This is a genomic window from Nocardia takedensis NBRC 100417 (genome assembly GCF_000308695.1).
GTDB classification, from domain to species: Bacteria; Actinomycetota; Actinomycetes; order Mycobacteriales; family Mycobacteriaceae; genus Nocardia; species Nocardia takedensis.
Map to the genome: position 1 here is coordinate 1 of NZ_BAGG01000019.1, position 57,671 is coordinate 57,671.

General features: G+C 71.2%; 16 protein-coding genes, 1 tRNA gene and 2 pseudogenes (1 of these 19 running past the window's edge). 11 read left to right on the forward strand and 8 right to left on the reverse strand.

Annotation, left to right across the window (positions count from 1 at the left end; translation table 11 throughout):
• Positions 1-105 precede the first annotated feature (105 nt).
• Positions 106-393: a hypothetical protein gene (locus ON30_RS38780; RefSeq protein WP_157183600.1), complete on the reverse strand. Its 288-nt coding sequence runs from the start codon at positions 391-393 to the stop codon at positions 106-108.
• A 10-nt stretch (positions 394-403) separates the two neighbouring features.
• Between ON30_RS38780 and ON30_RS35870 the strand changes: the two genes are divergently transcribed.
• From ON30_RS35870 to ON30_RS42180, 4 genes and pseudogenes are all read left to right on the forward strand, one after another.
• Positions 404-1,912: a TrbL/VirB6 family protein gene (locus ON30_RS35870; protein ID WP_157183601.1), complete on the forward strand. Its 1,509-nt coding sequence runs from the start codon at positions 404-406 to the stop codon at positions 1,910-1,912.
• Positions 1,909-4,794, forward strand: coding sequence for a PrgI family protein (locus tag ON30_RS37120; protein WP_083911128.1), 2,886 nt, complete (start codon positions 1,909-1,911; stop codon positions 4,792-4,794). The genes ON30_RS35870 and ON30_RS37120 overlap by 4 nt, the downstream gene beginning before the upstream one ends.
• 340 nt (positions 4,795-5,134) lie before the next feature.
• Complete coding sequence (locus ON30_RS04085; protein WP_157183602.1) at positions 5,135-5,446, forward strand: hypothetical protein; 312 nt, start codon at positions 5,135-5,137, stop codon at positions 5,444-5,446.
• A gap of 49 nt (positions 5,447-5,495) precedes the next feature.
• A pseudogene (locus tag ON30_RS42180) lies at positions 5,496-6,497 on the forward strand (recombinase family protein); the annotation flags it as partial.
• A gap of 860 nt (positions 6,498-7,357) precedes the next feature.
• On the opposite strand, the gene ON30_RS04100 reads toward ON30_RS42180, so the two are convergent.
• From ON30_RS04100 to ON30_RS04120, 5 genes are all read right to left on the reverse strand, one after another.
• Positions 7,358-7,433 (reverse strand) — tRNA-Arg (locus ON30_RS04100).
• Between the two features lie 74 nt (positions 7,434-7,507).
• Positions 7,508-7,861, reverse strand: a complete 354-nt coding sequence (locus tag ON30_RS04105; protein ID WP_040704508.1) for a hypothetical protein — start codon at positions 7,859-7,861, stop codon at positions 7,508-7,510.
• A gap of 233 nt (positions 7,862-8,094) precedes the next feature.
• Positions 8,095-9,567 (reverse strand): flavin-containing monooxygenase, encoded by a 1,473-nt coding sequence (locus tag ON30_RS04110; protein WP_040704328.1) that lies wholly within the window; start codon positions 9,565-9,567, stop codon positions 8,095-8,097.
• 73 nt (positions 9,568-9,640) lie between these two features.
• Positions 9,641-10,600: an alpha/beta hydrolase gene (locus ON30_RS04115; protein ID WP_040704330.1), complete on the reverse strand. Its 960-nt coding sequence runs from the start codon at positions 10,598-10,600 to the stop codon at positions 9,641-9,643.
• Between the two features lie 116 nt (positions 10,601-10,716).
• Complete coding sequence (locus tag ON30_RS04120) at positions 10,717-11,859, reverse strand: acyl-CoA dehydrogenase family protein (protein WP_040704331.1); 1,143 nt, start codon at positions 11,857-11,859, stop codon at positions 10,717-10,719.
• A gap of 206 nt (positions 11,860-12,065) precedes the next feature.
• Between ON30_RS04120 and ON30_RS04125 the strand changes: the two genes are divergently transcribed.
• Positions 12,066-13,712 (forward strand): long-chain fatty acid--CoA ligase, encoded by a 1,647-nt coding sequence (locus ON30_RS04125; protein WP_040704509.1) that lies wholly within the window; start codon positions 12,066-12,068, stop codon positions 13,710-13,712.
• Positions 13,713-13,754: 42 nt separating this feature from the next.
• Here the strand turns inward: ON30_RS04125 and ON30_RS04130 are convergent, their stop codons facing one another.
• Both ON30_RS04130 and ON30_RS04135 read right to left on the reverse strand, forming a co-directional pair.
• Positions 13,755-14,147: an SCO5389 family protein gene (locus tag ON30_RS04130; protein WP_040704332.1), complete on the reverse strand. Its 393-nt coding sequence runs from the start codon at positions 14,145-14,147 to the stop codon at positions 13,755-13,757.
• Positions 14,148-14,210: 63 nt separating this feature from the next.
• A complete protein-coding gene (locus ON30_RS04135; RefSeq protein WP_174387375.1) occupies positions 14,211-15,257 on the reverse strand; it encodes an NAD(P)H-dependent flavin oxidoreductase in 1,047 nt (348 codons plus the stop codon).
• 319 nt (positions 15,258-15,576) lie between these two features.
• On the opposite strand from ON30_RS04135, the gene ON30_RS04140 reads away from it, so the two are divergent.
• The 6 genes and pseudogenes from ON30_RS04140 to ON30_RS04165 all read left to right on the forward strand — a co-directional run.
• Positions 15,577-16,428: a M23 family metallopeptidase gene (locus tag ON30_RS04140; RefSeq protein ID WP_051028914.1), complete on the forward strand. Its 852-nt coding sequence runs from the start codon at positions 15,577-15,579 to the stop codon at positions 16,426-16,428.
• Between the two features lie 144 nt (positions 16,429-16,572).
• On the forward strand, positions 16,573-17,556 hold the full coding sequence (locus ON30_RS04145) for a helix-turn-helix domain-containing protein (RefSeq protein ID WP_040704333.1): 984 nt from the start codon (positions 16,573-16,575) through the stop codon (positions 17,554-17,556).
• A 207-nt stretch (positions 17,557-17,763) separates the two neighbouring features.
• Positions 17,764-30,897, forward strand: coding sequence for a non-ribosomal peptide synthetase (locus ON30_RS04150; RefSeq protein WP_083911129.1), 13,134 nt, complete (start codon positions 17,764-17,766; stop codon positions 30,895-30,897).
• A gap of 270 nt (positions 30,898-31,167) precedes the next feature.
• Complete coding sequence (locus ON30_RS04155; protein ID WP_040704335.1) at positions 31,168-38,457, forward strand: non-ribosomal peptide synthetase; 7,290 nt, start codon at positions 31,168-31,170, stop codon at positions 38,455-38,457.
• Positions 38,458-38,736: 279 nt separating this feature from the next.
• Positions 38,737-47,742: pseudogene (locus ON30_RS04160) on the forward strand (non-ribosomal peptide synthetase); the annotation flags it as partial.
• A gap of 160 nt (positions 47,743-47,902) precedes the next feature.
• Positions 47,903-57,671: the 5' portion of a non-ribosomal peptide synthase/polyketide synthase gene (locus tag ON30_RS04165; RefSeq protein ID WP_444543688.1), read on the forward strand. 7,052 nt of this gene lie beyond the right edge of the window; only the first 9,769 of its 16,821 coding nucleotides appear in the window; its start codon is at positions 47,903-47,905; its stop codon lies off the right edge, out of view.

Genomic DNA, 57,671 nt, shown 5'->3' on the forward strand with positions numbered 1-57,671 from the left:
AAACAGATCGTCGGGGCATGACCGTGAGCCCACGCAACGGTTTCCGTCCCACAGCCGCCTCGCGGCGGTGGGCACCGCCCCCGAACAGGCTCACCGCGGTCGCGATCACAGCTGTTCTCGCGGCCCTGCTGGTACTCTCGGGATGGTCAGCGCCGCCGCCCAACCCGCCCCGCCGACCACCCCGACACCGGCCCCGCCGACCACGACAGCACCGCCGATACCCGGCGCAACCGTCGCGCCCGCCCCCACGACGACCCCGTCCCCGTCGCGATGGGTGCAGCCACCGACCCCGAGCCGCCCCATCTCGCCACCCTCGACCACGTCCCCGACTCCGATTCCCGCCCCGTCGGATTCGACCGGGGGCGGGTCGGGTGAGTGTGGGGTGAACAACATCTCGGGGTGTGTGGCGAAGGCGATCGACGGGTTCTTCGCACGCGTGGTCGAGACCTCGCTGAACCCGCTGCTCGATCTGGTCGGGCACACCCTGCTAACCACCCCTGAACCCGGCGAGCTGCCCCATGTCGGGGGGATGTGGGATCGGTCCTGGCAGTTGGTCCTCGCCGTGTACGGGTTGGTGGTGATGGCGGCCGGGGTGCTGCTCATGGTCCGTGAGACGTTGCAGACCCGGTACTCGATCCGTGAACTCGCTCCGCGTCTGGTGGTGGGGTTCGTGGCCGGGGCGATGAGCATGGTCATCGCCACCGCCGCGATCGGTTTCGCCAACGCCTTGGCCCAGACGATCGCCGGGGACGGGGTCGAACCCGACTCGGCCGGCGCGGCATTGACCCGCCTCGCCCCGACCGGCGGCAACAGTCAGATCTTCTCGCTGCTGTTGATGCTCGCGTTGGCGGTGATGCTGCTCGTGCTGCTCATCGCCTACGTGGTGCGGGTCGCGGTCACGATCGTCCTCGTCGTCGCCGCTCCGCTGGCGTTGATGTGTCACGCCCTGCCGGGTTTGGACGGGGTCGCGCGGTGGTGGTGGCGTTCGTTCGCGGCGTGCCTGTCGATCCAGGTGGTGCAATCGCTGATCCTCGTGACGGTCCTGCGCGTGTTCCTGACCCCCGGCGGGTGGGGATTCTTCGGCCCGAACGCCGACGGGATCGCGGACCTGATCGTGGCCCTCGCCCTGATGGGCGTACTCATCAAGACCCCGTTCTGGCTGCTGTCGGTCCTGCGGATCGGCCAAGGCCGCACCTTCGTCGGCTCGATCGCCCGCAGCTACTTCACCTACAAGACCCTCGGCCTACTCAAAGGAGCCGGCGGCGGTGGCGCAGGCTCGCCCGTCAAGCCACCACGCCGACGGACCCCGCGCCCACCGGCCGGCCCGAAAGACCCCTACGCCCGCACCCGCGCGACCCGCGACGGACAGCTCATGTTGCCCCTCGAGGGTGTGCGTCGGGTACCGCGACGACGGGCTCCCGAACCCGCCGGATCGTCCGCGTCCGCGGCGAGGCCGACACCGCCTCGCACGCAGCGCGGGAGGCAACTGGCCTTCGACTTCACCCCACCCGCCCCGCCCGACCCCTACAAGGGTGTCCGGCCGGGACGAGACGGCCAGTACCCGTTGCCGATCCGCGCCACCCGCGTCAAACCCACACCACCACAGGAACCGCCCCGCCCACCGAGCACCCCGACACCGCGCAAGCGTCGACCCGAACAACTCGCGTTCGACTTCGACGCCGCCCCGCCCACACCGGCCGACCCCTACGCCCGGGTGCGCCCGTCGCGGTCGGGTCAGTACCCGTTGCCGTTCCCGGTGGCCCGGGTCAAACCCACACCACCACCGCCTAATCCGCCCCAACCCTCGCCGCCGCCGAGGCGGTCGGTGGGACGGCAGCTACATCTTCCGTTGCCCGATCTACCCGTGCGCCGCCGCGCGCCGCGTTCCCCGCGAGGAGGGAAACTTCGATGACCACACCTGTACGCATCCCCGCCGATGTCGATCGCGGCGACCGTCTACTCGGCCCGTTCACGGCCCGCCAACTCGCCGTGCTGGCACCGACCGCGCTGGGGCTGTATGTCGGGTGGCTCGCTACGAGATCGGTGGTGCCGTCGCTGGTGTATCTGGTGGCCGCCGCCCCGATCGCCGCCCTGGTGACCGTCGCGGTCCTGACCCGCCGCGACGGGCTCCCGGCCGACCTGCTCCTGATGGCCGCGATCCGACACCGATTCCGGGCACGCCACCTCATCGCCCAACCCGAGCACGCGGCACCAGCGCCGGGCTGGATCACCGCCCGCGCCGGCCGGACCCGTTCCCGGGCACCGGTTCCGGCGGCGCTGTCGGCGCGGGAACTCCGGTTGCCGGACTCGGTCACCGACAGCGGCGGCGGGGTGGGGGTGATCGACCTCGGCGCCGAGGGACTCGCCGTGGTCGCGGTCGCGTCCACCCTGAACCTGGCGTTGCGGACCCCGGTCGAGCAGGATGGCCTCGTCGGGCAGCTCGCGGGTTGGCTGCATTCCCTGCGCCAACCCGTCCAGATCCTCATCCGCTCCGCACGATTGGACCTGACGACCCACCTGACCGGCCTGCACGAGGCCGCCGCCGACATGTCCCCGGACCTGGCCGCCGCCGCCCACGACCACGCCGAGCACCTCGCCGAACTCGCATCGCGCGAGCACCTCACCCGACGTCAGGTGCTGCTGATCTGGCGAGAACCCCTGCCCGCCACGAACTCGACACGGCGCAGGAGGGTGGGCAGTGCTCGGGCTCGGCGGGGCTTTCCCCAGGGCGCGCGACGCGGGGCCGAGGCCCGGTTGCTGCGCCGGATGAGCGAGGCCGCCGACCTGCTCGCCCCACTCGGGATCACGGTCACCGCCCTCGAAGACACCCAGGCCACCGCCGTGCTGAGCACCTGCTGCAACCCCGATCGACTCGTCTCGCCGGCGGGCGAGATCACCGGCCGCGACGCCGTCGTCACCACCGGCCCCGCCGTCACGGCGGACCCGTTCGCGCCGGATGGGGTGGGGTTCGGGCCGGAGTCGTTGACGATCGGTACCCGACACCTCGAGATCGGCAGCGACTGGGCCACCACCCTCGCGGTCACCGGCTACCCGCGCGAGGTTACGGCGGGCTGGCTCGGCCCGTTGCTGACCCATCCGGGGCGGGTCGAGGTGGCGGTGCACATCGACCCGGTCGACCCGGTCACCGCCGCCACCCGCCTACGCCGCCAACTCACCCGCCTGGAGTCCTCGCGGATGCACGACGCGCACCGGGGCCGCCTGTCCGACCCGCTGGTCGACGTCGCGGTCGAGGACGCCGCCGACCTGTCCGCGCGGGTCGCGCGCGCCGAAGCCCGCCTGTTCCGGGTCGGGGTCTATCTCACCGTGCACGGCGAGACGGAATCCGAGTTGGCCGAGGAGGTTGCTGCCGTGCGGGCGCTGGCCGCGAGCCTGCTCGTGGACACCGCGACACTGTCTTACCGTGCCGCGCAAGCATGGGCCACGACCCTGCCCCTCGGGCTCGATCTGATTCGGGTGTGCCGCACGTTCGACACCGCCGCCCTCGCCGCGGCTTTCCCCTTCGATTCCCCGCAATTGCCGGTGCCCGATCCGGTCGAGGCCGCTCGCCCGTCCGGGGTGCTCTACGGCCGCGACGCCGCATCCGGTCTGTTGTTCGTGGACAGGTTCGGGGTCGAGGCGCACAACCACAACGCGGTCGTGCTCGGGCGCAGCGGGGCGGGGAAGTCGTATCTGGTCAAGACCGAGATCCTGCGTTCGCTGTATCGGGGGATCGAGCAGGTCGTCATCGACCCCGAGGACGAATACCGGCGGTTGGCCGAAGCGGTCGAGGGAACCTACATCCGCCTCGGTGCACCCGGGGTTCGGCTCAATCCGTTCGACCTGGAAATCCACCTCCACCCCGACGGACGGCGCACCGCCCCGGCGGATGCTCTGAACAGACGGAAGTTGTTCCTGCACACCCTCGTCATCGTGCTGCTCGGTGAGCAGACACCCGCCCACCGGGCGGCCCTGGACACCGCGTTGACCGGCACCTACGCCGCCGTCGGGATCACCGAGGACCCCGCGACCTGGACTCGACCCGCACCGATCCTGGGCCAACTGCGAGACCAACTCGAGGCCCTGGGCACGCCCGCCGGCGGCGAGGTGGCCGCGGGCTTGGCCCCGTTCGTCGGCGGTGGTGCCTTCGCCGAACTGCTGGACGGGGACACGACGATCGCCCCCGAGGGCGCGTTGATCGTGTTCTCACTGCGTGACCTACCCGAAGAACTCAAGGCGATCGGCACGCTGCTCGTGCTGGACGCGACCTGGCGGCGGGTAGCGAATCCGACCGATCGACGGCCCCGAATGGTGACCGTGGACGAGGCGTGGCTGCTCATGCGCCAGCCCGCCGGCGCGCAGTTCCTGTTCCGGGCCGCCAAGAGTTTCCGCAAGCACTGGGCCGGACTCACCGTCGCGACCCAGGACAGCGCTGATGTTCTGTCGACCGAGCTGGGGCGGGCGATCGTCTCCAATGCCGCGACCCAGATCCTGTTGCGGCAGGCACCTCAGGCCATCGACGAGGTCGCGAGCGCGTTCGGGCTCTCCGACGGTGAACGCCAATTCCTGCTCACCGCCGCACGCGGCAGCGGACTGCTCGCGGTCGGCGGCACCGACCGCGCGGTGTTCGGGTCACTGGCCTCACCCACCGAACACGACCTCATCACCACCGACCCCGCCGAACTCATCGACACCGACACCGGTCACGCCGACATCGACCTCGACCAGCCGCCGGCACCGGTCACCGGACCGGACAGCGGCAGGCGCGAGGCGTTTCCCGACGGACGGGCGGCATGACCCCGGATTCCGACATCCGCCCGGGGTGTGTAGCCGGGGTGGTGCTGTCCGGCCCGGCCGTCGCGCGCCCGGGGTCGGCGGGCCGGTGCGGGCGATTGCGGCCCCCGGATCGGGCGCTGCGCGCGATGGCAGGCGCGGTCGGGGTTTCCGGTCGGTGGCCGCCGGGGCGGCGGCAGAAAGCAAGCGCGAGAAGGCAGTTGACGATCCGGGCTGGTCGGAGCGTTCATAGACCCCCGGTGGCCCCGACACGGGCCACCCGAACACAACCGGCCACACCCCGGCGACCCGCCGACCCCGCCCCGGGGCGGTGCCACCGGGACACGACACGAGAGAGGTGTTCATGAACGAGAAATCACCGGCGCGGAAGGTGGTCACACCACTACATCGACGCGGCGAACCCCGCACCCGACGAACGCCGGACACGCCGGCACCGGAGATGGTCGACCTGCGCGCGGGCGGGCTGACCGCCTCGTACCGCATCCGCTACATCGACGGCCCCGAAGCCGTGCGAGTAGCCGATCAGCAGGCGCGCGCCATCGCGGCCCTGCTGCGCTGGCTCGCCACCCAGGACCACACGACCACAACCGCGCTGTCGGGCGTGGTCGATCTCGATGCCCCCGACCGCGACACCGACGACCGGAAGGCGGCCTGAGATGCCCGAATACATCGGCCCCGGCGAGTCGGAGGTGATGGCCGCGCCCATGCCGGCCTTCCTCGGCGCGACCGGCCCCGACCTGTTGGGCATCAGCGGGGGCTCGCAGGTGCCCGTGGCGGTGTTCCTGCGGACATCGACTCGGGACTTGCAGGACCCGACCCTGTCGCTGCCGCGCCAACTCCAGAACTGCCGCAACGTCCTACCGGCGGGGTTCGTCATCGTGGCGTTCTTCTACGACATCGAATCCAGCCGCACGGACCTCGATCTGCGCGGGTTCGGCAACGCGCACGAGGCGTTCGACATCCCCATACCGCGCGACGGGGGACTGGCCGATCTGCTGGCCGAAGCCCGCCACCCGAACCGTCGATTCGAGGCGGTCGTGGTCGAGGAGATCGAACGCGCCGCCCGCTGGACACGCCAGTCCACCCAGCTCGAACACGAGTTGGAACAGGTGGGTATCCCGCTGTTCGCCGCCGACGAGGGACCGATCTCGCTGTCGGAGAAACGCGCCACCCAGGTACTCGTCCGACGGGTGAAACAGGGTGTGGCGGAATGGTTCCTGCGCCACACCCTTGAACAGTCCTGGGAAGGCTACGAACAGCACGCCAAACAGGGATGGAACATCGGCAAGTCCTGCCACGGCTACCTCAACGAGAAGGTGCCGCACCCGGTCGCGGCCAAACGCGAGGAAGGCCGCACCAAGTCCCGACTCGTCGTGGACCCCGAACGCGCCCCCGCCGTGGTGCGGATCTTCCAGTGGCGCTACGACGAACGAATCGCTTACAAGGTGATCGCGGACCGGCTCAACACTGATCTCGACCGGTACCCGCCGCCGGTCCCCAACGGGGTCGGGCGGGCGCGGGGATGCTGGACCACCTCGTCGGTGCGCGAGATCCTGATCAACCCCAAATACACCGGCCACATGGTGTGGAACCGGCGATCGACCAAGAAGGGCGGCAAGCTCATCCCGCCCGAGAAGTGGGTGTGGTCACCCGAACCCACCCACGAGGCGTTGGTCAGCCGCGAGATGTGGGAAGCGGTGCAGCAACGCCGCACCGCCCGACAGGGATCACGCATGGGCGGCAAGAACTCTCACCCCGACACCATCCGAACCTACGTGCTGCGCTCCCACGTCCACCACGCCCAATGCCACCGCCGGATGTCGGGCAAGACACGCGGGAACTACGGCTACTACTCCTGCCAACCCAAACTCGATCGCGTCGCCAAACCCGAGTCCTACGCCGACCACCCCCGCGCGGTCTACGTCCGCGCGGACTCCCTACTCGACTGCGTCGAATCGTTCTTCAACGACCACGTGCTCGGGCGCGACCGGGCCGTGCTGCTACGCCACCAACTACGCGGCCAACAGACCGGCGACCACCACGACACCCAGGCCCGGATCGCCGCGATCGAGAAGACACTCAACGACATCGCCCGCCGACAGGACAACCTTCTCGAGGACCGCGAATCCCGCAGCGCCACCACCGGCGACGAGATGGCCGACGCATGGGCCGAACGGCTACGCCGTCGCTTCGCCGAACTCGAGCAGGAACGCCGAACCAAGACCGGCCAACTGGAAAAGCTGCGCGAGCAAGCCGCCCGACAACAACCCGACGACCCCGACCTGATCGAGCAACTACCCCTTCTCGCGCTGAAACTGACCACCGCCCCCGATGCCCTGCAACGCGACCTGTACGCGGCGTTCGGGATCAAGATCACATACGACCACAACACCAAACACGCGATCATCGCCGTCACGCTGACAACGGACACGGTCAACGCCGCCGCGCAAGCCGCTACCGCACTGGCAGCGCCACCGGAACCAGCAGCGGAACCCCCGCCCACAACAGGGCGAAACAATGTCCAATACAAAACCGTCGACACGGCAACATCAGTTGCCCATGTTTTTGGTGCCCTCGGCAGGATTCGAACCTGCGACACCCGCTTTAGGAGAGCGGTGCTCTATCCCCTGAGCTACGAAGGCTGGTCTCGGTGGACGTTCGGGAGTCTACCGGGTGAGGGGTGGGGGAGAGGAATCGTGGGTGGGGGTGGGTGGGGTCAGAGGGGTGGGAGGTCGGTGCCGGGGTCCATGTGCATGGACAGGCGGGCGGTGCGGATGTGGTGGAGGCCCTCGAGGGCGGTGCGGCGGGCGAGGTGGGCTTGGGTGGGGGTGCGGGCTCGGTCGAGTTGGGCCGCGGCGGCGTAGTGGCGTTCGGCGGCGTCGGCGAGGGCTTGTTTGGCGGTGTCGTTGGTGCCGGTGAGGTTGAGGATCTGGCCGCCGAGGCGTTCGTTGACCTGGTGGGCTTCGGCCACCGCGTCGTCAAGGGCGATGATGGCGTGCTCGCGGGTCTGGCGCAGGGTCAGGGCGAGGATCGCGATGACGATGATCGCGAGTAGGAGTAGCCACGCCATCCTCGGTCGCCTTCCCTCGGAGGTGCTGGATGAATTCGAGCCTACCGGCGGATTGCGGCCTTGGCCGGGGTGAATGAGGGGGAATAGCGGTCGCCCCGTGGGAGGGACTGTCGGTTGTGGTCTCGCAGACTGCGGCGGAGTGCGATCCCTCCCTCGTCCGGCGCGAGGTTTCTTCCGATGGAAGAGAATCGGTCGGCCGAGGAGACCCCGGCCGACCGAAAAGAAACGCGAATTCAGCGGGACGCGAGGACCGCGTCGGCCACCTCGAACTCCGCAGGCTGGAACGACCGGGTCTTCCAGCGGTACAGAACGGTCGCCCCCGGCCAGTTGTTGGTGATCCGCCCGGACGCGTTCCGGTACCAACTGGAGCAGAAGTTCCAGGGGGTGTCCTTGAGTCGGTTCTGCAACCAGTCGTCCCACCGCTGTTCGGCGTCTACGCGAGCGGCGACGAACCGCCCCGGGTGCGCGCCGAGGTATTGGACGGCTTGGCGGATGTAGCGGGCTTGGGCTTCGAGCATGTAGATGATGGAGCCCGCGCCGACGTTGGTGTTGGGGCCGTACATCATGAACAGGTTGGGGAAGTGGGGGACGGAGATGCCGAGGTAGGCGCGGGCGCCTTCGTCGCCCCAGACGTCGGCGAGTTTGCGGCCGCCGGTGCCGTAGATGTTCATGGGGGCGAGAAATTCGGTGCCTTTGAAGCCGGTGCCGTAGATGATGACGTCGACTTCGTGTTCCACGCCGTCGGTGGTGCGGATGCCGGTGGGGGTGACGGCTTCGATGGCGGTGGTTTCGACGGTGACGTTGGGTTGGGCGAGGGCGGGGAAGTATTCGTTGGAGAAGAGTCCGCGTTTGCAGCCGGCGGCGTAGTCGGGGGTGAGTTTGGCGCGCAGGACGGGGTCGGGGACTTGTTTCTCGCGGTGGCGGTCGGCGATCGCGATGACGGGGTGTTTGATCGCGGGGATGTCGGTCAGGCCGAGGGCGAGGGCTTCGAAGAGGCCCCAGATCGCGAAGCGTTCGGCGAGCCGGGTGGGGGGCAGGTATTTGAAGACCGCTTTGTGGGTGGTGCTGTATTCGGTGTCGAATTTGGGCAGCACCCAGGCGGCGGAGCGCTGGAACAGGGTGAGGTGTTCGACTTTCGGCTGGATGCGCGGAATGTATTGGACGGCGCTGGCTCCGGTGCCGATGCAGGCGACGCGTTTCCCGGTGAGGTCGACGTCGTGGTTCCATTCCGCGGAGTGGAACGCGATGCCCTCGAAGGTGTCGATGCCGGGCAGGTTCGGCATCGCGGGGCGCGAGAGTTGGCCGACGGCGGGGATGAAGATGTCGGCGGTGATGGTCTCGCCCGCGGCGGTGGTGATCTTCCACTTGCCGTCGGTTTCGTCGAATTCGGCGTCGGTGACTTCGACGCCGAAGCGGATGAAGCGGGCGAGGTCGTGTTTGCGGGCGACGCCGCGCATGTAGGCGTGGATGTCGGCCTGTTCCGAGAAGCGCCGTGGCCAATCGGATTTGGGCTCGTAGGACCACGAGTAGAGCGGTGACGGCACGTCGCAGGCGGCCCCGGGGTAGGTGTTCTCCCGCCAGACTCCGCCGAGGTCGGCGGCCTTCTCAAGGATGGTGAAGTTGTTCAGCCCGGCCCGCCGGAGCTCGAGTGCCATTCCGAGTCCGGCGAAACCCGCCCCGAGGATGATGATGGACGGCTCTGTCATGATTCGAATGTAGGCCGCACGACCTGCGAATCCCGAGAGAACGCCGGACATCTAATCCATATTTTCGGCCATTTCAGCGCAGGGCCTCTTTCAGCACCGCGACGGCTTGGGCGACGGCGGCGACGGCCGCGTGGGTGTCGTGCAGGGCGTTGAGCATGACGAAATCGTGGATCATCGCGGCGTAGCGGACCTGGGTGACGGGCACGCCCGCGGCCCGCAGTTTGGCGGCGTAGGCCTCGCCTTCGTCGCGCAGTACGTCGACCTCGGCGTTGATGACCAGCGCGGGCGGCAGGCCGGTCAACTGCTCGGTGGTGGCGCGCAGCGGTGAGGCGGTGATCTGGGCGCGGTCGTTCTCGTCGGTGGTGTATTGGTCCCAGAACCAGCGCATGCCCTCGCGGGTCAGGAAGTAGCCCTCGGCGAACCGCTGGTAGGACGGGGTGTCGAAGGCGGCGTCGGTGACGGGATAGAACAGCACTTGGTGGCGGAAGGCGACGTCGCCGCGCTCCTTGGCCATCAGGGTCAGCGCGATCGCCATGTTGCCGCCCACCGAATCGCCCGCCACGGCCAGGCGCGCGGCGTCCAACCCCTTCGAAGCGCCGTCGGTGGTGACCCACTGGGCGACGCGGTAGGACTGCTCGTTGGCGACGGGGTAGCGGGCCTCGGGGGAGCGGTCGTATTCGGGGAAGACGACGGCGGCGTGCGCGCCGACGGCGAGGTCGCGGACCAGGCGGTCGTGGGTGTGGGCGTCGCCGAAGACCCAGCCCGCGCCGTGGGTGTAGAGGATGACGGGCAGCGGACCCTCGGCGCCCAGGGGTTTGACGATGCGGACCGGCACCGACCCGGTGGGCCCGCCCTCGACGGTGATCCACTCCTCGTCGATCTCGGGTTTGAAGATCGGGCTGTCCTGCACGCCGTCGACGGTCTTGCGGCCCTCCTCGGGCGCGAGCTGGAACAGGAACGGGGGTTCGGAGGTCGCGTCGACGAACTCCTGCGCCGCCTGTTCGAGGGAGATGCCCAACGGGTTGCCTGCCATGGTCCGAACCTCTCGTCGCGGGGGCGGACGTCCTGCCCGACCTGCGACAAGTCTCGCGAGCGGACACGGTTGCCGCCCCGCGCGACAGGCCGGGAATGCCGTGGATCAGGACACGATCAGCTCGCGGCCAGACCGCGGGCGATGACCAGACGCTGGATCTGGTTGGTGCCCTCGAAGATCTGCATCACCTTCGCCTCGCGCATGTAGCGCTCGACGGGGAAGTCCTGGGTGTAGCCGTAGCCGCCGAAGACCTGCACCGCGTCGGTGGTGACCTTCATCGCGGCGTCGGTGGCGACGAGTTTCGCGACACTGGCCTGACGCGAATAGGGCAGGCCGGCGTCGCGGCGGCGGGCGGCGTCGAGGTAGGTGGCGCGGGCGGAGTCGACAGCGGCGGCCATGTCGGCGAGCAGGAAGCCCAGACCCTGGTGGTCGATGATGTGGCGGCCGAACGCCTCGCGTTCCTTGGCGTAGGCGACGGCGTCGTCCAGGGCGCGCTGGGCCAGGCCGACGGCGATCGCGGAGATGCCGAGGCGGCCGGAGTCCAAGGCGCTGAACGCGATCGACAGTCCTTGGCCCTCCGCGCCGATCAGCCGTTCGGCGGGCAGCACGGCCCCGTCGTAGGCGGCGGTGGTGGTGGGGATGGCGCGCAGGCCCATCTTCTGTTCGGGCTTGCCGAAACTCAGCCCTTCGGTGTCGGCGGGGACCAGGAAACAGGAGACGCCGCGCGACCCCTCGCCGGTGCGGGCGAACAGGGTGTAGAAGTCGGCGCGGCCGCCGTTGGTGATCCACGCTTTGGCGCCGGTGATCCGGTAACCGTCGTCGGTCTTCTCGGCGCGGCAGCGCAGCGCGGCGGCGTCGGAGCCCGCGTGCGCCTCGGACAGGCTGTAGGCGCCGACGGTGTCGCCCGAGAGCATCTCGCCCAGCCAGCGGTCCTTCTGCTCGTCGGCGCCGTAGGCGAACAGGGGGTGACAGGACAGGCTGTGCACGCTGACGGCGATGGCGACCGCGGCCCACCGGCTCGCGAGTTCCTCGAGCACCTGGAGGTAGACCTCGTAGGGCTGACCGCCGCCGCCGAACTCCTCCGGATACGGCAGGCTCAGCAGGCCCGCGGCGCCGAGGGCGGGCAGCGCGCCGTCGGGGTAGGTCCCGGACTTCTCGCACTCCACGACCCGCGGTTCGAGGACTTTGTCGGCGATGTCGCGGGTCAACTCGATCAGGTCGCGCGCTTCCGGCGTCGGCAGCATCCGATCAACAGGCATGGTCCTGTTCTACCGCGCGATCCCCTCCGGCGACAGAGCGGCGTCGAGGCTCGTGACAACGACCGACCCGCGCGGGCGGACCGCGGGCAGAGCGCACAAATGTCCGGTACTGGCCCGTACGGACCCCTCCCACCGGATGTCTACCGTTGGGTAGCATCCCGGACTGTGACGTGGCTCATGTGGCCGCGGTGGATGAAGGAGTTCCGATGTTGAGCACCATGCAGGACGAGCCGCTGTCGCTGGCGACACTGTTGAACTACGCCGCGACCTTCCGCGGTGACAGCACGGTCTCCACCTGGACCGGCGACGGCGTGCGCACGATGACCTTCCGCGAACTGGGCCGCGACTCGGCCCGCCTGGCGAACGCCTTGCGCGGACTCGGCATCGACGTGGGCGACCGGGTCGCCACCTTCATGTGGAACAACAACGAGCACATGGTGGCCTACGCGGCGGTGCCCGCGATGGGCGCGGTGCTGCACGCGCTCAACATCCGGCTCTTCCCGGATCAGTTGGTCTTCGTGGCCAACCACGCCGAGGACCAGGTGGTCATCGTGGACGGGACGCTGCTGCCGATGTTCGCCCAGTACCTGCCGAAGCTGAAGACCGTGCGGCACGTGATCGTCGCCAACGGCGACGCCGCGGCGCTCGAGGCCCCCGAGGGCGTGCGGGTGCACTCCTACATCGACCTGCTCGCCGCCCAGCCCGACACCTACGACTTCCCGGTCATCGACGAACGCGCCGCCGCCGCCATGTGTTACACCTCCGGCACCACCGGCGACCCGAAGGGCGTGGTGTATTCGCACCGCTCCAACTGGCTGCACGCCATGCAGGTCATCTCGCCCAACAGCATGGGCTTCACCGACGCCGACACCGTGCTGGCGATCGTGCCGTTGTTCCACGCCAACGCCTGGGGCCTGCCGTACGCGGCGCTGATGTCGGGCGCGAACCTGATCATGCCCGACCGATTCCTCCAGCCGGGACCGCTGCTGGAACTGATGGAACATCAGCGGCCGACCTTCGCGGCGGCGGTGCCGACCATCTGGGGCGGCGTGCTGGCGGGGCTGGAGGCCAAACCGCAGGACATCTCGCACATGCGGACCGTGGTGGTCGGCGGGTCGGCGGTGCCGCCGTCGATGATGCACGCCTTCCAGGACAAGCACGGCGTGCGCATCCTGCACGCGTGGGGCATGACCGAGACCTCGCCGCTGGGCAGCGTCTCGCACCCGCCGACCGGGGTCACCGGGGCCGAGGAATGGGCGTACCGCTACAGCCAGGGCCGTTTCCCGGCCGGCGTGCGGGCGCGGCTGGTGGGCGACGACGGTTCGGTGGTGCCCAACGACGGACAGTCGCTGGGGGAGTTGGAGGTCCGCGGTCCGTGGATCACCGGCTCCTACTACTCGCCCGACGGCACGCAGGTCGACCCGGACAAGTTCGACGACGGCTGGCTGCGCACGGGTGACGTCGGCAAGATCACCCCGGACGGCTATCTGACGCTGGTCGACCGCTCCAAGGACGTCATCAAGTCCGGCGGCGAGTGGATCTCCTCGGTCGACCTGGAGAACGCGGTGATGGGGCATCCGGCGGTGGCCGAGGCCGCGGTGATCGGCGTGCCCGACGAGAAGTGGGACGAGCGGCCGCTGGTGGCGATCGTGCTGAAGGAGGGCTCGGAGCCGACCGAGGCCCAAGCCGACGAACTGCGCGGGTTCCTGGCCGACAAGTTCGCGAAATGGCAGTTGCCGGAACGTTGGACGTTCATCGCGGAGGTGCCCAAGACCAGCGTCGGCAAATTCGACAAGAAGCGGTTGCGCGGACAGTACGCCGAGGGCGAGCTCACCGTTCTGACGCTGGCGTGAGCGGTGCGGGCGGGGGATGCGCGCATCCCCCGCCCGGCCGGGTCAGCAGTTGCGCAGTTCCGGGCTCTGGTTGAGCAGTTGGGCCCTGGCCCCGGTGAAGCGGGTGTAGGTGTCGCCGCCGACGGCCGAGAGCGGGAACGCCGCCACCCGGTGACAGTTCTGGAAGGCCAGCTTGACGCCGAAGTGGCGTTCCAGGCCCGCGCGGATGGCGTCGGAGGCCATGGCGCGCAGCAGTTGTCCGCGCGCGACCTCGTCGGGCGGGGCGATCAGGTTGTCGGCGTACTCGTCGGCGCCGTCGGCCAGCTCACCGGCGACCCGACTGACCACCTCCCACGCGTAGGGCAGGGAGATACGGACGCATTCGACGAAGTCCGCGTCGTCGATCTCGCCTGCTTCGGCGCGTTCGAGCAGTGCGGTGGGGACATCGAGGGACATGGCGCTCTCCTCCTGGGACGGGGTGGACGGGGACGCCCCGACGATTCTAATCGACAGTCGTTGTCAACAAGACTGGATTCGCCGTGAAAGTGCCGTCTCCAGTGCGGTTTTCGCGTCGCGCGCCAGCGAGGCGACCAATTCGCCCGCCGGTAGCTCCGGACTCAGCGACTGGGTCTGACCCGCCCAGAGATTCACCTCCTCGCGGTTGCCCGCCGCCCGTGCCGCCGCCCGCAGCGGTGCGGTGGCGTAGTGGATCTCGGGATAGGCGACCGGCGCGCTGGCCGAATGCTCGGCCATGAAGCGGTTGCGGATGCCGCGGGCCCGGCGACCGGTGAAGGCGCGGGTCAGCGCGGTCGGTTCGGCGGAACCCACCGCGGCGCGGTGCACCGGGTTGGTGCCCGCCTCCGGGCAGCGCAGGAAGATCGTCCCGAGTTGGGCGGCCGCCGCGCCCGCCGCCATCGCCGCCGCGATCCCCGCGCCCGTGCTCAAGCCGCCGGTCGCCACGATCGGCAGGTCGACGTGGGCGCGCAGCAGTTGCAGCAGTGCCAGCAGGCCCAGGGGGTCGACCGGGTCGTCCGCGACGCGGTCGATGAAATTCGCGCGGTGACCGCCCGCTTCGGCGCCCTGGGCGATCAGCGCGTCCGCGCCCGCGTCGCGGGCGATCCGGGCCTCGCCGACCGAGGTCACCGTCACCCACACCTCCGTGCCGACGGCGCGCAGTCGCGCGATCTCCGCGGCGTCGGGGCAGCCGAAGGTGCAGGTGACCACCGCGACCGGGTCCGCCACGAGCAGGTCGAGTTTGGCGGCCCAGTCGTCGGTGTCGTGCGCGGGCGCGCCGAGTTCGTGGTCGCGTCCGAGTTCGGCCAGGTAGTCGGCGAACTCCGCGGGCGGCGTCGCCGGGCCGGGGACGAACAGGTTGACGCCGAACGGGAGGGGGGCGCCCGCGCGGGTGGCCGCGATCCGGCGGGCGAGTTCGTCGGCGGGCAGGTATCCGGCGGCCAGCAGGCCGAGGCCGCCCGCTTCGCCGACCGCGACGGTGAGTTCCGGGGTGGAGGGTCCGCCCGCCATCGGGGCCAGGACGATCGGGACGCGCAGTTCGTCGATGATCACGTGTCGAGTCTGGCCGACCGTGCTGGTCGTGGGCTTTCCGGCGGCCTCCGATAACGATGTTCGCGGCGTTTCGTTACCTCCCTACGGCCCTATCTACCTGGGGAAATGAAAAAAGATGGGGCCAGAAGGTTGCGAAATGGTCACGGCGGGGTAGAGTTCGCGTCACAACGGATGCCGAAACGTTACGAAGTTTCGGGAGCCCCGATCGGGGTAACGCTTGAAGGCTTCGTTGTCCAGAGTAGGTCGGAGACCAACGCAGGTCGGACGCTAGGACGAAGCTTTGTCGCAGCACCGGGTAGGCCCCAGTTCCATCACCGTCATGAGCCTCATCGGCGAATGCGGCATCGACGGCACCGTCGGCACCAAGAGCCGGCCCACCCGTCACCGCGCCGAATCCTCCTCGGCCGAGCGCATCCGGATGGCGGCGGGCGCCGCCGTCGCCGCGGGCGCGCTGGTCGGCACCGTCTCCCAGGTCGCCCCGGCGCTCGCCGCCCCGCTGACCGGACACGATGTCGAGGACGCGGCCAAGGCCACCGAGCCGATCACCTTCCAGGCCACCGCCGAGGTCCCGGTCACCCAGGCCAAGTTCGACGCGGCCGTCGAGGAACAGACGCCCGTCGCCGAACCGGTGGCCCAGGCCGCGCCGGTCGCCGCGCCGGTCGCCGCCCCCTTCGGTCTCCAGAACCTGCCCCCGGAGATCGCCAACCCGCTCTCCCAGGTCGAGGACATCCTCAAGGGCGTGCAGCAGCACGTCGCCCCCGCGCCCGCCGCGGTCCGTCCGGTCGCCGGCGCCATCAGCTCCGGATTCGGTAGCCGCTGGGGTGAATTCCACTACGGTCTGGACTTCGCCGATCGCCTCGGCGCCCCGATCCACTCGGTCAGCAACGGAACGGTTATCGAAGCCGGTCCCGCCTCCGGGTTCGGCCTGTGGGTGCGCGTGCTCCAGGACGACGGCACCACCGCCGTCTACGGGCACGTCAACGACATGCTGGTCAGCGCGGGCCAGAAGGTGCGCGCGGGCGATGTCATCGCGACGGTCGGCAACCGCGGCCAGTCCACCGGCCCGCACCTGCACCTGGAGATCTGGGATCAGGGCGGCAGCAAGATCGACCCGATGCCCTACCTGGCAGCGCGTGGCGTGCCCATGCACTGGGGCCCGTCGGAGCACTGAGACACGCTGCCCGGCTCGAACTCCGACTTCGCGCACCCGGTCACTCACATGGGGGATCCGGCACATCGGCGGTCGTACGAGGACCGCGCGGCGAGTTTCGCCGATATCCCTCCGACAGGACCGGCCGACCCCCGAGGTGGGCTCTTGACCGAACTCGGCGACATCTTCGAGCCGGGATCACCGCACGGCCGGACCTATGCCGCGCTGGTGCACCATCCGCGATCCGGCCTCGCCGAGATCGCCCGACTGCTGAGCGTCAGCCCCGAGGACGCCGCCGAATCGTTGGCGGTGCTCTGCGAACTACAGGCCGTGGTGAAAATCGAAGGCGCGGCGGGCGAACCGATCTGGGACGCGCACGCGCCGGAATCGCTGTCGGAGTTCGAGGCCCGACGCCGCCAGCACGCCATCAACCAGATGCACGCCTCCGCGGCCCGGTTGAGCGAGACCTTCCGGTCGGTGCGGCGCTCGCCCCGCGCGCAGGGCGCGATCGTGCCCGTCTACGAACGACTGGAGATGCTGGCCGATTTCGAGGAGATGCAGACCGGGGCGCGCACCTGCGTCAAACTCATCGAACGCGGACCGTATCTGAGCGACGCCGAACGCGAACAGCGGTTGTTCCTGCTCAAACGCGCCCGACTGGGCGAGGGGATCCGCTACCAGACGCTCTACCAGGACACCATCTACCAGGACGCCGACCGTCTGCGGCACGCGCTGGCCACCAACGCCAGTGGCGCGCAGGCCAGGACGCTGCCGGAACCGCCGTTCAAGCTGATCATCAGCGACGACGACCGGGCCAGTCTGGTGCTGCACGCCGACGAGCGTCGACCCGATCCGATGGGGTTGCGGATCACCGGGTCGCCCGCGCTGCGACTGCTGGTGCGCACCTTCGACGTGCTGTGGGGGCTGGCCGCGCCGATCTCGGTCAATCCGGCGGCCGAGGAACTCGACGAACGCGACAAGGCGATCCTGACCCTGATGGGGTTGGGAGCCACCGACGACACCATCGCCCGCAGGCTGGGCATGTCCCGGCGGACGGTGGTGCGGCGCACCGCGCGACTGCTGGAACGGCTGGGTGCGAGCACCCGATTCCAGGCCGGTGTGCAGGCCACGCGACGGGGCTGGCTATGATCTGGCAACTGGCGGTGTGCTGCTCTAGCACGAACATCGGAGTTCCGTCACGACGCCACTTTCTGTGGTCTCATTAGGGCGCAACGCCCCGAATACGAATACCTCTTGCTTGTTCGACACCGATGCGCCGAGGCGGATCGGGTTCCGGCCTGGTCGGTGGGTTTTCGGCGCTGGAACGGCTAGACGCGAGAGGAATGCTGTACTCGGATGGATGGGGTGCGTCGGACTGCTCGCGGTAGGAGCAGGCGCAGGGCCGGCGGGCCGCTGTTCGTGGGCCTGCTCACAGCGGCCGTCGAATCGGCGGCCGATTCGCTCGCCGTCGTCGCGCCGGCCACCGACGGGCACCCGCGCCGCGAACTCACCTACACCGACCTCGACGCCCGGTCCTCGCGCCTGGCGCGGGAACTCATCGCGCGCGGCATCGGCCCCGGCGACGTGGTCGCCCTCGGTCTGACCCGCTCGCTGGAATCCGTCCTCGCCGTGTGGGCGGTCGCCAAGACCGGCGCGGCCTACGTCCCCGTCGACCCGACGCTGCCGACCGAACGCCGCGCCTACCTGATCGCCGATTCCGGGGCCGTGCTCGGCCTCACCGTGACCGCGCGCCGGGATCGCTTCGACACCGCGATCGACTGGCTGGAACTCGACGACCCGGCCCAGCGGGCGCGGATCGAGGCGCGGCCCGCCCACCCCGTCTCCTATCTGGACCGGGTGCGCGCGCTGACCGAACACCACGCCGCCTACGTCCTCTACACCTCGGGGTCCACGGGACGCCCCAAGGGCGTGGTGGTCACCCACACCGGTCTGGCCGCCCTGATCGCCGCGACCCGCGAGCGCTACGGGGTGGACGCGGGCGCGCGGGTGCTGCACGTCTGTTCGCCGAGTTTCGACGTGTCGGTGCTGGAACTGCTGCTCGCCTTCGGCGCGGGCGCGACCCTGGTCATCGCGCCGCCGAGCGCCTTCGGCGGACCGGAACTGGCGGCGCTGCTGCGCCACGAGTCGGTCAGCCACCTGGTGATCACGCCGGCGGCGCTGGAATCGGTGGAGCCCGGGGACTTCCCCGCGCTGCGCGGGGTGGTCGTCGCGGGCGACGCGTTCGGCCCGGGTCTGGTGCGGCGCTGGGCGACCGGCGGGCGCGCCTTCCACAACGGCTACGGCCCCACCGAGGCCACCATCCTGGCCACCACCGGCGACCCGTTGCTTCCAGGGGAGCCGATCACCATCGGGTCCGCGCTGCCCGGGGTGGGCGCGGTGGTGCTGGACGCGCGACTGCGCCCGGTGCCCGCCGGGGTGAGCGGCGAACTGTATCTGTCCGGTCCCGCGCTGGCCCGCGGCTATCTCGGCCGCCCCGCCCTCACCGCCGATCGCTTCGTGGCCAACCCGTTCGGCACCGACGCGGGCGCGCGGATGTATCGGACCGGCGATCTGGTGCGCAGGCGCGCGGACGGCGCGCTGGACTATCTGGGCCGCACCGATTTCCAGGTCAAGATCCGCGGTTTCCGCGTCGAGTTGGGCGAGATCGACGCCGCGCTGGGCGCGCACCCCGCGGTCGACTACGCGGTGACGCTCGGTGCGACCGCCCCGTCCGGCGCGACCGTTCTCGTGTCCTATGTGTTGCCGCACAAGGGAATCGCACTCGACACCGCCGAGCTGTCGAGTTCTCTCGCCGACACCCTGCCGGCGCACGCGGTGCCGACCGCGATCCTGGTCCTCGACGCGATCCCGTTGACGCCCAACGGGAAACTGGACCGGCAGAAACTGCCCGCGCCCGTCTTCGAGTCGGCGTCCGCGCACGCGCCGGCCACGGCGGTCGAAACGCAACTGGTCGAACTGTTCGCGCAGGTCCTGGGCGTGCGAGTGGGAACGCGGGATTCGTTCTTCGCCTCGGGCGGCGACAGCATCCTGTCGATCCAACTGGTCTCGCGGGCCCGCGCCGCCGGGCTGAACTTCACCCCGCAGGACGTGTTCGAACAGCGCACGGTCGCCGGACTGGCCCTGGTCGCGACATCCGGCGGCGACGGCGGGCCGACACTGACCGAACTGCCCGGCGGCGGCGTCGGGACGCTGCCCGCGACCCCGGTACTGGCCGCCCACCTGGCCGACGGACGGGTGTTCGGCCGGTTCACCCAGCAGATGGTGCTCGCGCTGCCCGCCGACGCCGAACCCGAGAAGGTGCTGTCCACTCTCGCCGCGGTGCTCGACCATCACGACATGCTGCGCGCGCGGGTGCGTGTCGAGGACGGACGCCACGCGCTCGAGGTGCTGCCCGCGGGCGCGATCGACGTGCGCGACCTGCTGACCCGCGTGGAAATCCCGGCCGGCCTCGACGCCGCCCAACGCGCCGTCTTCGCCGACACCGCGGCCGAATTCGCGATGAACCGCCTCGATCCCACCGTCGCCCGGGTGATCGCCTTCACCTGGCTGGCGCGGCCCGACGGGCCCGACGCGCTGATCGTCGCGGCCAGTCACTACGTCATCGACGGGGTGTCGTGGCGCATCCTGATCGGCGATCTCGTCGCCGCCTGGACGGGACGGGGCACGCTGCCCGCGGTGGGCACCTCGTTCCGGCGATGGGCGCACGGACTTGTCGACGACGCGAGCGCGCGCGTCGCGGAACTGCCCTACTGGCAGGCGATCTCGGCGACACCTGATCCGCTGCTCGGCACGCGCGGCCTCGACCGCGAGGTCGACACCGCCGCCACCGTGCGACGGGTGGCGGTGGGAGTGCCGCCGGAGATCACCTCGGCGGTGCTGACCCGATTGCCCGCCGTCTACCGGGGCGGGGTCAACGACGGACTGCTGGCCGCGCTGGCCATGGCGGTACGCGCGTGGCGGGCCGCGCGCGGCGTCGACGCGCCCGCGACCCTGATCCGCCTGGAAGGTCACGGGCGGGAGGAATCCGCCGTCCCCGGCGCCGACCTGACCCGTACGGTCGGCTGGTTCACCAGCATGTACCCGGTGGCGCTCGACCTGTCCGGCCTCGACGCGCGAGCGGTGTGGCGCGGCGGCGACCCCACCGGCGCACTGCTCAAATCGGTCAAGGAACAGTTGCTCGCGGTGCCGGACCGGGGGATCGGCTACGGCATTCTGCGTCACCTCGGCGCGGACGACGCGCCGGCCGCCCCGCCCCCGCAGATCGGCTTCAACTACCTGGGCCGGGTCTCCGCCGACCTCCCCGACGGGGCGGGCGACCTCGGTTGGCTGCCCACCGACGACTGGGGCGAACCCACCGCCGACCAGGACCGCCTGCTGCCCGCCGCCGCGGTCATCGACATCAACACGATCGTCACCGACAGCGCGACCGGCCCCCGCCTCAGCGCCTCGTTCGCCTACGCGAGCGAGATCCTCGACGCCGCCGCGGTCCGCGAACTGGCCCGGCACTGGGTGGAAGCGCTCGGCGTGCTCGCCGGCCACGCCGACGACCCCCGCGCGGGCGGACTCACCCCCTCGGACGTGCCGCTGGTCGAGGTCGGCCAAACCGAACTGGACGCGTGGTCGCGGACCCACCCGAACGCCTCAGACGTGCTGCCGCTCTCACCGTTGCAGAGCGGCCTGCTGTACCTGACCCAGGTCGCCGCCGACGAACCGGACCCCTACCTGCTCCAACTGGACGTCGAACTGGGCGGAACGGTCGTCGCCGACCGGTTGCGCCGCGCCGCACAGCGCGTCCTCGACCGGCACCCGACGCTGCGGGTCGCCTTCGCCGCCACCGCCGACGGCGATCCGGTGCAAATCGTGACCGAAGGCGCGCGGGTGCCCTGGCGGGTGATCGACCTCCCCGGCGACGCCGCTCCCGCCGACCTGCTCGCCGACGAACAGCGCGACCGCTTCGACCCCGCGCGGGCTCCGCTGCTGCGATTCACCCTGTACCGCACCGCATCCGGGTCCGCCCACCTGATCCTGACCGCCCACCATCTGCTGCTGGACGGCTGGTCCATGCCGCTGCTGATGAAAGACCTGCTCGTCGCCTACGCGGCCGACGACGCGCTCCCGCCCGCGCGGCCGTATCGCGACTACCTGCGCTGGCTCGCGGACTACGACCGCGACGCCGCCCGGACCGCCTGGCGTGCCGCGCTGGCCGGCCTCGCGCCGACCCGACTGGCCGAATTCCACTCCGCGCCAGACTTTCCCGATGCGGGCCACCAGACCTACGCCGCCGACCTGACCGTCGAGCAGACCGGCAGGCTCGTCGAATTCGCCGCCGCGCACGAGATCACGGTCAACACCGCCGTCCAAGCCGCCTGGGGACTCGTGCTCGCCTCCTGCGCGGGCCGCACCGACGTCGCCTTCGGCGCGGTCGTCTCCGGCCGCCCACCGCAACTCGACGGCGTGGACGAGATCGTCGGACTGTTCGCCAACACCGTCGCGGTGCGCGTCGCCGGGACGGCCGAGGACACGGTGGGCGCACTGCTGACCCGCCTCCAGCGCGAACAGGTCGCGCTGCTCGCCCACCACCACATCGGCCTGGCCGACATCCACCGCGCCGCCGGCGTCACCGACCTGTTCGACACCCTGCTCGCCTACGAGAGCTACCCCGTCGACGCCGACGGCCTCCGCGACGCCTACGGCGCCATCGACGGCCTGGAAATCGTCGACCTGCACAGCGTCAACGTCACCCACTATCCCGTCGCCGTCCTCGCCGAACTCGGCGCGAATCTCGACCTGCGCGTCCAGGTCCGCCGCGACCGGATCGCCCCCGACCTGGGGCGCGCCCTGGCCGACCGCCTCCGCACCTTCCTTCTCGCCTTCGCGACCGACCCGAACACCACCGTCGCCCAAATCCTCGCCCGCGCCGACAGTCGCGACGTCATCGCGCGCACCGCCTACTGGCGCGCCACCCTGGCCGGCCTGCCCGAGGAACTGGACCTGCCCCGCGACCGGTCACGGGCCGCCTCGGGTCGGCGCATCGGCGCCGAGCGGGACGCGGGATTCGGGGTGGTCGGGGGTGTACTGGACCCGTCGACGTCCGAGCGGGTCGCGGAGTTGGCGGCGAGTGTGGGCGCCGGCGTGCCGAGTGTTCTGTGCGCGGCGTTCGCGGCGCTGCTGGCGCGGGTTTCGGGGAGTACGGACATCGCCGTCGCGACTCCGTGGACCGCGCCGGAGGACGGCGTGGTGGTGCTGCGCACCGAGATCGCGCCGGACCTCGCATTCGCCGCCGTGCCCGCGCGCGTGGAGGATGCCGCGTCGGCGGCCTTCGCCCACGGCACGATTCCGGCCGGGGTGCACGCCGACGTTCCGGTGCTGTTCCGGGTCGGGTCCGCGCCGCGCCCGGCGGGGCGGTTCCAGTTGGACCTGCGCGTCGCGCCGGGCGGGTCGTTGCCGTCGGACCTCAGGTGGACCACCGACGCTGTTGGGGCAGAGTGCGTAAGCGGCAAGGCAGCGGAAATCGCCTTCGAATTCGGCTATGACGCCGATGTTTTCGCGCGGGAGACCGTCGAGGCGCTCGCCGGGCGGTTCGTTCGGCTGGTGACGGCCGCGGTGGCGGACCCCCGGACATCGGTGGAGGATCTGCCGGTGCTCGCGGAGGGTGAACCGGTGCGGGTGGGTGGGGACGGGGAGTCCGTTCCGGCGGTGACTTTCGCCGATCTGTTGGCGCGGGGGCGGGCGTTGGGGGAGGAGCGGGTCGCGATCCGGCACGGTGGTCGGTCGGTGACCTACGGGGAGTTGTCGGCGGAGACCTCGCGGATCGCGCGGATGTTGGCGGCGCGCGGGATCGGGCCGGAAGACGTTGTGGCGGTGGTGTTGCCGCGTTCGGCGGAGATGGTGGTCGCCGCGGTGGCCGTGGCGGCGACGGGGGCGGCGCATCTGCCGGTGGACCCGAATTATCCGGCGGAGCGGATCCGGCATCTGCTGACGGATTCGGGGGCGGTGGCGACGCTGACCGTCGGCGCGTACGCGGCGGATCTGCCGGTGGGGTCGGAGGTGGTGATCCTCGATGACCCGGCGACGGTGGCCGAGCGGGAGACCTGGTCGTCCGAGCCGCTGACCGACGCCGACCGGGTGCGGCCGTCGGACCCGCGGCATCCTGCGTATCTGATCTACACCTCGGGGTCGACGGGGACGCCGAAGGGGGTCGTGGTGACCCACGCGGGTCTGGCCGGGCTGCTCGCGGAGGCGGTGCGGCGGTACGGGCTGGGGCCGCGGCATCGGATGTTGCACATCTGTTCGCCGAGTTTCGATCCGTCGGTGCTGGAGTGGTTGTGCGCGTTCGGGGTCGGGGCCGGGTTGGTCGTGGTGGATGCCGCGATCGGCGGCGGCGCGGATCTGGCGGAGGTGCTGCGGGCCGAGGCGGTCACGCACGCGATCATCACGCCCGCGGTGCTCGGCACGGTCGATCCGGCGGGGTTGCCCGCGCTGGAGGTGGTGTCGGTCGGCGGTGACGCGACCACGCCGGAACTGTTGGCCGCGTGGCAGCCGGGCCGCCGGTATCTCAACGGCTACGGTCCCACCGAGACGACCATCATCTCGACTTACGCGGAATTGACGGCGGGGCAACCGATCACGATCGGCGCGCCGGTGCGCGGGACGGTGGCGCTGGTGTTGGACGCGCGGTTGCGTCCGGTGCCGCCGGGTGTCGCGGGGGAGTTGTATCTGGCCGGTGACGGACTGGCCCGCGGGTATCGGCACCGCCCGGGGCTGACCGCGCAGCGTTTCGTCGCGGACCCGTCGGGCGCGCCCGGGGCCAGGATGTATCGCACCGGTGACCTGGTGCGCTGGACGCGCACGCGGCACGGGTGGGAACTGGTCTACGTCGGCCGCGGTGACGCGCAGTTGAAGGTGCGCGGGTTCCGGGTGGAGCCGGGGGAGATCGACGCGGTGCTGGTCGCGGACCCCTCGGTGGCGACCGCGGTCACCGTGGGGCGGACGCTGCCGTCGGGTCGACTCGGGCTGGTCTCCTATGTGGTGCCCGCGCCCGGCCACGCACCCGACCCGGTCGGGCTCGCCGACGCGGTGGCCGCCCGCCTGCCCGCGCACATGGTGCCCGCCGCGATCGTGACCCTCGACGCCGTTCCGCTCACGGCCAACGGCAAACTCGACCGCCGCGCCCTGCCCGAACCCGTGTTCGCCGCCGCGCCGGCCGCGCGTGCGCCGCTGGGTCCGGTGGAATCGCGTCTGGCGGACCTGTTCGCGCAGGTCCTGGGCGTGGCGTCGATCGGGGCGCAGGAGTCCTTCTTCGCCGCGGGCGGCGATTCGATCATGTCGATCCAGTTGGTGTCGCGCGCCAAGGCCGCGGGTCTGGTGTTCACGGCGCGCGATGTGTTCGAGCAGCGCACGGTCGCCGCGCTGGCCCGGGTCGCGGGTGTCGCGACGGACGCGCGGGTGACGCTGGCGGAACTGCCCGGCGGCGGTGTCGGCGACCTGCCCGCCACGCCGATCCTGGCCGAATTCCTGGCGGGCGGTTCACGGAACCGGTTCGCGCAGACCATGGTTCTCGCCTTGCCCGCCGATATCGACCGGGACGGACTGCGCGTGACCCTGACCGCCGTGCTGGACCGGCACGACATGTTGCGCGCGCGCGTCGAGGCGACCGGTGTGGAGGTGCTCGCGCCGGGAAGTGTCGCACCGCCGATCGCGGAAGTCGACGCGGGCGCGGCCACCGGGGCCGCGCTCACCGAGATCGTCTCCGCCGCCATGGATTCGGCGTTGTCGGCGCTGGAACCGGCACGCGCGGCGCTGTTCTCGACCGCGTGGGTGCGTCGCGCGGACGCGGTCGACCTGCTGGCCGTCGCCGCCCACCACTACGCGATCGACGGCGTGTCCTGGCGCATCCTGATTCCCGACCTGGTCGCGGCCTGGGCGCAGTACTCGGCGGGCGAGCCGATCCGCCTGCCGGAGGTGGGCACCTCGTTCCGCCGCTGGGCGCACGGCCTGGCCGCCGCCGACCGGACCGCGGAACTCGATCACTGGCGCGCGGTGCTGGCGACTCCCGATCCGCTGTTGGGCGCGCGCCCCCGTGACACCGCCGTGGACACCGAACGCACCGGTCGGACGGTCACCGTGCGGGTTGCGCCGCAGGTCAGCGCGGCTGTTCTCACCGCGCTGCCGACCCGCTATCGCGGCGGCGTCAACGACGGTCTGCTGACGGCGCTCGCGCTGGCGGTGCGGGATTGGCGCGCCGAACGCGGTGTGCGCGCGCCGATCACCCGCGTGCGCCTGGAGGGCCACGGTCGCGAGGAGGACGCGGTCCCCGGCGCGGATCTGACCCGCACCCTCGGGTGGTTCACCAGCGTCCATCCGGTCGCCCTCGACCTGACCGGTCTGCCCGCGGGCGGCGGGGCCGCGACCCTGGCGGCGGCCGTGCGGGCGGTCAAGGAACAGGTGCTCGCGGCGCCGGATCACGGGATCGGCTTCGGTGTGCTGCGCCACCTCGACCCCGCCGCGGCGGGCGAGTTGACCGGGGACCTCGCGCAGATCGGCTTCAACTACCTCGGACGCGCCGCCCTGGGCGAGACGGCGGGCCTGAGTTGGCTGCCGACCGGCGAGGCGGGCGACCTCGACGTCGAATTCGATCCGGCGATGCCGTTGCCCGCGGTGCTCGACATCAACGCCATCGCCGTCGACACCCCGGACGGTCCGCGCCTGGAAGCGAATTTCCGCTACGCGAGCGAGATCCTGACCGAGGACGCCGTGCGGGAGTTGACCGACCGGTGGACCGCCGCGCTGGGCGATCTGGCCGCGCACCTCGACGACCCCGCCGCGGGCGGCCTCACCCCCTCCGACGTGCCGTTGGTGCGGGTCACCCAGGCCGACCTGGACGGGTGGCGGGCGCGTCGCCCCGGCTTGTCCGAGGTCCTGCCGCTCGCGCCGTTGCAGGCGTCGCTGCGGGTGCTCATCGACCTGCTCGACAGCAGCGCCGAGTCCTATGTCATCCAGTTGCGGGCGCGCCTGTCCGGCACATTGGACACCGAGCGGATGCGGCGCTGCGCGCAGGTCATCCTCGAGCGGCACGCCAATCTGCGGGCCGCCTTCCTCACCGTCGCGGACGGCAGCGCGGTGCAGGTGATCACCGACGACGTCCAGGTCCCGTGGCATCAGGTGGACGCGGTGACCGAGGCGGAACTGCCGGGCCTGTTCGCGGCGGACATGCGCCGCGGTTTCGATCCGACGGTCGCGCCGCTGCTGCGATTCACCCTGTACCGCACGGGTTCCGGGGTCGATCACCTGGTGCTGACCGGTCACCACATCCTGCTCGACGGCTGGTCGATGCCGCTGTTGATGAAGGAATTGCTGGTCCTGTACGCGACGGGGGCCGACGCCGCCGCGCTGCCCCCGGTTCGCCCCTACCGCGATTATCTGCGCTGGCTGGCCCGTCAGGACCGGCCCGCCGCCGAACGCGCCTGGACGGCGCTGCTCGCGGGCGCTCGCCCGACCCGGATCGCGCCGGAACTGACCTGGCCGCCCGCGCACGGTTCCGGGTTCGCGATCACCGAATTCTGTTTGACCGCACCGCAGACCGCCGCGCTGACCGCGTTCGCGGCGGCGGCCGAGGTGACCGCGAACACGGTGCTCCAGACCGCGTGGGGTCTGACCTTGGCCGCGACCACCGGGCGCGCGGACGTGCTCTTCGGCGCGACGATCTCCGGTCGCCCCGCCGAACTCGACGGCATCGGCGAGATGATCGGCCTGTTCGTGGACGCCGTCCCGGTGCGGGTGCGTCTGGCGGGCGAGGTGTCCGCGCGGACCGTGCTCGAGCGGGTGCAGGCCGAGCAGATCGCCCTGCTCGACCACCACCACCTCGGTCTCGGCGCGATCCAGCGGGCCGCGGGCCGCGGCGAACTGTTCGACTCGATGCTGGTCTTCGAGTCCTATCCGGTGGATTCGGACGGGCTGCGGCGGGCGAGCGGCGCGCTGGACGGCCTGCGCGTCGAGGACGTGACCGGTTCCGATTTCACGCACTACCCGGTCACTGTGCTGGTCTTCCTCGAGGCCGAACTGTTGGTGAAGGTGGAGTATCAGCGGGATCTGATCGCCGAGGACACCGCTCGCGCGCTGGCCGAGCGGTTGCGCGCGGCGCTGCTCGCGGTGATCGCCGCCCCGGATCGGCCCGCCGCCGACATCGCCGGGCGGATCGCGGAATCCGCCGATTCGCCTGCCGTCTCGCGGTATTGGCGCACGGAGTTGGCCGACCTGTCCGCGCTCCCCGCGCGTGGTCCGCGCGACCGCGCCTTGGGGCGAGTCGAATTCGAGATCCCGGCGGTGAGCTGGGAGGATCTGGAACTGGTCGCGGATTCGGCGGGGATGTGCCGTGCCACGGTGGTGCGCACGACGCTCGCGGTCCTGGTGGCCCGGTTGTGGGGGATGGATTCCGTCGCGATCGGCGTCGGGGCTCCCGGCGGACATCGCCCCGACACCGTGTTGGTGACCCGGGTGGACCGCGACGCCCGCTTCCGCGATCTGGCGGCCGAGGCGTCGCGTCGGGAGGAGATCGCCGCCGCGTACGCGGGCATCACCCTGGAAGAACTGTCGGATCTGCTCGGCGACCGGGACACGCCGCCGTTCCAGGTCGCGCTGTTGGATCAGACGCCCGCGCGCCCGGCCGGCGAGTTGACCGTGGTCCTCGACGCCGACGACGAATCCGGGCGCTGCGAGATCCTGTTCACCCGGGCGCTGTTCGACCGCGACGCGGCCGAGGAGTTCGCGGCCCGGTTCACGCGGTTGCTGGTCGCGGTCGCGCGCACGCCCGAAACCCGGGTCGCCGCACTGCCCTTGCTTTCGCCCGAGGAACACCGGGAGTTGATCGCGCGCGGCGGCGGCAAGCCCGTCACGGTCGCCACCCTGCCCGAACTGCTGTGTCGCGGCGTCGAATTCGGCCGTGACCGGATCGCGGTCCGCGACGGCGGCCTGACCTACACCTACGGCGACCTCGACGCCGACTCCGGACGGCTGGCGCGGGTGCTCATCGACCGCGGCGTCGGCCCGGAAACCGTGGTGGCGCTGGCCCTTCGGCGTTCCTATTCGCTCGTCGCGGCGCTGTGGGCGGTCGCCAAGGCGGGCGGCGCGTACCTGCCCGTCGACCCGAACCTGCCGCCGGACCGCATCGCCTACATGATGGCCGATTCCGGTGCGGCACTCGGCATCACAGCGGGTGATCCACCGGCCGGCGAGCTGCCGTGGCTGGTCCTCGACGACCCGGCGCTGACCGTCGAATGCGCGACCCACCGCGCCGGTCCGGTCACCGACGCCGAGCGCCGCGCGCCGCTGCGCCTGTCGCATCCGGCCTACGTCATCTACACCTCCGGTTCCACGGGCAGGCCGAAGGGCGTCGTGGTCACCCACGCCGGCCTCGGCGGACTGGTCGGCCACGTGGTCGACCTGCTCGACCTGCGGCCCGAACACCGCATGCTGCACGTGTGCTCGCCGAGTTTCGATCAGTCGGTCGAGGAGCTGACCTCGGCCTTCCACGCCGGGGCGACCGTGGTGATCGCCCCGCCCGATCTTCTGGGCGGCGCGGAACTGCACCGCTTGCTGCGCGCCGAGCGGGTCACCCACACGATCATCACGCCGTCGCAGTTGGCGACCGTCGACCCGACCGGACTGGACGAACTGCTCGTGGTCTCGGCCGGCGGCGAGGCCACCACGCCCGAACTGCTGGCCGCCTGGCAACCCGGACGACGTTTCGTCAACGGATACGGACCGACCGAGGTCACCATCGGCGCGACGTACACCGCGCTGCGCGCGGGTGAAGCGGTACGGATCGGCGCGCCCGTGCCCGGCGTGTGGGCGGCGGTCCTGGACGACCGCCTGCACCCGGTGCCCGCGGGCGCGGTCGGGGAGTTGTACCTGGGCGGCGCGGCGCTGGCGCGCGGCTACCACCGCAGGCCCGCGACCACCGCCGAACGGTTCGTCGCCCATCCGTGGGGCGCGCCGGGCGAGCGGATGTACCGGACCGGCGATCTGGTGCGCTGGGCGCGCGTGGGCGCGTCCTGGGAGCTGGAGTACCTGGGCCGCGCGGACTTCCAGGTCAAGATCCGCGGGTTCCGCGTGGAACTCGGCGAGATCGACGCCGCGTTGACCGCGCAGCCCGCCGTGGACTCGGCGGTCACGGTCGGGCACGAGACCGCCGCGGGCGCGACCATCCTGGTCTCCTACGTGACGGGCGCGGTGACCGACACCGGCCCGATCCTGGAGCGAGTGGCCGAGATCCTGCCCGCGCACATGGTGCCCGCCGTACTGGTGACGCTGCCGGAACTCCCGTTGACCCCCGTCGGCAAACTCGACCGCGCCGCGCTGCCCGCCCCCGACCTCACCGCCCGCCGCTACCGGGAACCGTCGGGTCCGCTGGAACGTCGGGTGGCCGAGGTCTTCGCGGACGTGCTGGGGCTGGACCGGGTCGGCGCGGACGACGACTTCTTCGCGCGCGGCGGCAACTCGCTGCTGGCCACGGCGGTGAGCGCGCGGCTGTCCACGACGACCCCGGTGCCGGTGCGATTGCTGTTCACCGCGCCGACCCCGGCCCGGCTGGCTGTCGAGTTGGCCGCCCTGCACAGCACGGGCGCCGGCTCGGAGGCCGCCTACGAGATGCTGCTGCCGCTGCGCGCGACCGGTTCGGCCGCACCCCTGTTCTGCGTGCATCCGGTCGGCGGGATCGCCTGGTCCTTCGCGGGCCTGGCGGCCCACCTCGACCCGGAGCGCCCGATCTACGGACTCCAGTCGCCCGCGCTGGGGTCGGAGGACCCGCTGCCGGAGTCGATCCAGGAGTGGGCCGACCGCTACGTGGAACAAATCCGGTCCGTCCGGCCGCACGGCCCCTACCACCTGCTCGGCTGGTCGCTGGGCGGTGTGCTCGCGCACGCCGTCGCGGTGCGCTTGCAGGAGGCGGGGGAGTCGGTGGCCCTGCTGGCCATGCTGGACAGCCGGTTGACCCGCCCGCTCGGCTCGGACCGGGCGCATCCCGTGGCGGAGGTCGGCGGGCACGCGCGCACCGCGGTCGCGACCCGGGCGATCCCCGCCGCGATGGTCACCGAACTGCTCGGCGGCCTGCTCGGCGATCGCGCGGGGGACTTCGCCCTGGACGGCGACCTGGAACTGTCGGAGCTGGCCTCGACCCTGGCGGGCCTGCCCGAACCGTTCGCCTCCTTCGGCGCGCGCCGCATCGAGCGGGTGGTGGAGGCCGCGATCGAGTCGGTCGCCTTGGACGCCGACTACCGGGCCCGGCCCTTCGACGGCGACGTGGTGTTCTTCACCGCCGCCGAGGACGACCCCACCGGGTGGTCGAACGCGGCGACCTGGACCGAGGCGGTGTCGGGGTCCGTGCACAACCACCAGGTGCCCGTCACCCACTGGCGGATGACCGGTGACGCGGCACTGCGCCGGATCGCCGAAGTGCTGGGGTACTGGCTGTGACGGGCCTCACTCACGGGCGACTCGAGGCGGCGTGCGGCCACGATCCGACGACGACCGCGCCGTGTCGCGGGCGCGTCGGTGCAACACCGCGACGCCGCGCGCCGATGCATCTTCAGTGCGTGCGCGGGGTCCGCGTCCGCCCGGTCTGCGAGACCGAGCGGCCCGATATGATTGCTCCGACCGCACTGGCCCAGGAACAGCATCCCCGGGGTGGGGCCGAGTAGAGGACGGCCGTGCGGCCGAGTTAGCGCGAGAGGTGATCACACCCTGATGGAAACTGCCCGTCGTTCTGGTCGTTCCGGTCGTCGCCGCAGGTCGGCTGCCCCAACCTTCGGCCAGCTGCTCACCGCGGCGGTCGAGTCGGCGGCCGAATCGATCGCCGTGCAGGGTGTCGACGCCGCGCTGACCTACCGTCAGCTGGACGCGGAGTCCTCGCGCCTGGCCCGCGAACTGATCGAGCACGGTGTCGGCCCCGGTGACGTCGTCGCCATCGCGATCGCGCGCAGCGTCGAATCGGTGCTGTCGGTGTGGGCGATCGCCAAGACCGGCGCCGCCTACGTCCCGATCGATCCGACCTATCCCGCCGAGCGCATCGCGCACATGCTCACCGACTCGGGCGCGCGGTTCGGGTTGACCGCCTCGGCGGATCGTTCGGTGCTCGGCACCGGCGTGTACTGGATCGAACTCAACGATCCGGTGGTCGCCGACCGCATCGCCAACCGGCCCGAACACCCGGTCTCCTACACCGACCGGGTGCGGCCGCTGGACGAACGTCACCCCGCGTACGTGATCTACACCTCGGGCTCGACCGGCAAGCCCAAGGGCGTCGTGGTCACCCATTCGGGTCTGGCCACCCTGGTCGCCACCGAACGCGAGCGCTACGGGATCACCCCGGAATCCCGGGTGCTGCACATCTGTTCACCGAACTTCGACGTCTCGGTGCTGGAGTTGATGGTCACCTTCTCCACCGGCGCGACGCTGGTGGTGGCCCCGCCCACCGTCTTCGGCGGACTCGAGCTCTCGGAACTGATGCGCCGCGAGCGGGTCACCAACATGGTGATCACCCCGGCCGCACTGGAATCGGTGGATTCCGCCGACCTGCCCGACCTGGCGTCGGTGGCCGTGGTCGGCGACCGGTTCGGCCCGGAACTGGTCGCGCGCTGGGACGACGGCGCCCGCCGCTTCTACAACGTCTACGGCCCCACCGAGGTCACCATCCTGGCCACCGGTTCCGCGCCGCTGCGCAAGGGCGACCTGGTGACCATCGGCACCGCCATCCCCGGCATCGGCACCTACATCCTCGACGCGCAGTTGCGGCCGGTCCCGGCGGGCGTCACGGGTGAGCTGTACCTGTCCGGCGCCGCGGTCACCCAGGGATATCTGAACCGTCCCGCGCTGACCTCGGATCGGTTCGTGGCCAATCCGTTCGGGCAACCCGGTGAACGGATGTACCGCACCGGCGACCTGGTGCGCCGGGTCGAGGACGGCGGCGCGATCGAATGCCTGGGCCGGGTGGACTTCCAGGTCAAGGTCCGCGGGTTCCGCGTCGAACTCGGGGAGATCGACAACGCGCTGACCGCCCACCCGTCCGTCGATTTCGCCGCGACGCTGGGCAAGTCGCTGCCGTCCGGGCAGACCGCGCTGGTCTCCTACGTGCTGCCGCAGCGCGGCCACACCGTCGATGTCGCGGAGCTGGCCGCGGCCATCGGGGAATCGTTGCCCGCGTACATGATTCCCGCCTCGATCATCGTGCTCGACGAGATCCCGCTGACCCCGGTGGGCAAACTCGACCGCAAGGCGCTGCCCGAACCGGTCTTCGCCACGCGGGAATTCCGCGCGCCGTCCACACCCACCGAACAGGTCGTCGCCGAGGTCTTCGGCGCGCTGCTGTTCGGCGAGGGAGAGGGCGCCGTCGGCGCGGACGACGACTTCTTCGAACTCGGCGGCAATTCGCTGCTGGCCGCGCAGGCGAGCGCCCGCATCGGGTCGGCGCTGGATGTGCGCCTGCCGGTGCAGGTGATGTTCGAGGCGACCACCGTCGCCGCGCTGGCCGAACGCATCGAGCAGCAGGCGGGCACCCCCGCCGGGCGCGCGCTGCATCCGGTGGCGCGCCCCGAGCACATCCCGCTGTCCTACGCCCAGCAGCGCATGTGGTTCCTGAACCGCTTCGATCCCGACAGCGCCGTGAACAACATCCCGGTGGCCGTGCGCCTTTCGGGCCGGCTCGATCTCGCCGCGCTGCGAGCGGCCGTCACCGACCTGGTGGGTCGGCACGAGGTGCTGCGCACGGTCTATCCCGAGGTCGACGGCGTCGGCGTGCAAGAGGTGCTCGCGGTCGAAGATCCCGCCGCCGCACCCGAACTGCCGGTGGTGGAGGCCACCGAGGACCGGGTGCCCGCACTCGTCGCGGAAACCGTGCTCGGCGGTTTCGACGTGACCGCCACACCGCCGTTCCGGCTGCGCCTGATCCGGGTCGCGCCCGAGGAGCACGTGCTGGTCAGCGTGGTCCATCACATCGCGGGCGACGGGTTCTCCATGGGCCCGCTGACCCGGGATCTGATGACCGCCTACGCGGCGCGCGCGCAGGATGCCGCGCCGGGGTGGTCCGACCTCGAGGTGCAGTACGCCGACTACGCGATCTGGCAGCGCGAGACCTTGGGCGTGGAAGAGGACCCCGAATCGCTGCTGCGCGCCCAGATCGACTACTGGCGCGCGGAACTGGCGGGTCTGCCCGAACAACTGGACCTGCCCGCCGACCGGCCGCGTCCGGCGGTGGCGTCCAATCACGGTGCGACACTGCGCGCGAGCGTGGACGCCGACCTGCACGCCGCGCTGCGCGAGATCGGCGCGCGGCACAACGCGACGCTGTTCATGGTCGTGCACGCGGCCCTCGCGGTCCTGCTGGCCCGGCTCTCGGGCACCCGCGACATCGCGATCGGCACGCCGGTCGCGGGCCGCGGCGAAGCCGCCCTCGACGATCTGGTCGGCATGTTCGTCAACACGTTGGTGCTGCGCACCGACGTGGACCCCGGCGCGGGCTTCGGCGATCTGCTCGGTCGGGTGCGCGCGAGCGACGTGAACGCCTTCGGCCACGCCGACGTCCCCTTCGAGCGCTTGGTCGAACTGCTCGACCCGGCGCGCTCGCAGGCGCGGCATCCGCTGTTCCAGGTGCTGCTGGTGTTGCAGAACCTGGCCCCCACGGCCTTGACGCTGCCGGGACTGACCGCTTCCGCGGTCGAGATGTCCGTGCCGCTGGCCAAATTCGATCTGCAACTCGAGGTCGTCGAGGCCACCGGCCCCGACGGTGGTCCGGGTGGCCTGTCGCTGGCCTTCACCTACGCCACCGACCTGTTCGACGAGTCCACCGTGCGCGCCCTGTCCGACCGGTTCGCGCTGGTGCTCGCGGCGATCGCGGGCGACCGGCCGGTCGCCGTCGGTGACATCGCGCTGCTCGACGAGCGCGAACTGCACCGCGCGCTGCGCGACTGGAACAACACCGCCGCGTCGGTCGACAGCACCGGCACCCTGGTCGGCGACTTCGACACGCGGGCGGCCCTGACCCCCGATCTCGTCGCGGTCCGCGACCCGGAGACCGGCGAAACCCTCACCTACGCCGAATTCGCGGGGCGGGTGCACCGACTCGGCCGCTACCTGGTCAACGCCGGTGTCCGGCCGGAGTCGCTGGTCGGGATCGGCATCCGCCGCTCGGTGGACCTCGTGGTCGCCCTGTACGCGGTGCAGGCCGCGGGCGGCGCGTACGTGCCGCTGGATCTCGACCAACCCGTCGAGCGCATCGGGTACGTGCTGGAGACGGCCGCGCCGATCCTGGTGTTGACCACCACGCGGGACGGATTCGTCCGTGACGGTTTCGATTCCGTGCCGATCGACGAACTGGACCTGTCGCGCTACTCGGACGCGCCGATGACCAACCGGGACCGGCGGGCGCCGCTGCGTCCATCGAATACGGCCTACGTCATCTTCACGTCGGGGTCGACGGGACGGCCGAAGGGCGTGGCGGTTTCGCACGCCGCGATCGTGAACCGTCTGGCGTGGATGCAGTCGGCGTACCGACTGTCCGAATCCGATGTGGTCCTCCAGAAGACGCCGGCGACCTTCGACGTGTCGGTGTGGGAGTTCTTCTGGCCGTTGCGGACCGGTGCGCGTCTGGTGGTGGCCAAGCCCGATGGTCATCGTGACCCGGGCTATCTGGTCGATGTGATCCTCGACGAGGGTGTGACCACCGCGCATTTCGTTCCCTCGATGCTGTCGGTGTTCGTGGCCGAGGAGCGGTCGGGCGAGTGCACCACGCTGCGGAACGTGTTCGCCTCCGGTGAGGCGCTACCCGCGGCCACCGCGCAACGGCTGCGTCAGGCGACCGGTGCGTCGCTTCACAACTTGTACGGTCCGACCGAGGCCGCTGTCGACGTCACCTATCACGAGGTGACCGATTCGGACACGGCGTCGGTGCCGATCGGTGCTCCGGTCTTCAACACCCGTGTCTACGTGTTGGATTCGCGTCTGCATCCGGTTCCGGTGGGTGTGGCGGGTGAGCTCTATCTCGCGGGCGTGCAGTTGGCGCGCGGGTATGTGGCGCGTCCGGATCTGACCGCGGATCGTTTCGTGGCGAATCCGTTCGATCCCGCGGGTGGCCGGATGTACCGCACGGGTGACTTGGTGACCTGGACGGCCGACGGTGAGTTGGAGTACCTGGGCCGCACCGACTTCCAGGTGAAGTTGCGTGGTCTGCGTATCGAACTCGGTGAGATCGAGTCGGCGTTGACCGGTGTGGACGCGGTCGCGCAGGCCGTGGTGCTGGTCCGCTCGGACGATCGTCTGGGCGATCAACTCGTCGCCTACGTGATTCCCGCGCCCGGCCGCGAATTCGACGTGGACGCCGTCAGGACCGCGCTGGCGGGCACACTTCCGGCCTACATGGTCCCCAACGCGTTCGTGACGTTGGACGCCTTCCCGCTCAACGCCTCCGGCAAGCTCGACCGCAAGGCGCTGCCCGCCCCGGTGTTCGAGGTCAAGGCGTTCCGCGCGCCCTCCACACCGACCGAGGAGACCGTGGCGGGCGTGTTCGCCGAGGTCCTCGGTGTGGCCCAGGTCGGCCTGGACGACGACTTCTTCGAGTTGGGCGGCAACTCGCTGATCGCGACGCAGGTCGTGGCCCGACTCGGCGCGGCGCTGGACACCCGCATCTCGGTCCGCACGCTGTTCGAGGCGCCGACCGTGGGCGCGCTCGCGACGCGGGTCGAGGCCGACGCGGGCGCGAACGGACCCCGGGTCCCCCTGACGCGGGTGCGGCGTCCCGACCGGGTGCCGCTGTCGCTGGTGCAGCAGCGCATGTGGGTGCTCAACCGGCTCGACCCCGGTTCGACCGCCTACAACATCCCGCTGGTCATCGGCTTGACGGGCGCCCTCGACGTCTCGGCGCTGCGCTACGCGGTGGCCGATGTGCTCGAACGCCACGAAGCGCTGCGCACCCGCTACCCGGCCGACGGCGCGGGCGGCGACCCCTACCAGCAGATCCTGACGGTGGCCGAGGCGCTGCCGGGCGGACTCGCGCTCGAGTCCACCGACGACCCCATCGCGCGGGTCCGCGAACTGATGTCGGACGGTTTCGACGTCACCACGCGCGCGCCGCTGCGCGCCGTGCTGCTCGCGGTCACCGGCACGGCGGCCGAACCCGGCGAGGCGCATCTGCTCGTCGTCGTGGTGCACCACATCGCGGGCGACGGCGTCTCGATGGCCCCGTTGGCCCGTGACCTGGCCACCGCCTACGTCGCCCGGGTGGAGGGACGTTCGCCCGCCTGGTCACCGCTGGAGGTGCAGTACGCCGATTTCGCGCTGTGGCAGCGCGCCACGATCGGCACGGAGTCCGACGAGACCTCGGTCGCCGCGAAGCAGTTGGCCTACTGGCGTACCCACCTGGCGGGTCTGTCCGGCGAAGCCGGTCTGCCGCTGGACCGCCCGCGTCCGCCCGTGCCGTCGATGCGCGGCGCGACCACGACCTTCACCCTGCCCGTCGAGATCCACGAGGCGCTGGGCGGCATCGCGCGCGAACACAACGCGACCCTGTTCATGGTCGTGCACGCCGCGCTCGCTGTGCTGCTGGCGCGGCTGTCGAACAGCGCCGACGTCGCCGTGGGCACGGCGGTCGCGGGTCGCGGCGAACGCGCCCTGGACGATCTGGTCGGCATGTTCGTCAACACGCTGACGCTGCGCACCCCGGTCGACTCCGGCGCGAGTTTCGCCGAGTTGGTCGAGACGGCCCGGGAAACCGACCTGGCGGCCTTCGGGCACGCCGACGTGCCGTTCGAGCGGGTGGTGGAGGAGGTCGGCGCGGTCCGCACCGACGGCCAGAACCCGCTGTTCCAGGTGGTCCTCGCGTTCGAGAACACCGAACGTCCCACCTTGGAGTTGCCGGGCCTGACGATCGCGGGTCTGGACGCGGGCGTGGTCGCGGCCAAATTCGACCTCCAGGTCTCGGTCGATCCGCGGCGCGCGGCCGAGGGCGGGCCAGGTGAGTTGGCGGTCACCTTCAACTACGCGACCGACCTGTTCGACGAGTCGACGGCCACGTCGTTCGCGCGGCGCTTCGCCCGCATCCTGACCGCCGCGGCCGACGATCCGACCGTTGTGGTGGGCGATATCGACATCCTCGACGCCGAGGAGCGCGATCGGGTGCTGGTCGGCTCGGCCGAACCGCTCGCGGGCGACCTGGGACGCGGTGCGGCGGGTGCGGCGTTGAGCCAGGCGTTCGCCGCCTCGGTCGAGGACGATCCGGACGCGCCCGCGGTGGCCTACGGCGCGCGCGAGATCTCCTATCGCGATCTGGACGCCGCGTCCTCGCGGCTGGCCCGGGTGCTGATCGGACTGGGCTGCGGTCCCGGCGAGGGCGTGTCGGAACGTCTGGACGGGGGCGTGGATTCGGTGATCGCCCGCTGGGCCGTGCTCAAAGCCGGTGCGGCGCTGGTCGCTCCCGGCGTGGACGCGGCGGTCACCATCGGCGTGCGCGCCGACGCGCCCGCCGTGCGCGGGAATTGGCTGGCGGTGGACGATCCCGAGGTGGGTGCGCTGATCGCGGCCCAGTCGGCGCGTCCGGTGACCTACGCCAACCGCGTGCGCACCCTGCGCGGCGCCGATCCGGCCGTGATCGGACCGGACGGCCACTCCGTCAGTTACGACGAGGTGGCCGCCGCCGCCGAACGGTTGGCGGCCCGCGCGGAGATCACCTTCGAGTCGCGGCTCTACGGCCAGGTGCACGACGCCGTGGCGGCCGAACTGACGCTGACGGTCGTCGCGGGCGTGCAGGGCGCGACCTTGGTGGTCGGCGCGGGCGAACTCACCACGCTGCTCGCCGAGGAGTGGGTCAGTCACGTGCTGCTCGACGAACGCGCGGCGGGCGCGTTGGACTCCGGCGACCTCGCGGATCTGAAAGTCGTGGTGTTCGAGGGCGATCCGGAGCATGCCCCTACATTTGGGGGCAGCGTCGCTGTGGTCGTATTGTGTGAGTTGTTCAGCCGTGCGCCACTGCCCGACAAGCTGACCCGTTGATGGGCGGCCGGAGGCAGCGGATCGCGGCTCGATGAGCTGCCAGACGTCCGTGCGAGTACATTTGCCGGATCGGTGCCAGTCCGTGCGCGCTCGACGTGGGAGACCTTCGCCACTGTGACACGGGAAACGCGCTGCTCGGAATTGGTTCCGAATGGACGCGTTCGACCGGGAGCGCCGAGGCGGTGGCGGGTACGGACGAGATGAGGGAGGGTATGCAGTGGTGACTGTCACGGTCAACCGGCGCGGCTTCGGCGCCGCGCACCGGGGAGGTCGCCGCCGGTGACTCGATCAGCACCGACCCGCCCGGTCCGGACGGCGCGTGCCAGAGTGCGCACCCTGCCGCATCTGCTCGCCACGGCCGCGGAAACCGATCCGCATCGCGTCGCCGTCCGTTTCGCCACGGCCGAGCGGACGGTGGGCGAGCTCACCTACGCCGAACTCGACCAACGATCGAACCGACTGGCCCGCTTGCTGATTCAGCGCGGCATCGGCCCCGAGGACCGGGTGGCCGTCGGCATCCCGCGCTCGCTGGAATCGGTGCTGGCCGTCTGGGCCGTCGCCAAGACGGGCGCGGCCTTCGTCCCCGTCGACCCGAACTACCCGGCCGAGCGCGTCGCGCACATGATCTCCGACTCCGGGGCCGTGCTCGGCCTGACGGTCTTCGAGCACTCGGGCGCGGTGCCCGCGCTGGTCGAGTGGATCGTCTACGACGACCCCGCCTTCCAGCGCGAGTTGACCACGCGGTACTCGGCCGAACCGCCGTCCAACGACGAGCGCACCGCGCGGTTGCGCGCCGAACACCCCGCCTACGTCATCTACACCTCCGGTTCCACCGGTCTGCCCAAGGGCGTGGTCGTCACCCAGGCGGGCATCGCGGGCTACTGCGCCGAACAGCGCGCCAGGCTCGGCGTCTTCGGCGACGCCATCACGCTGCACTTCTCCTCCCCCTCCTTCGACGCCTCGATTCTGGAACTGCTGCTCGCCGTGGGCGGCGCGGCCACCATGGTCGTCGTCGCGCCGACTGTGCTCGGCGGCGCCGAACTGGCCGAGGTGCTGCGCCGCGAGCGGGTCAGCCACGCCTTCTGCACCCCCGGCGCGCTGTCCACCGTCGACCCCGAGGGCCTCGACGACCTGCGCGTCGTCGTCGCGGGCGGTGAGGGTTACGCGCCGGAGCTGGTGCGGCGCTGGGCGGTCGCCCTCCCGTCGGGGGAGGTGCGCGCCTTCCACAACGCCTACGGCCCCACCGAGGCCACCGTGGCGACCAACATCAGCGGGCCGCAGCGCGGCGACCACCCGCTGACGATCGGCACGCCGCTGGCCGGGGTCAGCGAGTACATCCTGGACGATCGGCTGTCCTCGGCGCCCGCGGGCGTGGTGGGCGAACTGTACGTCGGCGGCGCGCAGGTCGCCCGCGGCTACCATCGGCAGCCCGGTCTGACCGCCACCCGCTTCGTCGCGGACCCGTTCGGCGCGCCCGGTTCCCGGCTGTTCCGCACCGGCGACCTGATCCGCACCACCGCGAACGGCGAGCCCGAGGTGCTCGGCCGCAACGATTTCCAGGTCAAGATCCGCGGTTTCCGTATCGAACTCGGCGAGATCGACGCGGTCCTGGCCGGGCATCCGGGGCTGGACTTCGCGATCACCGTCGGGCACGAACTCGACACCGGCACGACGGTGCTCGTCTCCTACGTGCACGCCGCGCCCGGACTGTCGGTCGACGTGGACGAGGTGATCGAACACGCCCGGCGCAGTCTGCCCACCCACATGGTGCCGACGGTCGTCATGGCGCTCGACGCCATCCCGCTGACCCCGGCGGGCAAACTCGATCGCGCCGCCCTGCCCGAACCCCGCCTGCGCGAGCGCGCCTACCGCGCGCCCGAGACGGGGATCGAGAAGCAGGTGGCGGAGGTGTTCACCGAACTGCTCGCCCCCGATCGGCCGGTGGGCACGGACGACGACTTCTTCGATCTCGGCGGCAATTCGCTGCTCGCGACCCGCGCCGCCGCGCGGTTGGGCGCGGATCTGGACACCCAGATCTCGCCGCGACTGCTGTTCGAGTTCAGTTCGGTGGCGGCCTTCGCCCGCGCCCTCGCCGGAATGGCGGGGTCGGGGCGGCGTCCCGTGTTGACTCCCCGGCCGCGCCCGGAGTTGATCCCGCTCTCGCCCGCGCAGCAGCGCATGTGGTTCCTGAGCCGGTTCGATCCGGAGTCGGCGGTCAACAACATCCCGTTCGCGGTGCGGTTGTCGGGCACGTTGGACACCGGGGCGCTGCGGGCGGCCGTGGCCGATCTGCTGGCGCGCCACGAGACGCTGCGCACGGTCTATCCGGCCGTCGACGGCGTCGGCCACCAGCGGGTCCTGCCGACCGAGCGGGCGCTGCCCGATCTCGAGCCGCGGCCGATGGGCGAGGACGAATTGCGCCCCTGGTTGATGGGTTCGGTACTGGCCGGGTTCGACGTCAGCGCCGAGGTGCCGCTGCGGATGGGCCTGGCCCGACTCGCCGCGCACGAGCACGTGCTGTCCGTCGTGGTGCACCACATCGCGGCCGACGGCGCGTCGGTCGCGCCGATGGTCCGCGACCTGATGACGGCCTACATCGCCCGCACGGGCGGCGCCGCGCCGGAATTCGCGCCGCTGCCGGTGCAGTACGCCGATTACACGCTGTGGCAGCGCGAACTGCTCGGCGACGAGAGCGATCCGACCTCGTTGGCGGCGACGCAACTCGACTACTGGCGTAAGGAATTGGCGGGGCTGCCCGAGCGGCTCGAACTGCCCACCGTCCGGCCTCGGCCCGCGGTGGCCTCCGGTCGCGGCGCCGTGCACGGATTCGAGATCCCGGCCGATCTGGCCATCGGGTTGCGCGGGTTGGCGCTCGAACACGGCGCGTCACTGTTCATGGTCGTGCACGCCGGTCTCGCGGTGCTGTTGGCCCGGCTGGCGGCGACGGAGGACGTGGCGATCGGCACGCCGGTCGCGGGTCGTGGCGAGCGTGAACTCGATGATCTGATCGGCATGTTCGTCAACATGCTGGTGTTGCGCACCCCCGTCGGACCGCACACCTCGTTCGTCGACCTGGTCGCGGCGGTCAAGGACACCGACCTGCGAGCGTTCTCGAACGCGGACGTGCCTTTCGAGCGGTTGGTCGAGGTGCTCGACCCGGTCCGCTCGCAGGCCCACCATCCGCTGGTCCAGGTGGCGCTGTTCTTCCAGAACCTGGACAGCGCGACGCTGGCGCTGCCGGACCTGTCGGTCGAGGTCGTCGAATTCGACGGCGCGGTGGCGCAGTTCGATCTCCAGATCACGGTGGAACCGGACAGCGCGGCCACGGCCCCGGTGCCCGCCGCCATCACCTACGCCGCCGATCTGTTCGACGCCGACGCCGTCGCCGACCTGGCGGACCGGCTGGTGCGGGTGTTCGCCGCCGTCGTCGCCGATCCGGAACGTCCGGTGGGCTCGATCGAACTGCTCGCGCCGCTGGAACGTGACCGTATCCTGCTGAACTGGAACGACACCGGCCGCTTCGTGTCCTCCGAGCTCCTGCTCGACGGCTACCGACGCGCCGCCGCCGCCGATCCAGACGCGGTCGCGGTGGTGTACGAGGGCGCGGAGTTGACCTATCGCGAGTTCGATGCGCGGGTCAACCGGGTCGCGCGGTTGCTGATCGCGCGCGGTGTGGGTGCGGAGTCGCTGGTGGGTCTGGCGATGCGGCGTTCGGCGGATCTGGTGGTGGGGATGTACGCGATCCTCGCGGCGGGTGGCGCGTATGTGCCGTTGGACCCGGATCATCCGGCCGAGCGGATCGGGCACATCCTCGACACGGCGCGACCGGTGTGTGTGTTGAGCACGTCGGCCGACGCGGCGGCGTTGCCGTCGGGTGTCGAGGTGCTGGCGCTGGACCGTCTGGATCTGGACGGGCTCGATCCGTCTCCGGTGCGCCCGGAAGACCTGGTGCGTCAGGTGCGTCGCGACCATCCGGCCTACGTGATCTTCACCTCCGGTTCGACAGGTCGTCCGAAAGGCGTGGCGGTTCCGCACCTGGCGATCCACAACCAGATCTCCTGGATGCTGGCCCAGTACCCGCTGGGGCCGGCCGACGTGTACTTCCAGAAGACGGCGACGACCTTCGACGTGTCGCTGTGGGGCTACTTCATGCCGCTGCGCGCGGGCGCGCGCCTGGTGGTGGCCACCCCGGACGGCCACCGCGACCCGACGTACGTCGCCGAGACGATCGCGCGCGAACGCGTCACCGTCACCGATTTCGTGCCGTCCATGCTGACGGTGTTCGCCGCGCACGCGCCCGCCGCCGCGCTGACCACCTTGCGGCACGTCTTCGTGATCGGCGAAGCCCTGCCGCCGGAGACGGTGTCCGCTTTCGCGGCGATCTCCGACGCCGCCGTGCACAACCTCTACGGCCCGACCGAGGCCGCCGTGTCCGTCACCTACCAGCACGCGGACGCGGCGTCGTCCGGGTCGGTGCCGATCGGATTGCCGCAGTGGAACACTCAGGTCTACGTGCTGGATTCGCGGTTGCGTCCGGTGCCCGCGGGCGTGGTGGGCGAACTCTATCTCGCGGGCAACCAGTTGGCGCGCGGATATGTGCGTCGCCCGGATCTGACCGCGGATCGGTTCGTGGCCAACATCTTCGGGTTCGGCACCTGCATGTACCGCACCGGCGACCTGGTCGCCTGGCGACGCGGCGCGAATGGCGAGTACGCGCTGGACTACCTGGGCCGCAGCGATTTCCAGGTGAAGTTCCGCGGTCAGCGCATCGAACTCGGCGAGATCGAGACGGCGCTGCTGGCGATCGACGCGGTGAGCCAGGCGGTGGCCGCGGTCGTCGCGACCCCGACCGGCGATCAACTCGTCGGCTACGCGGTGCCCGCACCCGGTCACCGGGTCGACGCCGACGGCATCCGCGCGGCGCTCGCCGACACGCTGCCCGCCTACATGGTGCCGAACGCGATCGTCGCGTTGGACGCGTTCCCGCTCAACGCCTCCGGCAAGCTCGACCGCAAGGCCCTGCCCGCCCCCGTCTTCGCGGTCGAGGAGTTCCGCGCGCCTTCGACGCCGACCGAGGGGATCGTGGCGGAGGTGTTCGCCGAAGTCCTCGGCGTCGCGCGGGTCGGTCTGGACGACGACTTCTTCGCGCTCGGCGGCAACTCCCTGCTCGCCATGCAGGTCGCGGCGCGACTGGGCGCGGCGCTGGACACCACCGTGCCCGTGCGGTCGCTGTTCGAGTCCACCACGGTGGTGGCGCTGGCGGCCGATCTGGCGCGGTCGGCCGGTTCGGGGCACACCCGCCCGCCGCTGACCGCTATGCCGCGGCCGGAGCGGATTCCGCTCTCACCCGCCCAGCAGCGCTACTGGTTCCTCAACCAGTACGATCCGGCGGCCTCGGCGGTGGACAACATCCCGCTGGCGGTGCGTTTGACCGGCACGCTCGACGTGGCCGCGCTCGGTCACGCCATCGGCGACGTGTTCGCCCGGCACGAGGTGCTGCGCACCCGTTATCCGCGCTCCGAGGACGGCCCGCACCAGGTCGTGCTGCCCGCGCCCGCGACGGCGTTCACGCTCACCCCGATCCCGGTGCGGCCCGCCGACCTGCTCGCCAAGGTGGTCGAGTTCGCGACCATCACCTTCGACGTGAGCGTCGACGTGCCGGTGGCGGTGGCGCTGTTCGAGATCGTGCGCGCTCCCGGCGAACTCGTCCGCGAACACGTGGTGGCCTTCACCGTGCACCACGTGTCCGCCGACGGTGTGTCCATGGGGCCGCTGGCGCGTGATGTCATGCGCGCCTACGCGTCCCGGCTCACCGGGCAGGCGCCGGACTGGTCGCCGCTGCCGGTGCAGTATGCCGACTACGCGCTGTGGCAGCGCGCGGTCCTGGGCGCGGAGGACGATCCGAGTTCGGTGGCCGCCCGACAGATCGGCTACTGGAAGTCGGCGCTGGACGGGCTGCCCGAACAGCTCGACCTGCCGTCGGACCGTCCGCGCCCGGCGGTGCGCTCCTTCCGCGGCGCGACCGTGCGCGTGGAGATCTCGCCGTCGCGGCACGCGCGGTTGCGGGAAGTGGCGCTGGCCCACAACGCCTCGCTGTTCATGGTCTGCAACGCCGCGCTGGCGGTACTGCTGTCGCGTCTGTCGGGCAGCGACGACGTCGCCGTCGGCACGCCGATGGCGGGGCGCGGCGCGCCCGAACTCGACCAGTTGATCGGCATGTTCGTCAACACCTTGGTCTTCCGTACCCGGGTGCGTCCCGAGCAGCGCTTCGACGCGTTGCTCGCGGCGGTCCGCGCACGCGACCTCGAGGTGCTCGAGCACGCGGAGGTGCCGTTCGAGCGGTTGGTCGAGGTGCTCAATCCGGTGCGTTCGGCCGCGCGCAGCCCGCTGTTCCAGATCGGCCTGTCGTTCCAGAACCACGAGAAGACCTCGTTCGAGTTGCCCGGTCTCACGGTGACCGGTGTCGAATTCGACACCGGTCTGGCCAAGACCGACCTCCAGCTCACCCTCACCGACGGCTACGCCGCCGACGGCGCACCCGACGTGATCGGAGCCGAGTTCACCTACGCCACCGATCTTTTCGATCGCGCCACCGTCGAAGGGTTCGCCCGTCGCTACCTGCGCGTCCTGGACGCGATCAGCGCGGACGACACGGTCGCGGTCGGTGCGATCGACATCCTCGAACCGGAGGAGAGCGCGCGCGTCCTGCGCACCTGGAACGCCACCGGGCGCGCCACGGACACCTCGGCGACGCTGGTCTCCCTGCTCGACGCCGCGGTGGCGCGTTTCCCGCAGCGCACGGCACTGGTCGGCGCGGACGGCGACCGGATCACCTACGCCGAACTCGACGCCAGGGTGAATCGTCTCGCGCGGCATCTGATCGCGCGCGGTGTGGGTCCCGAGTCGCCGGTCGGGTTGGTGCTGCGGCGTTCGGTGGACCTGGTCGTGGCGATGTACGCGGTGGCGCGGGCGGGCGGCGCGTACGTGCCGATCGATCCCGACCAGCCCGCGGGGCGGCGCGAGCACATCCTGGGCGCGGTCGCCCCGGTCTGCGTGCTCACCACCTCCGACACGGGTTTCCTGACCCCGATCGCGCTCGTGATCCGCGTGGACGCGGTCGATCTCGACCATGTGCCCGCCGGGCCGATCACCGACGCGGAACGGCGGGCACCCCTGCGCGCGGGCAACACCGCCTACATCATCTTCACCTCCGGATCGACCGGCGTGCCCAAGGGCGTCGCGGTCAGCCACGGCGCGATCGTCAACCAGTTGCTCTGGAAGCGGGAGACTTTCGCGCTGACGCCGGACGACGCCGTCCTGCTCAAGACCGCCGCCACCTTCGATCTGTCGGTGTGGGAGTTCTGGTCGGCGGTGCTGTGCGGCGGACGTCTGGTGATCGCCGCCCGCGACGGCCTGCTCGACCCGGGCGCGCTGGTGGCGCAGATGGCGCGCGAGAAGGTGTCGGTCCTGCACACGGTGCCGTCCCTGTTGGACGCGCTGGCGGCGGGCCGATTGCCGGAGTCGCTGCGGGTGGTCCTGGCCATCGGCGAGGCGCTGCCCGCGGCCTCGGCGCAGCGGATCGTGCGCGACAACCCGCGGGTGAGTTTGTTCAACGCCTACGGTCCGACCGAGGCGGCGGTGTCGATCACCAGTCACCGGGTCGGGCCCGCCGACACCTTCTCGGTGCCGATCGGTCGGCCCGCGCACAACAGCCGGGTCTACGTCCTCGACTCGCGACTGCGCCCGGTGCCGGTCGGCGTGCCCGGCGAGTTGTATCTGGCGGGAGCGCAGTTGGCGCGCGGGTACGTGGGTCGCGCGGAGTTGACCGCCGACCGGTTCGTGGCCGATCCGTTCGAAACCGGGGCCCGCATGTATCGCACGGGTGACCTGGTCGTCTGGACATCCGACGGCGAGTTGGACTACCGGGGCCGCACCGACTTCCAGGTGAAGGTGCGCGGTGTGCGGATCGAACTGGGCGAGATCGAGGCCGCGCTGCTGGCGGTGCCGGGTATAGCGCAGGTCGCGGTGGTGGCTCGGCGCGACGAGCGGGTGGGCGACAACAAGTTGGTGGCGTATCTGGTCGGTCCCGGTGCGGGCGAGGCGGACCGGGTGAAGGCGGCGCTGGCCACCCGGTTGCCCGCGACCATGATCCCGTCGGCGTTCGTGGCGCTGGACGCGCTGCCGCTGAACAGCAACGGCAAACTCGAGCGCAAGGCGCTGCCCGATCCGGCGGCCGAGGCGCGGGTCTTCCGTGCGCCGTCGACGCCGGTCGAGGAGATCGTGGCGAAGGTGTACGGGGAGGTGCTCGGCGTCGAATCGGTCGGCGCCGACGACGATTTCTTCGAGTTGGGCGGTACGTCGCTGGCGGCGATCCGCGCGGTGGGGATGCTGCGCACCGCGACCGGCGCCGATCCCAAGGTGCCGTGGTTCTTCACCGACGCGTCGGTGTCCGGGCTGGGCGCGCGCATCCAGGCGGCGATGGCGGGCGCGGTGGACTTCGACGAGCGTTCGGAGGAGGCCCTCGGGGTCGTGCTGCCGATCCGCGCGCGCGGCGACGCGCCCGCGGTGTTCGCCATCCATCCGGTCTACGGCCTGTCCTGGTCCTACTCCGGGTTCGCGCGGCACATCGCCAAGCGGCGACCGCTCTACGGCCTCCAGTCGCCCGCGCTGTCGGAATCGGAGTATCTGCCCGAGACGCTGGACGTGATCGTGCGCCGCTACGTCGAGGAGATCCGCGCGATCCAGCCCGAGGGGCCTTATCACCTGCTCGGCTGGTCACTGGGCGGTGTGCTCGCGCACGGCGTGGCGGTGGCGTTGCAGGCGCGGGGCGCGCGGGTCGCTTCGCTGATCATGCTGGACAGCAAACTCGGCGGTGATCTCGAGCACGTCCGCGGCGACATCGCGGGTCTGCTGAACCAGGTGGGCGTGCCCCGCTCGGCCATGGTGCTCGACGGGGGAGTGGACGATCTGAACGAGGAGGCGCTGGCCGCCCTGCACACGGTGCTCCCGGGCGAACTGGCGGTGCTGACCGAGCAGCGGTTGCGGCGGATGTACCGGTCGGCGCTGCGCTCGGTGAGCCTCGTGGACTTCCACCGGCCGGGCGTCTACCGGGGTCGGCTGGACTTCTTCAGCGCCGAGGGCAACGACCTGGCGAAGACCTGGCAACCCTATGTCGAGGGCATGATCGTCGACCATCCGGTGGAGGCTCCGCACGCGCTGATGACGTCACCGGAGGTGATCGAGGTGATCGGCCCGGTGATCGCGGCGGTGATCGACCCGGCCTGATTCTTCGAACACCTGTGCCCCGATGCGCGCGGGGTGGAGCCGCGCGTCTGGTAACGATCGGGGCATCACTCTACGATGCACTCGGGTGGGCGCTGGGGCGGGAGCACACGATCGGGCCGTAGTGGATGGTTAGGGTGAACTGCTGTATGAACCGGGTGTACTGGGATCGCGCCGGCGTGACACGGTCGAAGGCACGGCGATGACCCGCCCCACTCGGACCAGGCCGACCCGGTCCCCCCGGGCCAGGTCCCGCACCCTCCCGCAGTTGTTGCAGGCCGCGGTCGAGGCCGACCCGAGCGCGGTCGCCGCGCGGTTCGCGGACGCCGCGGCAACCCTCGGTGAACTCACCTACGCCGAACTCGACGAGCGTTCCACCCGGCTGGCGCGCTCGCTGATCGGCCGCGGCGTCGGTCCGGAGGATCTGGTTGCCCTGGGTGTGCCGCGGTCGCTGGAGTCGCTGACCGCGCTGTGGGCGGTGGTCAAGACCGGCGCGGGGTTCGTGCCGATCGACCCGAACTATCCGGCCGACCGGATCGCGCACATGGTCACCGATTCCGGCGCGCGCGTCGGCCTGACCGTCGCGGCGGTCGCCGACGCCTTGCCCGCGACGGTGGACTGGCTGGTCCTGGACGATCCGCGCGCCTTCGCCGCGATCGCCGAGGAGTCGGCCGAACCGATCACCTACGCCGAGCGGGTGCGTCCGCTGCGCGCCGACCACCCGGCCTACGTGATCTACACCTCCGGTTCCACCGGTCTGCCCAAGGGCGTCGTGGTGCGGCAGGCGGGTCTGGCCAATCTCTGCGACGAGATGCGCGACCGTTTCCAGGTACGCGCCGAGTCGCGGACCCTGCACGTCGCGTCCCCGTCCTTCGACGCCTCCGTGCTGGAACTGCTGCTCGCGGTGGGCGCGGCGGCCACCATGGTCGTGGTCGCCCCCACGGTGTTCGGCGGCGCCGAACTGGCCGAACTGCTGCGGCGCGAACAGGTGACGCACGCTTTCATCACCCCGGCGGCGCTGGCCTCGGTCGATCCGGCGGGGCTGCCCGATTTCACGATGGTGGCGGTGGGCGGTGAAGCCTGCCCGCCGGAGCTGATCCGGCGGTGGGCGCTGCCCCTGCCCGACGGCACGCGCAGGCGTTTCCACGACGCCTACGGACCGACCGAGACCACGGTGCTGTCCAATATCGGTCCCGCGCTGGAACCGGGCGACATCCCGGACATCGGCGGCCCGATCCGCGGGCTCACCGAATACGTGCTCGACGACCGGTTGGCCCGGGTGCCGACCGGCGTGGTGGGCGAGCTCTACATCACGGGGCCGGGTCTGGCGCGGGGCTATCACGACCGCGCGGGACTGACGGCGTCACGTTTCGTCGCCGACCCGTTCGATCCCGACGGCGCGCGCATGTACCGGACTGGCGATCTGGTCCGCCACACCCCGGCGGGCGGGCTGGAATACCTGGGCCGCAACGACTTCCAGGTCAAGATCCGCGGTTTCCGCATCGAACTCGGCGAGATCGACGCGGTGCTGGCCGCGCACGAGTCCGTCGATTTCGCGGTCACGGTCGGCCACGAACTCGAATCCGGCGCGACGATCCTGGTCGCCTACGTCCATCCCGCTCCCGGCGCCGCGGTGGACGTGGACGAACTCGGGGAGGTGGCCGCGCGCAGGCTGCCCGCGCACATGGTGCCGACCACGATCATGGTGCTCGACGAGATCCCGTTGACCCCGGTGGGCAAACTGGATCGCCGCGCGTTGCCGGAACCGGTGTTGCGGGTCAAGGAGTTCCGCGCGCCCAGCGGCCGTTTCGAGACCGTGGTGGCGGGGGTCTTCGCCGATCTGTTGAACCGCGAGGACCCGATCGGCGCGGACGACGACTTCTTCGCCCTCGGCGGCAATTCACTGCTCGCGACCAGGGCCGCCGCGCGCCTGGGAGCCGCCCTGGACACCCAGATCTCGCCGCGGACGCTGTTCGAGCACGCGACGGTGGCCGCCCTGGCCCGCGCTCTGGCCGAGACGGCGGGGTCGGGGCGGCGTCCCGCGCTGACCCGGCGTCCGCGCCCGGAACTGATCCCGCTCTCGCCCGCGCAGCAGCGCATGTGGTTCCTGAGCCGCTTCGATCCGGAGTCGGCGGCCAACAACATCCCGTTCGCCGTGCGGTTGTCGGGCGGTCTGGACGTGACGGCCCTGCACGCGGCGGTGGCGGATCTGCTCGAGCGCCACGAGACGCTGCGCACGGTGTATCCGGCGGTGGACGGCGTCGGGTATCAGCAGGTGTTGCCGACCGAGCGGGTGCTGCCGGATCTGAGTCCGCGGTCGATGGGCGAGGACGAATTGCGTCCGTGGCTGCTGGGTTCGGTGCTGGCCGGGTTCGATGTCAGCGCCGAGGTCCCGCTGCGGATGGGGCTGGCGTGGTTGGGCGCGCAGGATTACGTGCTGTCGGTGGTGGTGCACCACATCGCCGCGGACGGCGCGTCCATCGCGCCGATGGTCCGCGACCTGATGACGGCCTACACCGCCCGCACCGCCGGGCACGCGCCCGACTTCGCGCCGCTGCCGGTGCACTACGCCGATTACACGCTGTGGCAGCGCGAACTGCTCGGCGACGAGAGCGATCCGACCTCGCTCGCCGCGACGCAACTCGATTACTGGCGTAAGGAATTGGCGGGCCTGCCCGAGCGGCTCGAACTGCCCACCGACCGGCCTCGCCCCGCGGTGGCCTCCGGTCGCGGCGGCGTCCAGCCGTTCGAGATCCCGGCCGGTCTCGCCGCCGCGCTGCGCGAACTGGCCGCCGACCACGGCACCTCGCTGTTCATGGTGCTGCACGCCGGTCTCGCCGTGCTGCTGGCACGACTCGCGGCCACCGAGGACGTGGCGATCGGCACGCCGGTCGCGGGTCGTGGCGAGCGTGAACTCGACGATCTGATCGGCATGTTCGTCAACACCCTCGTGCTGCGCACCCCCGTGCACCCCGACGGAACGTTCGCCGACCTGCTCGCGCGGGTCAAGGACACCGATCTGCGCGCGTTCTCGAACGCCGAGGTGCCCTTCGAGCGGTTGGTCGAGGTCCTCGACCCGGTCCGCTCGCAGGCCCATCACCCGTTGATTCAGGTGGCCCTGTTCTTCCAGAACCTGGACAGCGCGACGCTCGAACTGCCCGACCTGTCGATCGAGGTGGTCGAATTCGACGGCGCGGTGGCCAAATTCGACCTCCAGATCACCGTGCAGCCCGACGGCGACGTGGCTTCGGCCGCTCCCGTGCCCGCGATGATCACCTACGCCGCCGACCTGTTCGATCAGGCGGGCGCGGCCGAGTTCGCCGAGCGGTTGGTGCGCGTGCTGACCGCCGTGGCCGCCGATCCGGAACGCCCCGTCGGCTCGATCGAACTGCTCGCGCCGCTGGAACGCGACCGGATCCTGTTGGACTGGAACGACACCGGGCATCCGATCGCGCCGGAACTGCTGCTCGACGGCTACCGGCAGACCGTCGCCGACCACCCCGACGCGGTCGCGGTGGTGTACGAGGGCGCGGAGTTGACCTATCGCGAGTTCGATGCGCGGGTCAACCGGGTCGCGCGGTTGCTGATCGCGCGCGGTGTCGGCGCGGAATCGCTGGTCGGTTTGGCGATGCGGCGTTCGGCCGATCTCGTGGTCGGCATGTACGCGATCCTGACGGCCGGTGGCGCGTATGTGCCGCTGGACCCGGATCATCCGGCCGAGCGGATCGGGCACATCCTCGACACGGCGCGACCGGTGTGTGTGTTGAGCACGTCGGCCGACGCGGCGGCGTTGCCGTCGGGTGTCGAAGTGCTGGCTCTGGACCGTCTCGACCTCGACGGCACCGACTCGGCTCCGGTCCGGCCGGACGAACTGGTGCGTCCGCTCCACCGCGACCATCCCGCCTACGTGATCTTCACCTCCGGTTCCACCGGACGGCCCAAGGGCGTGGCGATCTCGCACGCGGCCATCCACAACCAGATCACCTGGATGCTGGCCCAGTACCCACTCGGCCCGGCCGACGTGTACCTCCAGAAGACGGCGACGACCTTCGACGTGTCGCTGTGGGGCTACTTCATGCCGCTGCGCGCGGGCGCGCGCCTGGTCGTGGCGACCCCCGACGGTCACCGCGACCCGGGCTACGTCGCCGACACCATCGCCGCCGCAGGCGTGACGGTCACGGATTTCGTGCCGTCCATGCTGACGGTGTTCGCCGCGCACGCTCCCGCCGCCGCGCTGGGCACCCTGCGCCACGTGTTCGCGATCGGTGAGGCGTTGCCGCCGGAGACGGTGGCGGCGTTCGCCGCGGTGTCGGACGCGGCGCTGCACAATCTCTACGGTCCGACCGAGGCCGCCGTGTCGGTGACCTACCAACCGGCCGATCGGGCCGCCTCCGGGTCGGTGCCGATCGGTCTGCCGCAGTGGAACACCCAGGTGTACGTGCTGGATTCGCGGTTGCGTCCGGTGCCCGCGGGTGTCGTGGGCGAGCTGTATCTGGCGGGTGACCAGTTGGCGCGCGGGTACGTGCGTCGCCCGGATCTGACCGCGGATCGGTTCGTGGCCAACCCGTTCGGCTTCGGCGCGCGCGTGTACCGCACGGGCGATCTGGTGGCGTGGCGGCGCGACCGGGACGGCCAACTGGTCCTGGACTACTTGGGCCGCACCGATTTCCAGGTGAAGTTCCGCGGTCAGCGCATCGAACTCGGCGAGATCGAGACGGCGCTGCTGGCGGTCGAGGGCGTCAGTCAGGCCGTGGTCGTGGTGCTCTCGGGGCCGACGGGAGATCAACTCGTCGGTTACGCGGTGCCCGCGCCGGGCCACGATCCCGACCCCGTCGCCCTGCGCGACGAACTCGCGAAGACGCTGCCCCCCTACATGGTCCCCGCCGTGATCGTCCCGTTGGACGCTTTCCCGCTGAACAGTTCCGGCAAGCTGGACCGCAAGGCGCTGCGCGCGCCGGTCTTCGAGGCCAGGGCCTTCGCCGCGCCCGCGACCGCGCTGGAGGAGGCGGTCGCGCAGGTGTTCGCCGACGTCCTCGGCGTGGAGCGCATCGGCCGCGACGACGATTTCTTCGAACTCGGCGGCAACTCGCTGAGCGCGACCCGGGTGGCCGCGCGTCTCGGTGACGCGCTGGACACCAGGGTGCCCGTGCGCCTGCTGTTCGAGGTGTCCACGGTGGCCGGACTTGCCGCGCGCGTGGAACTGACCGACCGCGACCGCAAGGCGCTGGTGGCCGGTCCGCGCCCGGACCGCATCCCGCTGTCGCCGGCCCAGCAGCGCATGTGGTTCCTCAACCAGTTCGACACCGGGGCCGCCGCCTACAACCTGCCGGTCGCGGTCCAGTTGAGCGGCGCGCTCGACATCCCCGCGCTGCGGGCGGCCGCGCTGGACATCATCACACGCCACGAGACGCTGCGGACCCGCTACCCGCAGACCGACGACGGGCCGATCCAGGAGATCCTGCCGCCCGCCGCCCCCGATCTGGGCCTGGTCGAGGTGAGCGAGGAGGCGCTGTTCGAGCGGGTCGCGGAGATCGCCTCGACCGGCTTCGACGTCGCCGCCGAGGTGCCGCTGCGCCTGGCGCTGTTCCGCATCGGCGGCGCGGCCGACGAGCACGTCCTGCTGCTGGTGGTGCACCACATCGCCGCCGACGGTTGGTCGCTGGGCGCGCTGACCCGCGACATCATGGCCGCCTACGCCGCGCGCTCGCAGGGCGAGGCGCCGAACTGGGCTCCGCTGCCGGTGCAGTACGCCGATTACGCGCTGTGGCAGCGCGAGTCGCTGGGCGACGCCGCCGATCCCGAGTCGCCCGCGGCCGCGCAGTTGGCCTACTGGACCGACACGCTGGCCGGCCTCCCGGAGGAGTCCACGCTGCCGATGGACCGTCCGCGCCCGGAGGTCCAGTCCTATCGCGGCGGCGCGGTGAGTTTCCGCGTCGACGCCGAAACCCACCGCGGGCTGCGAGAACTGGCGCGCGCCGCGAACGCCACGGTGTTCATGGTGGTGCATTCGGCGCTGGCCGTGCTGCTGGCGCGGATGGCGGGCACCGACGACGTCGCGATCGGCACCCCCGTGGCGGGGCGCGGCGCGGCCGAACTCGACGACGTCATCGGCATGTTCGTCAACACCGTCGTGTTGCGCACGATCCTGGACCCGAGCGAGCCCTACACCGACCTGCTGGCCCGCACCCGCGAGGACGATCTGGCGGCCTTCGCGCACGCCGACATCCCGTTCGAGCAGTTGGTCGAGGTCCTCGCGCCCGCGCGGTCCACCGGGCGGACCCCGCTGTTCCAGGTGGCGCTGTCGTTCGTCAACCTGCCCTCCGGTGATTTCGAGTTGCCGGGGTTGAGCATCCGCGGCCTGGACGCGCCGGTCGACATCGAGCGCTTCGACATGCAGTTGACCGTCGTGGAGGGCACGGCGGGCGGTGCGGACGGCATGGCCGGTGAACTGACCTACGCCCGCGACATCTTCGACGCCGCGACCGTGCGGGCCTTCGCCGAACGGTTCGTGCGCATCCTGCACCGGATCGTGGCGGGCCCGTCCACTCCGGTCGGCGACCTGCGTCTGCTGTCGGAGGCCGAGGCCGACCGCCTGGTCCGCATGCGCGGCCGCGTGGTGACCGCCACCGGCACGCTGCCCGACCTGCTCGACGCCGCCGCGCGCGGCAATCCCGACGGGGTCGCGCTGGAAGACGGCGAACGCTCGCTGACCTACCGCGAACTGGACGCGCTGTCCGCGCGCTGGGCGCGGGCGCTGATCGCGCGCGGCGTCGGACCGGGCGATCTGGTCGCGATCGGCATCCCGCGGTCGCTGGAATCGGTGCTGGCCTTCTGGTCGGTCGCGCGGGCGGGCGCCGGTTTCGTACCGGTGGACCCGAACTATCCCGCCGAGCGGGTCGCGCACATGCTCGCCGATTCCGGCGCGGCGTTCGGCTTGACGCTGACCGCGCTGCGCTCCGATTTCGGCGACGACCTGGAGTGGCTGGCGCTGGACGCGCCCGGCTTCGACCTGGACGAGTTCGCCGCCACGCCGGTCACCGACGCCGACCGCGTCCGCCCGGTGCGCACCGTCGACGTCGCCTACGTCGTCTACACCTCCGGGTCGACCGGCGTCCCCAAGGGCGTCGCGGTCACCCACGCCGGTCTGGCGGGCTACAACGCCGAGCAGCGCGAACGGTTCACCGTCACCCCGGAGTCGCGCACCCTGCACTTCGCCACCCCCAGTTTCGACGGCGCGGTGCTGGAACTGCTGCTGGCGATCGGCGGCGGCGCGACCATGGTCGTCGTCCCGACCGACGTCTACGGCGGCGCGGACCTGACCGAGCTGTTGCGCGCGCGGCGGGTCACCCACATGTTCATCACCGCGGCGGCGCTGGCCTCCCTCGACCCGACCGGGCTGACCGATCTGCGCGCGGTGTTCACCGGCGGCGAGACCTGGTCCCCGGATCTGGTGCGGCGCTGGGCGGTCGACGGCAGGCGCTTCCACAACGCCTACGGCCCGACCGAGACCACGATCATCGTCAACTTCAGCGAACCGCTGACCCCGGGCGAGCCGGTGACGATCGGCGCGCCGATCCGCGGGATCACCGAATGGGTGCTCGACGAGCGGCTCAACCCGGTGCCGCCGGGGGTCGCCGGTGAGCTCTACATCGCGGGTGACCAACTCGCGGCCGGCTACCACCGCAGGCCGGGCCTGACCGCGGGCCGTTTCGTGGCCTGCCCGTGGCATCCGGCGCAGCGCATGTACCGGACCGGCGACGTGGTGCGCTGGACCCACCGCGGCGAGATCGAATTCGTGGGCCGCAACGACTTCCAGGTCAAGGTGCGCGGTTTCCGCATCGAACTCGGCGAGGTCGACGCGGTGCTGGCCGACCACCCGAGCGTCGAGTTCGCGGTGACCGTCGGGCGCAAGACGGGTACCGGGGCGACCGTGCTGGTCTCCTACGTCAAGCCGGTCGCCGACGAGCGCGTCGACATCGGCGCGCTGGCCGCCTACGCCCAGCAGCGTCTGCCCGCGCACATGGTGCCCACCTCGATCATGGCCCTCGACGAGATCCCGCTCACGCCGGTCGGCAAGCTGGATCGCAAAGCGTTGCCGGAACCGCTGTTCGAGACCGCGATCTTCCGCGCGCCCGCCGACGCCGTGGAACAGGCCGTGGCCGACGTCTACGCCGAGGTGCTCGGCGTCGAGCAGGTCGGCGTGGACGACGATTTCTTCGCCCTGGGCGGCAATTCGCTCAGCGCGACCCGGGTGACCGCCCGCCTCGGCGCGCTGCTGCGCACCAAGGTGCCGGTGCGCCTGCTGTTCGAGGCGCCCACGGTCGAGGCGCTGGCCGCCCGCCTGGATGCGCCGACCGGCCCCGAGGTCCCGGCTCTGGTCGCGGGGCCGCGCCCGGAGCGCGTCCCGCTCTCGCCCGCCCAGCAGCGCATGTGGTTCCTCAACCAGTTCGACACCGCCGCGCCGACCTACAACATCCCGGCCGTGGTGCGGTTGACCGGTGTGCTGGACGTGGAGGCGTTCGGACAGGCGATCGCCGACGTCGTCTCGCGCCACGAGGTCCTGCGCACCACCTATCCGCAGACCGCGGACGGCCCCGAACAGGTCGTGCGGTCCGCGGCCGACGCGATCGCGCCCGTGCACCCGATCGTGGTGCGCGACACCGAAGTGCCGTCCCGGATCACCGAGATCATCGGAACCGGTTTCGACGTGGCGACCGAGGTTCCGCTGCGGGTGGCGCTGCTGCGGGTCAACGCCGCGCTCGACGAGCACGTGGTGGTGTTCGTGGTGCACCACATCGCGGGCGACGGTTGGTCGATGGGCCCGCTGACCCGTGACGTGATGGCCGCCTACGCCGCGCGCGCCGCGGGTGTCGAACCCGGCTGGACGCCGCTTCCGGTGCAGTACGCCGATTACGCGCTGTGGCAGCGCGAACTGCTGGGCGCGGAGGACGATCCCGAGTCGACCGCGGCCCGTCAGATCGAGTTCTGGCGCGCCGAACTGTCCGGCCTGCCCGCCGAATCCACGCTGCCCGGCGACCGGGCTCGCACGCCGATGCCGACGCGGCGCGGCGCGTCGCTGGAGTTCGGCGTCGACGGGAAGGTGCGCGCGGCGCTGGCCGAGGTGGCGCGGACGGGGAACGCGACGCTGTTCATGGTCGTGCACTCGGCGCTGGCGGTCCTGCTGGCGCGGCTGTCCGGGGCCGAGGATCTCGCGATCGGCACGCCGGTCGCCGGTCGCGGCGCGGCCGAACTGGACGATCTGATCGGCATGTTCGTCAACACGGTGGTGTTGCGCAGTCACGTCGATCCGCGCGAATCCTTCACCGATCTCCTGGCGCGTCAGCGCGAGACCGACCTGGCCGCGCTCGCCCAGGCCGACATCCCGTTCGAGCGGTTGGTCGACGTGCTCGAGCCGGAGCGTTCCACGGCACGTTCGCCGCTGTTCCAGGTCTCGCTGGCCTTCCAGAACCTGCCCTCGGGCAGTTTCGAGCTACCCGGGCTGCGGGTCGGCGCGGTCGATTTCGACGCGGCGACCGAGAAATTCGACCTCTCGCTGACCATCCGCGAGACGGTCGACCCCGACGGCGCGAACACGCTCTCGTGCCACCTGTCCTACGCGACCGACCTGTACGACCCGCAGACCGCCGCCGGTTTCGCCGAGCGGTTCCAGCGCCTGCTGGCCGCGTTGGCCGCCGACCCGTCCCAGGCCGTCGGCGACGTGGAACTGCTGACCGAGGCCGAACGCGAGCAGGTGCTGCGCACCTGGAGTGCCTCCGGCCCGGATGTCGGCCTGGACGCCACCCTGGTCGAACTGTTCGACGGCGCGGTGCGCGACAACGCCGAACGCACCGCGGTCGTCTTCGACGAGCGCAAACTCACCTACGCCGAACTCGACGCGCGGGTCAACCGCTTGGCGCGCACGCTCATCCGGG

Bases quoted from the DNA above. Each gene is read 5' to 3' on its own strand.
- ON30_RS04085 (WP_157183602.1), top strand. From the start codon at position 5,135: ATGAACGAGAAATCACCGGCGCGGAAGGTGGTCACACCACTACATCGA.
- ON30_RS04130 (WP_040704332.1), bottom strand. From the start codon at position 14,147: ATGTCCCTCGATGTCCCCACCGCACTGCTCGAACGCGCCGAAGCAGGC.
- ON30_RS38780 (WP_157183600.1), bottom strand. From the start codon at position 393: ATGTTGTTCACCCCACACTCACCCGACCCGCCCCCGGTCGAATCCGAC.
- ON30_RS04125 (WP_040704509.1), top strand. From the start codon at position 12,066: ATGTTGAGCACCATGCAGGACGAGCCGCTGTCGCTGGCGACACTGTTG.
- ON30_RS04105 (WP_040704508.1), bottom strand. From the start codon at position 7,861: ATGGCGTGGCTACTCCTACTCGCGATCATCGTCATCGCGATCCTCGCC.
- ON30_RS04120 (WP_040704331.1), bottom strand. From the start codon at position 11,859: ATGCCTGTTGATCGGATGCTGCCGACGCCGGAAGCGCGCGACCTGATC.
- ON30_RS04150 (WP_083911129.1), top strand. From the start codon at position 17,764: ATGGATGGGGTGCGTCGGACTGCTCGCGGTAGGAGCAGGCGCAGGGCC.
- ON30_RS04155 (WP_040704335.1), top strand. From the start codon at position 31,168: ATGGAAACTGCCCGTCGTTCTGGTCGTTCCGGTCGTCGCCGCAGGTCG.
- ON30_RS37120 (WP_083911128.1), top strand. From the start codon at position 1,909: ATGACCACACCTGTACGCATCCCCGCCGATGTCGATCGCGGCGACCGT.
- ON30_RS04115 (WP_040704330.1), bottom strand. From the start codon at position 10,600: ATGGCAGGCAACCCGTTGGGCATCTCCCTCGAACAGGCGGCGCAGGAG.
- ON30_RS04110 (WP_040704328.1), bottom strand. From the start codon at position 9,567: ATGACAGAGCCGTCCATCATCATCCTCGGGGCGGGTTTCGCCGGACTC.
- ON30_RS04140 (WP_051028914.1), top strand. From the start codon at position 15,577: ATGAGCCTCATCGGCGAATGCGGCATCGACGGCACCGTCGGCACCAAG.